General features: G+C 64.3%; 50 protein-coding genes and 1 tRNA gene (2 of these 51 cut by a window edge). 24 read left to right on the top strand and 27 right to left on the bottom strand.

Annotation, left to right across the window (positions count from 1 at the left end; genetic code table 11):
- From FJ964_RS10570 to FJ964_RS10555, 4 genes are all read right to left on the bottom strand, one after another.
- Window positions 1-882: the 5' portion of a zinc-dependent alcohol dehydrogenase family protein gene (locus FJ964_RS10570; protein WP_140550331.1), read on the bottom strand. It extends 147 nt beyond the left edge of the window; only the first 882 of its 1,029 coding nucleotides appear in the window; it begins with the start codon at window positions 880-882; the stop codon falls past the left edge of the window.
- A gap of 19 nt (window positions 883-901) precedes the next feature.
- Entirely contained in the window at window positions 902-2,698 is a 1,797-nt protein-coding gene (locus FJ964_RS10565; RefSeq protein WP_181172427.1) for a TRAP transporter large permease subunit, read from the bottom strand.
- Window positions 2,695-3,297 (bottom strand): TRAP transporter small permease subunit, encoded by a 603-nt coding sequence (locus FJ964_RS10560; protein WP_140550330.1) that lies wholly within the window; start codon window positions 3,295-3,297, stop codon window positions 2,695-2,697. The genes FJ964_RS10565 and FJ964_RS10560 overlap by 4 nt, the downstream gene beginning before the upstream one ends.
- Before the next feature lie 293 nt (window positions 3,298-3,590).
- Window positions 3,591-4,496: a branched-chain amino acid ABC transporter permease gene (locus FJ964_RS10555; protein WP_140550329.1), complete on the bottom strand. Its 906-nt coding sequence runs from the start codon at window positions 4,494-4,496 to the stop codon at window positions 3,591-3,593.
- 148 nt (window positions 4,497-4,644) lie between these two features.
- Here FJ964_RS10555 and FJ964_RS10550 point away from each other — a divergent pair, with 148 nt between their 5' ends.
- From FJ964_RS10550 to FJ964_RS10505, 10 genes are all read left to right on the top strand, one after another.
- A complete protein-coding gene (locus FJ964_RS10550; RefSeq protein WP_140550328.1) occupies window positions 4,645-5,259 on the top strand; it encodes a CGNR zinc finger domain-containing protein in 615 nt (204 codons plus the stop codon).
- Window positions 5,234-5,785, top strand: coding sequence for a hypothetical protein (locus FJ964_RS10545; RefSeq protein ID WP_140550327.1), 552 nt, complete (start codon window positions 5,234-5,236; stop codon window positions 5,783-5,785). Before FJ964_RS10550 ends, FJ964_RS10545 begins: the two co-directional genes overlap by 26 nt.
- 220 nt (window positions 5,786-6,005) lie before the next feature.
- Window positions 6,006-9,485 carry an indolepyruvate ferredoxin oxidoreductase family protein gene (locus FJ964_RS10540; protein ID WP_140550326.1) on the top strand — a complete coding sequence of 1,160 codons (3,480 nt, stop codon included), beginning with the start codon at window positions 6,006-6,008 and terminating at the stop codon, window positions 9,483-9,485.
- A 144-nt stretch (window positions 9,486-9,629) separates the two neighbouring features.
- Window positions 9,630-11,942: an EAL domain-containing protein gene (locus FJ964_RS10535; RefSeq protein ID WP_140550325.1), complete on the top strand. Its 2,313-nt coding sequence runs from the start codon at window positions 9,630-9,632 to the stop codon at window positions 11,940-11,942.
- Between the two features lie 146 nt (window positions 11,943-12,088).
- Window positions 12,089-12,868: a hypothetical protein gene (locus tag FJ964_RS10530; protein WP_140550324.1), complete on the top strand. Its 780-nt coding sequence runs from the start codon at window positions 12,089-12,091 to the stop codon at window positions 12,866-12,868.
- Between the two features lie 155 nt (window positions 12,869-13,023).
- A complete protein-coding gene (locus FJ964_RS10525; protein WP_140550323.1) occupies window positions 13,024-13,173 on the top strand; it encodes a DUF3096 domain-containing protein in 150 nt (49 codons plus the stop codon).
- 212 nt (window positions 13,174-13,385) lie between these two features.
- Window positions 13,386-13,610 carry an aa3-type cytochrome c oxidase subunit IV gene (locus FJ964_RS10520; RefSeq protein WP_140550322.1) on the top strand — a complete coding sequence of 75 codons (225 nt, stop codon included), beginning with the start codon at window positions 13,386-13,388 and terminating at the stop codon, window positions 13,608-13,610.
- Window positions 13,611-13,697: 87 nt separating this feature from the next.
- Window positions 13,698-14,975 carry a Re/Si-specific NAD(P)(+) transhydrogenase subunit alpha gene (locus tag FJ964_RS10515; RefSeq protein WP_140550321.1) on the top strand — a complete coding sequence of 426 codons (1,278 nt, stop codon included), beginning with the start codon at window positions 13,698-13,700 and terminating at the stop codon, window positions 14,973-14,975.
- On the top strand, window positions 14,975-15,400 hold the full coding sequence (locus FJ964_RS10510; RefSeq protein ID WP_140512858.1) for an NAD(P) transhydrogenase subunit alpha: 426 nt from the start codon (window positions 14,975-14,977) through the stop codon (window positions 15,398-15,400). Before FJ964_RS10515 ends, FJ964_RS10510 begins: the two co-directional genes overlap by 1 nt.
- Before the next feature lies 1 nt (window position 15,401).
- On the top strand, window positions 15,402-16,799 hold the full coding sequence (locus FJ964_RS10505; RefSeq protein ID WP_140550320.1) for an NAD(P)(+) transhydrogenase (Re/Si-specific) subunit beta: 1,398 nt from the start codon (window positions 15,402-15,404) through the stop codon (window positions 16,797-16,799).
- A gap of 81 nt (window positions 16,800-16,880) precedes the next feature.
- Here FJ964_RS10505 and FJ964_RS10500 read toward each other — a convergent pair whose 3' ends face one another.
- Window positions 16,881-17,801: a hypothetical protein gene (locus FJ964_RS10500; RefSeq protein ID WP_140550319.1), complete on the bottom strand. Its 921-nt coding sequence runs from the start codon at window positions 17,799-17,801 to the stop codon at window positions 16,881-16,883.
- Window positions 17,802-18,156: 355 nt separating this feature from the next.
- Here FJ964_RS10500 and FJ964_RS10495 point away from each other — a divergent pair, with 355 nt between their 5' ends.
- Entirely contained in the window at window positions 18,157-19,398 is a 1,242-nt protein-coding gene (locus FJ964_RS10495) for a helix-turn-helix transcriptional regulator (RefSeq protein WP_210243366.1), read from the top strand.
- A 388-nt stretch (window positions 19,399-19,786) separates the two neighbouring features.
- Window positions 19,787-19,966, top strand: a complete 180-nt coding sequence (locus FJ964_RS10490) for a hypothetical protein (protein WP_140550318.1) — start codon at window positions 19,787-19,789, stop codon at window positions 19,964-19,966.
- Window positions 19,967-20,201: 235 nt separating this feature from the next.
- Here the strand turns inward: FJ964_RS10490 and gyrB are convergent, their stop codons facing one another.
- From gyrB to FJ964_RS10475, 3 genes are all read right to left on the bottom strand, one after another.
- Window positions 20,202-22,673 (bottom strand): DNA topoisomerase (ATP-hydrolyzing) subunit B, encoded by a 2,472-nt coding sequence (gene gyrB, locus FJ964_RS10485; RefSeq protein WP_140550317.1) that lies wholly within the window; start codon window positions 22,671-22,673, stop codon window positions 20,202-20,204.
- Between the two features lie 191 nt (window positions 22,674-22,864).
- Window positions 22,865-23,083: a hypothetical protein gene (locus FJ964_RS10480; RefSeq protein WP_140550316.1), complete on the bottom strand. Its 219-nt coding sequence runs from the start codon at window positions 23,081-23,083 to the stop codon at window positions 22,865-22,867.
- Between the two features lie 7 nt (window positions 23,084-23,090).
- A complete protein-coding gene (locus FJ964_RS10475; protein WP_140550315.1) occupies window positions 23,091-23,660 on the bottom strand; it encodes an NADPH-dependent FMN reductase in 570 nt (189 codons plus the stop codon).
- Between the two features lie 233 nt (window positions 23,661-23,893).
- Here FJ964_RS10475 and FJ964_RS10470 point away from each other — a divergent pair, with 233 nt between their 5' ends.
- Window positions 23,894-25,264 carry a cytochrome P450 gene (locus FJ964_RS10470; protein ID WP_140550314.1) on the top strand — a complete coding sequence of 457 codons (1,371 nt, stop codon included), beginning with the start codon at window positions 23,894-23,896 and terminating at the stop codon, window positions 25,262-25,264.
- Between the two features lie 21 nt (window positions 25,265-25,285).
- Here FJ964_RS10470 and FJ964_RS10465 read toward each other — a convergent pair whose 3' ends face one another.
- The 7 genes from FJ964_RS10465 to FJ964_RS10435 form a co-directional block, all read right to left on the bottom strand.
- The gene (locus tag FJ964_RS10465; RefSeq protein WP_140550313.1) at window positions 25,286-26,260 is read right to left on the bottom strand and encodes a complex I NDUFA9 subunit family protein; all 975 of its coding nucleotides are present in this window, start codon (window positions 26,258-26,260) and stop codon (window positions 25,286-25,288) included.
- A 278-nt stretch (window positions 26,261-26,538) separates the two neighbouring features.
- On the bottom strand, window positions 26,539-26,820 hold the full coding sequence (locus FJ964_RS10460) for a hypothetical protein (protein WP_140512869.1): 282 nt from the start codon (window positions 26,818-26,820) through the stop codon (window positions 26,539-26,541).
- Between the two features lie 237 nt (window positions 26,821-27,057).
- The gene (locus FJ964_RS10455; protein ID WP_140550312.1) at window positions 27,058-28,059 is read right to left on the bottom strand and encodes an Ldh family oxidoreductase; all 1,002 of its coding nucleotides are present in this window, start codon (window positions 28,057-28,059) and stop codon (window positions 27,058-27,060) included.
- An 81-nt stretch (window positions 28,060-28,140) separates the two neighbouring features.
- Window positions 28,141-28,950, bottom strand: a complete 810-nt coding sequence (locus tag FJ964_RS10450; protein WP_140550311.1) for an ABC transporter permease — start codon at window positions 28,948-28,950, stop codon at window positions 28,141-28,143.
- A complete protein-coding gene (locus FJ964_RS10445; protein WP_140497260.1) occupies window positions 28,950-29,615 on the bottom strand; it encodes an ABC transporter permease in 666 nt (221 codons plus the stop codon). Before FJ964_RS10445 ends, FJ964_RS10450 begins: the two co-directional genes overlap by 1 nt.
- Window positions 29,616-29,848: 233 nt before the next feature.
- Window positions 29,849-30,649 (bottom strand): transporter substrate-binding domain-containing protein, encoded by an 801-nt coding sequence (locus FJ964_RS10440; protein WP_140550310.1) that lies wholly within the window; start codon window positions 30,647-30,649, stop codon window positions 29,849-29,851.
- Between the two features lie 53 nt (window positions 30,650-30,702).
- Window positions 30,703-31,518, bottom strand: coding sequence for an ABC transporter ATP-binding protein (locus FJ964_RS10435; protein WP_140497256.1), 816 nt, complete (start codon window positions 31,516-31,518; stop codon window positions 30,703-30,705).
- Between the two features lie 211 nt (window positions 31,519-31,729).
- Between FJ964_RS10435 and FJ964_RS10430 the strand changes: the two genes are divergently transcribed.
- From FJ964_RS10430 to FJ964_RS10415, 4 genes are all read left to right on the top strand, one after another.
- The gene (locus tag FJ964_RS10430; RefSeq protein WP_140550309.1) at window positions 31,730-32,602 is read left to right on the top strand and encodes a dimethylarginine dimethylaminohydrolase family protein; all 873 of its coding nucleotides are present in this window, start codon (window positions 31,730-31,732) and stop codon (window positions 32,600-32,602) included.
- Window positions 32,572-33,243, top strand: a complete 672-nt coding sequence (locus tag FJ964_RS10425; protein WP_140497252.1) for a TetR family transcriptional regulator C-terminal domain-containing protein — start codon at window positions 32,572-32,574, stop codon at window positions 33,241-33,243. Before FJ964_RS10430 ends, FJ964_RS10425 begins: the two co-directional genes overlap by 31 nt.
- On the top strand, window positions 33,243-34,823 hold the full coding sequence (locus FJ964_RS10420) for a 5-guanidino-2-oxopentanoate decarboxylase (protein ID WP_140550308.1): 1,581 nt from the start codon (window positions 33,243-33,245) through the stop codon (window positions 34,821-34,823). Before FJ964_RS10425 ends, FJ964_RS10420 begins: the two co-directional genes overlap by 1 nt.
- Window positions 34,824-35,035: 212 nt before the next feature.
- Entirely contained in the window at window positions 35,036-35,743 is a 708-nt protein-coding gene (locus tag FJ964_RS10415; protein WP_140550307.1) for an SDR family NAD(P)-dependent oxidoreductase, read from the top strand.
- 108 nt (window positions 35,744-35,851) lie between these two features.
- Here the strand turns inward: FJ964_RS10415 and rpsA are convergent, their stop codons facing one another.
- The 3 genes from rpsA to aroA form a co-directional block, all read right to left on the bottom strand.
- Window positions 35,852-37,549, bottom strand: coding sequence for a 30S ribosomal protein S1 (rpsA, locus tag FJ964_RS10410; protein ID WP_140497246.1), 1,698 nt, complete (start codon window positions 37,547-37,549; stop codon window positions 35,852-35,854).
- A gap of 203 nt (window positions 37,550-37,752) precedes the next feature.
- A complete protein-coding gene (cmk, locus tag FJ964_RS10405; protein ID WP_140550306.1) occupies window positions 37,753-38,403 on the bottom strand; it encodes a (d)CMP kinase in 651 nt (216 codons plus the stop codon).
- Window positions 38,404-38,659: 256 nt separating this feature from the next.
- On the bottom strand, window positions 38,660-40,018 hold the full coding sequence (gene aroA / locus FJ964_RS10395; protein ID WP_140550305.1) for a 3-phosphoshikimate 1-carboxyvinyltransferase: 1,359 nt from the start codon (window positions 40,016-40,018) through the stop codon (window positions 38,660-38,662).
- A 207-nt stretch (window positions 40,019-40,225) separates the two neighbouring features.
- Between aroA and FJ964_RS10390 the strand changes: the two genes are divergently transcribed.
- The 3 genes from FJ964_RS10390 to FJ964_RS10380 all read left to right on the top strand — a co-directional run bounded on the left by FJ964_RS10390 (window position 40,226) and on the right by FJ964_RS10380 (window position 41,643).
- Window positions 40,226-40,615, top strand: a complete 390-nt coding sequence (locus FJ964_RS10390; RefSeq protein ID WP_140497238.1) for a TIGR02300 family protein — start codon at window positions 40,226-40,228, stop codon at window positions 40,613-40,615.
- 173 nt (window positions 40,616-40,788) lie between these two features.
- Window positions 40,789-40,864: transfer RNA gene (locus FJ964_RS10385), tRNA-Ala, on the top strand.
- A 293-nt stretch (window positions 40,865-41,157) separates the two neighbouring features.
- The gene (locus FJ964_RS10380) at window positions 41,158-41,643 is read left to right on the top strand and encodes a hypothetical protein (protein WP_140550304.1); all 486 of its coding nucleotides are present in this window, start codon (window positions 41,158-41,160) and stop codon (window positions 41,641-41,643) included.
- On the opposite strand, the gene FJ964_RS10375 is transcribed toward FJ964_RS10380, so the two are convergent.
- From FJ964_RS10375 to FJ964_RS10355, 5 genes are all read right to left on the bottom strand, one after another.
- Complete coding sequence (locus FJ964_RS10375; protein WP_140550303.1) at window positions 41,633-42,151, bottom strand: hypothetical protein; 519 nt, start codon at window positions 42,149-42,151, stop codon at window positions 41,633-41,635. The two genes, FJ964_RS10380 and FJ964_RS10375, sit on opposite strands and share 11 nt — an antisense overlap.
- The gene (locus FJ964_RS10370) at window positions 42,144-45,032 is read right to left on the bottom strand and encodes a sarcosine oxidase subunit alpha family protein (protein WP_140550302.1); all 2,889 of its coding nucleotides are present in this window, start codon (window positions 45,030-45,032) and stop codon (window positions 42,144-42,146) included. The genes FJ964_RS10375 and FJ964_RS10370 overlap by 8 nt, the downstream gene beginning before the upstream one ends.
- Entirely contained in the window at window positions 45,029-45,295 is a 267-nt protein-coding gene (locus FJ964_RS10365) for a sarcosine oxidase subunit delta (protein WP_140550301.1), read from the bottom strand. The genes FJ964_RS10370 and FJ964_RS10365 overlap by 4 nt, the downstream gene beginning before the upstream one ends.
- 34 nt (window positions 45,296-45,329) lie before the next feature.
- Entirely contained in the window at window positions 45,330-46,583 is a 1,254-nt protein-coding gene (locus FJ964_RS10360) for a sarcosine oxidase subunit beta family protein (protein ID WP_140550300.1), read from the bottom strand.
- An 89-nt stretch (window positions 46,584-46,672) separates the two neighbouring features.
- A complete protein-coding gene (locus tag FJ964_RS10355; RefSeq protein WP_181172426.1) occupies window positions 46,673-47,338 on the bottom strand; it encodes a TetR/AcrR family transcriptional regulator in 666 nt (221 codons plus the stop codon).
- 264 nt (window positions 47,339-47,602) lie between these two features.
- Here FJ964_RS10355 and FJ964_RS10350 point away from each other — a divergent pair, with 264 nt between their 5' ends.
- Together FJ964_RS10350 and FJ964_RS10345 are read left to right on the top strand one after the other, a co-directional pair.
- Window positions 47,603-49,042, top strand: coding sequence for an aldehyde dehydrogenase family protein (locus tag FJ964_RS10350; RefSeq protein WP_140550298.1), 1,440 nt, complete (start codon window positions 47,603-47,605; stop codon window positions 49,040-49,042).
- Between the two features lie 57 nt (window positions 49,043-49,099).
- Window positions 49,100-49,681, top strand: a complete 582-nt coding sequence (locus FJ964_RS10345) for a DUF1349 domain-containing protein (protein WP_140550297.1) — start codon at window positions 49,100-49,102, stop codon at window positions 49,679-49,681.
- Between the two features lie 31 nt (window positions 49,682-49,712).
- On the opposite strand, the gene FJ964_RS10340 is transcribed toward FJ964_RS10345, so the two are convergent.
- The 4 genes from FJ964_RS10340 to FJ964_RS10325 form a co-directional block, all read right to left on the bottom strand.
- Window positions 49,713-51,242, bottom strand: a complete 1,530-nt coding sequence (locus tag FJ964_RS10340) for a mercuric reductase (protein ID WP_140550296.1) — start codon at window positions 51,240-51,242, stop codon at window positions 49,713-49,715.
- Window positions 51,232-52,575, bottom strand: coding sequence for a glucoamylase family protein (locus tag FJ964_RS10335; protein WP_140550295.1), 1,344 nt, complete (start codon window positions 52,573-52,575; stop codon window positions 51,232-51,234). Before FJ964_RS10335 ends, FJ964_RS10340 begins: the two co-directional genes overlap by 11 nt.
- Before the next feature lie 217 nt (window positions 52,576-52,792).
- On the bottom strand, window positions 52,793-53,545 hold the full coding sequence (locus FJ964_RS10330) for an SDR family NAD(P)-dependent oxidoreductase (RefSeq protein ID WP_140550294.1): 753 nt from the start codon (window positions 53,543-53,545) through the stop codon (window positions 52,793-52,795).
- A gap of 195 nt (window positions 53,546-53,740) precedes the next feature.
- Window positions 53,741-54,520 carry a helix-turn-helix transcriptional regulator gene (locus FJ964_RS10325; RefSeq protein ID WP_140550293.1) on the bottom strand — a complete coding sequence of 260 codons (780 nt, stop codon included), beginning with the start codon at window positions 54,518-54,520 and terminating at the stop codon, window positions 53,741-53,743.
- Window positions 54,521-54,631: 111 nt separating this feature from the next.
- On the opposite strand from FJ964_RS10325, the gene FJ964_RS10320 reads away from it, so the two are divergent.
- Together FJ964_RS10320 and FJ964_RS10315 are read left to right on the top strand one after the other, a co-directional pair.
- On the top strand, window positions 54,632-56,773 hold the full coding sequence (locus tag FJ964_RS10320; protein ID WP_281408229.1) for a hydantoinase/oxoprolinase family protein: 2,142 nt from the start codon (window positions 54,632-54,634) through the stop codon (window positions 56,771-56,773).
- Window positions 56,774-56,786: 13 nt separating this feature from the next.
- A protein-coding gene (locus tag FJ964_RS10315; protein ID WP_140550291.1) for a hydantoinase B/oxoprolinase family protein crosses the window boundary here: on the top strand, window positions 56,787-57,671 show its start. Its footprint extends 1,311 nt past the window's final position; the window shows 885 of its 2,196 coding nt (coding positions 1-885); it begins with the start codon at window positions 56,787-56,789; its stop codon lies beyond the right edge, outside the window.

Raw genomic sequence — 57,671 nt, 5'->3', positions numbered from 1 at the left:
GCGGTGCGTGTAGGGATTGAGGAAGGAGCCAAGAACCTTCAACTCGCGAAACAAAAGATCGAAGGGCTCGAACGCCGCCTTCATGCCTTGCGGCACCACGCCGACAATGACGACCGTGCCGCCGGCCCTCGCCAGCCGCAGCGACTGCTCGACCGTTTCCTGGACACCTGCACATTCGAGCACCACGTCGACGCCGCCGGGCACCAGTCCGGCTGGACCGGCGATGGCATCGATGACGTCGGCTGCGCTTGCGTCGACCGTTGCCGTCGCGCCGAGCTCCTCGGCCAGCGCGCGCCGTGAGGCCTGGCGCGTCGACAGGATGATGGTGGTCGCTCCCGCAAGCCTTGCCAGCTGCACCATAAGCAGGCCGATCACGCCGCCGCCAAGTATGGCGACCGAGGAGCCGGGTCTGATCTGGGCCAGGTCGACGCCATGCAGGCAGCAGCCGAGCGGCTCGCAGAAGGCGCCATGCGTTGGCTTCAAGTCCGCGGGCAGGATGAAGGCCTGTTTCTGCGGCAGCACGACGTAGTCGGCGAAGCCGCCGTCGCGATGGATGCCAATGGCATTGAGATTGCTGCACAAATTGACGCGGCCGGCATGGCAATGGCGGCAGCGTCCGCAAGCGATGTTGGGATCACCGGTGACGCGGTCGCCGATCGAGAAGCCGCTCACGGAAGGTCCCATCGCCTCGACGATACCGGAGAACTCATGTCCGGGCGTCACTGGCGGTCTGCAGGGAAACTCGCCGTGGAAAAGATGCCGGTCGGTGCCGCAGACCCCACAGGCCTCGATGCGCACCAGCAGATCGTCAGGCCCGGGAACGGGCTTGGCGACCTCGCGCAGCGTGATGCTGCCAACCGATTCCAGCCGCACCGCTTTCATGGTTTTGCGACCTCCGGCATCAGTTGAAGCTCGGCGGCTTCGACAGGTCCGGCTGTGGTGCCGCCGGTTTGGCGGGCGCCGTGTCGCCGAAGTTCGGCGGCTGCGACAAGTCGGGCGCGGCAGGCGCGGCGGGCGGCGCGGCGCCGTTGCCGGGCGCGGTGCCGGTCCCGGCCGGCGGCGTGCCGAGCGGCGTCAGTCCCGGCACCCCCGGCACCGTATAGTCGATCGTACCGGAATCGACCGCTGTGCCCTTGTAGTGCATCACCATTTGCGGGAAGGCGATGGTGAGCCCGATCATGATCACCTGGATGCAGACGAACGGCACGGCGCCCCAATAGATCTGGCCCGTTGTCACCGGCGCGATCTGCTTGCCGGTCAAGCGGTCGAGATAGGGCACCCGGGCGGCGACCGAGCGCAGGTAGAACAGCGCGAAGCCGAAGGGCGGATGCATGAAGCTGGTCTGCATGTTCACGCCCAGGAGCACGCCGAACCAGATCAGGTCGATGCCGAGCTTGTCGGCGGCCGGCGCCAGCAGCGGCACGATGATGAAGGCCAGCTCGAAGAAATCGAGGAAGAAGGCAAGCACGAAGACCAGGATGTTGACGCCGATCAGGAAGCCGACCTCGCCGCCCGGCAGCGAGGTCAAGAGATGCTCGACCCAGATATGGCCGTTGACGCCGTAGAAGGTGAGGGAGAAGACGCGCGCGCCGATCAGGATGAACAGCACGAAGGACGACAGCCTTGTCGTCGAAGCGAGCGCCTGCTTGACCACGTCGAGCGACAGCCGGCCTTTGATCGCCGCCATTGCCAGCGCGCCGACAGCGCCCATGGCGCCGCCCTCGGTTGGAGTGGCGATGCCAAGAAAAATGGTGCCCAGCACCAGGAAGATCAACGCCAATGGCGGGATCAGCACGATCACGACCTGCTGCGCCAGCCGCGACATCATGTTGATTTTCAGGCGCTGGTCGGCGATCGCAACGATATAGATCACGGCCACGCCGATGCTGGCGCCGAGAATGTCGGCATTGTCGCCGTGGGTCGGTGCGAGATAGCGGTAGGCCGCGTAGGAGATCGCCACCGTTGCCAGCAGCGCCACCAGCAGCGACACGACGCCGTGGCCGAGCGTGCGTGCTTCCAGCGGCAGCGCCGGCATCGAATTCGGCCGCACGATCGTCATGATCAGGATATAGAGCATGTAGAGGCTGGTCAGCACGATGCCGGGGATCAGCGCGCCCGCATACATGTCGCCGACCGAGCGGCCGAGCTGGTCGGCGAGCACGATCAGCACCAGTGACGGCGGGATGATCTGGGCGAGCGTTCCGGAAGCGGCGATGACGCCGGACGCCAGCCGGCGATCATAGCCGTAGCGCAGCATGATCGGCAGCGAGATCAGCCCCATGGCGATCACGGATGCGGCCACCACGCCGGTCGTGGCCGCCAGCAGCGCGCCGACGAAGATCACGGCATAGGCGAGCCCGCCGCGGATCGGCCCGAACAACTGGCCGATCGTATCGAGCAGGTCTTCCGCCATGCCCGATCGCTCGAGCACGATGCCCATGAAGGTGAAGAACGGGATCGCCAGCAGCGTGTCGTTCGACATCACCCTGCTGCCGTAGAAATTGTCTGGCAAGGCATGCAGCAGCGGCCAGGCGAGGTTGATCGAGCCGCCCGAATAGGGCGAGACCAGCACGCCGATGAAGAAGAACAAAAGCCCGTTGGCGGCGAGCGAGAAAGCGACGGGATAGCCGATCAGGAGGAAGAGGACCAGCGAGGCGAACATGATCGGCGCCATGTTCTGGGCGATGAACTCGATCACGAGCGTACCTCGCCAAGCGCCTTAGCCTCGTCTGCCAGTGCCTTGGCTTCGAGTTCCGCCTGCTCATGCGCGGATATGAACGGAGTGGGGTCGTCCATGTCGCCGCGCATGATGGCGATCTTCTTGATGATTTCGGAGATGCCCTGCAGCGCCAGCAGGAAGAAGCCGACCAGGAGGATCGCCTTTGCCGGCCAGATGATCAGCCCGCCGGAATTGTTCGACATTTCGCCGCTGCGGAACGAAAGCGACACGTAGGGGACGAAATAGATGACCATCAGCGTCACGAACGGCATCAGGAAGAAGACATGGCCGAGAAGGTCGATCCAGTGCTGCACGCGGCGCGGGAACAGGCCGTAGACGATGTCGATGCGGATATGGTCGTTCTGCTTCAGCGTATAGGCCGCCGCCAGCATGAAGGCGGCGCCGAACAGGTACCATTGCAGCTCCAGCCACGCATTCGATGAGATGTCGAACACCTTGCGGATGATCGCGTTGGCGGCGCTCACCAGGATCGCCAGCAGGATCAGCCACGATATCCATTTGCCGATGAGCTCGTTCACGCGATCGATCGCCCTGGATAGAGCGAGAAGCCCTGCCATGCATTCCTCCCTTGTTGTCCGAGGCGCGACGGCTCCCCGTTATTTTACGCCGCGCCGCTGTGGCCTAACCGTATGCCGTGCGTGGCAGGACGGGTCAACACAGGAGAGACGCCGGCAATGCGGTTGTGAGACGAGGGAGCGGACAAAGCGCCGGCCGGCGGCGCACGGCTCGGAAAACCGGAACCGGCCGCCGGCAGGGTTCGTGGGCAAAAAATCAAAGCATTAAGGCGATCGTTTCGTATCCGAAACAAGCTATTGGAGGCGCGCGTCATGCAACCAAAGTCTGATGCGGATCACGCGATCTTGGTCTGGTCGCGACCGGCGCCGATCAGCACCAGCATGGCGACGAGGAACAGGTACATCCACGCGTCGCGCCATTCCACGGGGAAATAGCCGGCCCATAGCGATTCGGCCATGCCGAAAGCGGCAGCGCCCAGGGCCGCCCGCGGCGGCGAGAGATAGCCGCCGACCGCCGTTACGAACAGGATCTTCAGCCCGTAGACCAAGCCGGATCCGAAACTGACATTGCCGTAATAGAGGCCGGCCATGACGCCGGCGAGCGCGGCGCAGAAACCGCCGAACAGCACTGCGTGGCGGAACACGGCGCGCACGTCGACGCCGCACATGGCGGCCGCCTTGGGATCGTCGGAGACGGCGCGCCAGCGCCGGCCGAAATTCGAATGGGCAAAGGCCCATGCCGCAAGCGCTACCGCGGCCAGCACCACGGCGCAGTCGAGCAGCTGGATCAGCGTCAATGTCGCCTTGAAGCCGGCATTCTGTGCGAAAACGACAGGCTGCGCCAGCATAGGCGGCAGCCACAGATCATGCGTGTCGGCGGCAATACGGCTTGCTTCCGACAAAACCAGCAAGATGCCGAGCGTGGTCACCACGATCGCATTGGGCGAGCGGTCGGCCAGCGGTTCGAAGACGCTGCGCGACAGGACGTGGCTTATGAGCGCGGCATAGAGGAAAGCCGCCGCGACGCCGAGCCCCACCGCCGCTGTCAGCGTCAGCCACAGCACCTGGTAGCCGAAGGCGGCGGTCAGGATCATCGTCTGCCCGCAAAAGGCGAACAGCGCGCCATAGGCCAGGTTGGTGCGGTGCAGGATGCCGTTGGTCAGCACATAGCCGAACGCCAGCAACGCATAGAGTGCGCCTGAATGCAGCCCGTTCAGGACCTGCTGGAAGAAATACAGCATGCGAAACCCTCGGAGCATGTCGCCCAAAGTACACGGCGGTTTTGGGACAACGAAGCGCTCCAACAAAGAGCGGCGATACCACTCCTGTGCAAGACTTGCATCGGCGATTCTAACTTGTCAAACGCGATTTATCGGTTAGATTTCGGACATGACGGTATCCTGGATCCCCCACCGCTTCACCGGCGGCCTGCTCGCGCTCGACACGGCGAACACCGTCGTGCTGCGCACCGATCCGGAGAGGACCTTCGACCGTTTTGATGATCGGCGCGAGATCGCCCGCTTCGCGGACGCGGCAAGCGGCTTTCGTGCCGCCGAGCTTGGCGGCAGGCGGCTGGCGGTCTCCGCGCCGGCTGCAATCGCGCCTGTCGTGCTGGCGATCCGCGAGGCGACGGATCGGTTGTTTCGCCACGCCGTGTCGAAGGGCGCCGTCGCCACCGATCATCTCTCCGGCTTGCTGGGAGCGTGCGCCGACGGTCTTGCCGGCAGCCGGACCGAGATCGCAACGCCCGGAAAACCGTTCGGCGATCCGGCAACACCGATCGCTTTCGAGGCGGCACTGGCGGTTTCCGCCCTGTCGCTGCTGCGCGAGGACACCGTCACGAGGCTCAGGATCTGTCCCAATTGCTCCTGGTTGTTCGTTGACCGGAGCCGCAATTCCAGCCGCCTTTGGTGCGACATGGCGGTCTGCGGCAACCGCCAGAAGGCAAGCCGTCACTATCGCCGCCGCAAGGCGGCCAATGAGGTCAACAATGTCCAGGATTAGCTCTCGTTCAGCCCTGCTCGGCATGGCGCTGATCGCGGCGATGGCGCTCGGCGCCTGCCGCGACACCGGCAAGGACGGTGAAGGCAAGTTGTTCGAGATTTCGGGCAAGATATTCGTCTTCAACTACCGTCTCGCCAGGGCGACCTATGTCGTGACGCTGCGGCCCTTGCAGCCGATGGGAGAGGGCCAGGTCGCGGTCGCCAGCTTCCAGGATCCGGCCGGCGGTGCGCCGTTGGTGGTCGAGCAGAAGGTCTGGCCCAAGCTCGACAAGGTGACACTGGAGAGTCCGGCTTTGACCTGCGTCGTCAAGAACAAGCCCTATACGATTGCCATCAGCATCAAGGGCTCCGACGGCGCGGTCCTGCAGAAGATCGACACCACGCTGATGTCCACCGAAGACCAGTCCATCCTGCCCGACCGGCCGCTCGTCATCGACCAACTCTACACCGCCAATCCCGATCTCGTCGGCCATCCCGACGGCAAGCTGCCGGGCGAGCCGAAGCCGGACTGTTCCAAGGGCACCTGACGCTCGCCGCCAAGCCCGAGGACAAGCGAAATTTTCGTGCGCCGGACGTTGCTCGCGGAGCGATTTCATACCAGGCAAGGGATGACGGCGGATCGTTCGTTGCGCGGTGCCTGGCACGTCCGATTTCGTTTGACCTGTCTTGCAAGGGGAGAAAGGATGCGTCATCCGATCCCGACGCTGGCTGCCTGCCCCCGCGCGGCCTCCGCAGAGGAAATGCCTGATGACGCTGCACGACGTCGCGCTCGACGACAAGTTCGACCTGGGGAAGGAGCGCATCTTCCTGTCCGGCGCGCAGGCGGTCATTCGCATGCTGCTGATGCAGCGCGAGCGCGACCGCCGCGCGGGCCTGAACACGGCCGGCTTCGTCTCCGGCTATCGCGGTTCGCCGCTGGGCGGCCTCGACATGCAGCTGTGGAAGGCGAAAAAACAGCTCGCCCAGGCCGACATCGTCTTCCAGCCCGGCCTTAACGAGGAACTCGCCGCCACCGCCTGCTGGGGATCGCAGCAGACGGAACTGCTGGGCGAGGGCACCCATGACGGCGTTTTTTCGGTCTGGTACGGCAAGGGTCCGGGGGTCGATCGCTCCGGCGACGTCTTCCGCCACGCCAATCTGGCCGGCTCGTCGAAACATGGCGGCGTGCTCGCTTTGATGGGCGACGACCACATGGCCGAATCCTCGACCAACGCGCATGCTACCGAATTCCTGTTCGTCGACTCCATGGTGCCGATCCTCAATCCGGCCGGCGTCCAGGAGATAATCGATTACGGGCTCTACGGCTTTGCCATGTCGCGCTTCGCCGGCACATGGGCGGCCATCAAATGCGTCAAGGACAACATCGAATCGACGGCCTCGGTCGATGCCTCGATCGAGCGGCTGAACATTGTCATCCCCGAATTCGACATGCCGCCCGGCGGCCTCAACATCCGCCACGAGATCGACATGCTCGGCCAGGAGGAGCGGCTGCATGAGTACAAGCGCGCCGCGGCGTCCGCCTTCATCCATGCCAACGGGCTGAACAAGATCGTCTATTCGGGCGGCCGCAACCCCAGGATCGGCATCGTCACCATCGGCAAGAGCTATCTCGACGTGCGTCAGGCGCTGGAGGATATCGGCATCGACGAGGCGGCCGCCAACCGCATCGGCGTGCGGCTGTTCAAGGTCGGTTGCCCCTGGCCGCTCGATTTCCAGCACATTGCCGACTTCGCGCACGGCCTCGATACCATCGTCGTCGTCGAGGAGAAGCGTTCGCTGATCGAGGTGCAACTTCGCGAGAACCTCTACGGCACCGCCACGCAGCCCGTCATCGTCGGCAAGAAGGACGAGCGCGGCGACTGGCTGTTTCCGGCCAAGGGCGCGCTCGACCCCAACGAGATCGCCATTGCCCTTGGCGAGAGGATCGTGAAAACCATCGGACCGTCGGAAGAGATTTCAGCGCGGGTGGCGAAGCTGCGCCAGTTCCAGGCTATGCTCGCAGACGCGTCGGATATCGGCTCCCGCACCCCCTTCTTCTGTTCCGGCTGCCCGCACAATTCCTCCACCAAGGTGCCGGACGGCTCGATCGCCGCGGCCGGCATCGGCTGCCATTTCATGGCGCTGTGGATGGACAGGAATACCGTCGGCTTCACCGCGATGGGCGGCGAGGGGGCGCAGTGGGTCGGCCAGGCGCCCTTTTCCAAGCGCGACCACATTTTCCAGAATCTCGGCGACGGCACCTACAACCACTCCGGCACGCTGGCGATCCGCTTCGCGCTGTCGTCGGGCGCCAACATCACCTACAAGATCCTCTACAACGATGCGGTGGCCATGACAGGCGGCCAGCCGCATGAAGGCGGCCTGACGGTGGACATGATCGCCAGGCAGGTGCGGGCCGAAGGCGTCGAGCGCATCGCCATCGTCACCGACGAGCCCGACAAATATGCCGGCAAGGTCGAGTTCCCGGCCGGCGCCACCATCCATCACCGCGACGACCTCGATCTCGTCCAGCGCGAGCTGCGTGGCGTCAGCGGTGTATCGATCCTGCTCTACGACCAGACCTGTGCCGCCGAAAAACGCCGTCGCCGCAAGCGCGGCACCTTTCCCGATCCCGACAAGCGGGTCTTCATCAACGAACTGGTCTGCGAGGGCTGCGGCGACTGCGGCGTCCAGTCGAACTGCGTCTCCATCCAGCCGGTGGAGACCGAGTTCGGCCGCAAGCGCCGGATCGACCAGTCGAGCTGCAACAAGGATTTTTCCTGCGTGAATGGCTTCTGCCCGTCCTTCGTCACCGTGCATGGCGCCAAGATTCGCAAGGCCGAAGGCATCGCCGGCAAGACCGATCCGCTCGACGGCGTTCCAGCAGCCGCCGAATTCCCGCTCGGCGAACAGGGCTGGGCGGCGATCATCGACGGCGTCGGCGGCACCGGCGTCGTCACCGTCGGCGCCGTACTCGGCATGGCGGCTCATCTCGAGGGCAAGGGCTGTGGCATGATCGACATGGCCGGCCTTGCCCAGAAGGGCGGCTCGGTGTTCACCCATGTCCGCATCGCCCGCACGCCCGATGACATCCACGCCATCCGTGTCTCGGCCGGCAAGGCCGATCTCGTGCTCGGCTGCGATCTCGTCGTGTCGGGTGCCAAGAAGGTTCTGGCCGCGGTGCGCGAGGGTCACACCATCTTCCTCGCCAACACCGCCGAGATCATGCCGGGCGAGTTTGCCCGCTCGGCCGATTTCTCGCTGCCCATCGAGCGCCTGAAGAGGGCGATCCGCACCGCTGCCGGCGACGACAAGGCGCATTTCTTCGAGGCCACCCGCACCGCCACATCCCTGTTCGGCAATTCGCTGGGCGCCAACATGTTCATGCTCGGCTTCGCCTTCCAGCATGGCGGTCTGCCGCTCTCGGCGCAAGCCGTCGAAAAGGCGATCGAATTGAACGGCGAGGCGGTGGGGATGAACATCGCCGCCTTCCGCTGGGGCCGCCGCGCCGCGCATCAGCCGGATTTCGTGCGTGGCCTCGTCGCCCAGCCGGGCAAGGACGGCCAAGCCGCCACGATTGCCCAGACGCTGGACGAGATCATTGCCCGCCGGGTCGCTTTCCTCTCCGCCTATCAGAACGCCGCCTATGGCAAGCGCTACGCCGGCAGGATCGCTGCCCTGCGCGCGGCCGAAGCCAAGGCCGCGCCCGGTTCGACCGCCGTGACCGAAGCGGCGGCCAGGAACCTGTTCAAGCTGATGGCGATCAAGGACGAATACGAGGTGGCGCGGCTCTATACCGACGGCTCCTTCGCCGCCGAGCTCGGCAAGCAGTTCCAGAGTTACGAAAAACTCGAATTCCATTTGGCGCCGCCCATCCTGGGCCGTCGCGGCAATGACGGCAAACCGAGGAAATCGAGCTTCGGCCCCTGGATGATGAAGGGGTTCCGCATGCTGGCGGCGATGAAAGGCCTGCGCGGGACGCCGTTCGACCTGTTCGGCTATTCCGCCGAGCGGCGCATCGAGCGGCAGTTGCTGGCGCAATATGAGGCCGACCTGCAACGCGTCGCCAGCTCGCTGGCGCCGGGCAACATCGAGGCCGCCACGGCCCTCGTCTCGGTGCCGGCACTCATCCGCGGCTACGGCCATGTCAGGCAAGCCAGCGCTCAAAAGGCGGCCGGTGAGCGCCAAAGGCTGCTCGAGCGCCTGTCCGGCATATCGGCGAGGGCAGAACTCCAGGCCGCCGAGTGATGGATACGGCTTGTTTACCTGAACTTGAGTTTCACTACATTCCGTAACGTCACCCGCCTTGACGGCACGGGCAAAGCGGCCGTTCTAAATCTTTCTTAAGGCGAATATGACACTGCTTGACTCCCCAGGGTTGGGATTCAGGCGTTGAATCTGAGAAAAAAGAACGAGATCCCTGTCGACGTCTACATACCGTTCGTGGAAACCTTGTTTCGCGACGGCCTGACGCTGTCGATCGGATTCTTTGCCCAGACCCTGCTGGTGGTGCTCGTTTACTGGAAGACCAGGGATCCGGCCTATCTCGCCGTGACGGTTGGTTTTCTGACGGTTGCTTTCCTGCGCCTGCGCAACATTCGAAAATACCGGAATGCACCGTCGCCCAGGAGCTGGGAAGAAGCGCGCCGCCGCGAGAACGACTATATCCTCTACGGCTCGATGCACGGTTTCATGCTGGGCACGTTCTGCCTCGTCGGCATTTATCTTGCCTATGACGGCTTCGCCGAGATCGCGGCCGTCTGCGTGACGCTCGCCTCCGCCACGTCGATCGCCGGCCGCAATTATGGCTCGCCCAGGATGGTGATGATCTTCATCATGACCATGACCTGGCCCATTTCGCTGGGTTTCATCCTGCGCGGGGACCCTTATCATTTCATTCTCGGCCTGCTTTCGGCGCCGTTCCTGTTCGCCATCAAGCGCTTCGCCGACCTTGTCCGCGAGGTGCTTTTCGCCGCTTTGTCCGAGGAAAAGAAGGCGAACCGCCTCGCCCAGCGGTTCAATCGCGCGCTGAACACCATGTCGCACGGTCTGGTCATGCTTGGCCCGGACGGCCGGGTGGCGGTCGCCAACGCCGAGGCCGCGCATCTGATGTCGCTGAAGTCGGCCGATGCGCTGCTCGGGCGCTCGATCCATGGCTTGCTGATGCGCGGTGTCGCCGGCGGCATGCTGGCGCCGAAGGACTGCCGCTACATCGAAGCACAGCTGACGCGGGCGCTGCGCGAGGGCCGCGACCGCAAGGTGCTCGTTTCGCTCGCCAACGGCCAGCACTACGAATTCTCCGCCCGCGAAGGCAGCCAGGAGCTGGGGGTCATCACCTTCGAGGACGTGACGGCGCGCGTCGAGGCGGAAGACAAGATCCGCTTCATGGCACGCTACGACAGTCTCACCGGCCTGCCCAACCGCGCCTATTTCCACGAACAGGTCGGCGAGGCCATGGCGTCGGGCGACCGCGACCGCCTCTGCGGCCTGGCCGTGCTCGACCTCGACGATTTCAAGAGCGTCAACGACACGCTCGGGCACCCGATCGGCGACGGCCTGATCTACGCGGTCGCCGAGCGGCTTGCGGCCATTGCCGGGCCAGGCTTGACCGTCAGCCGTTTCGGCGGCGATGAATTCATGATCTTCTTCGACCGCATCGAGGATGAGAGCCATCTGGCCAGCCAGCTCGACGCGATATTCGCCGCCCTGCAAGGGGAGGTGGACGTCGCCGGCCATGGGCTGCGTATCCAGGCCAGCGGCGGTGCCGTGCTTTCGCGGGTCAGGGATACCGACGTCGACGCCATGATCGTCAAGGCGGACCTGGCGCTCTATAAGGCCAAGGAGCTCGGCAAGAACGGCTGGCGGCTGTTCGAGGCCGCCATGGACGCCGCTTTCCGCAACCGCCAGCTGATGAAGGCGGACCTTCGCAGCGCGGTGGAAGGCAAGGCCCTGCGCGTCGTCTACCAGCCGATCGTGGCGATGAACACGATGCGCATAGCCAGCTGCGAGGCGCTGTGCCGCTGGGACCATCCCGATCTCGGGCCGATTTCACCCGGCGTCTTCATTCCGCTGGCGGAGGAAATGGGCATCATTTCCGAGATCAGCACCTTCGTGCTGCAGGCAGCCTGCACCGAATGCGCCAAGTGGCCGGACCACACCAGCGTCTCGGTCAATCTCTCCGCCAAGGATTTTCGCAACCGGGACGTCATCCAGAAGGTTCGCGACGCGCTTGCCAGCTCCGGCCTTGCCGCCGGCCGGCTGGAGATCGAGGTCACCGAAACGGCGCTGCTCGACGACAAGTCGCTGACACGCCAATATATCGAGGAACTGAAGCAGATCGGTGTGCGCATCGCACTCGACGATTTCGGTACCGGCTATTCGAGCCTGAGCTATCTGCACAAGCTGCCGCTCGACAAGATCAAGATCGACCGCTCTTTCCTGATGGACGTCACCCAGAGCAAGCGCTCGCTGGAGCTGCTGAAGGGCATTGTCAATCTGTCGCGGCCGCTTGGGCTTTCGGTGACCGTCGAAGGCGTCGAGACCTTCGAGCAGCTCAAGATCCTCGCGCTGGAGGTCAAGCCGGATCTTGTGCAGGGCTTCCTGTTCGGTTCGGCGCTCAGTGCCTCCGGTATCGAGACCATGTCGAGCACGGTTTGGCCTTTCGCCAAGGAGATCAAGAGTGCCAGACGGGCGGCTCGCGGCTGACGCGGCTGCGGAACGTTCTGATTTTAGTAAAATTTGGCTGGTAGTTAACGTTAACGATCAGTAAAGAGCGTTCGGCTCATTTTCATCTTTACATACCGTGGTGCTGTCGTAGTGTTGAGACACGGCGGCATTTACGGGGTTAGTTCATGGATGCGAAGTTGACGGCGCTTCGCCAAGTGGCAAGCGTGAGTGAAGAAAATTCCTCCGACAATATGTCGAGCTTTGCCAGAAATATTTCGGCAATGCTGGAGCGCACCGAGTATCGCCGTTGCGACAAGGGCGAGGACCTCGAGGATATCTATCGGTTGCGCTACAAATCCTATCGCTTGAGCGACATGGTTCCGGAGAATCCGGATCATATTATCCATGACGACCTCGACGAAGCCGAGAACTGCTCGAAATTCGGCATCTACATCGATGGCGAGCTGGTCAGCACGTTGCGCATCCACCATGCGTGCAGCGCCACACCGCAATCGCCGTCCACCACGGTCTATGGCGACATATTGCGGCCGATGCTGGCCGCCGGCGCGCATTTCGCCGATCCGAGCCGCTTTGCGGCCGATCCGGACTGGTCGAGGGCCTATCCCCAGATCCCCTATCTGACGCTTCGTCTTGCCGGCATGGCCTGCTTCTATTTCGACGCGCCTTACTGCCTTTCCACCATCCGCCCCGAGCATGCCGGCTTCTATCGCCGCATCTATTGCTCCGAGCAGATCGGTGAATTGCGCGACTATCCAGGCCTGAACTACAAGGTCGTGCTCTATCGGGCCAACGTCGAAGAGATCCGCGAGCGCTCCTTCTCCCGCTTCCCGTTCTTCCGCTCGACGCCGATGGAGCAGCGCATGCTGTTCGAAACGCCGGGCGCGGGCGAACTGGCGCCGCTGACCATCCTGCCGACGGCAAAATATTTCCGCGAAGCCGCCTGATGTCGCTCATCCGCGCACCCCGGCACTGCGCCAATGTCCCGGGCCGATGGAGCTTTTCGGTCGCTGCGACGTTTGGGTGACGCGCTGGCGCCAATCGTCCGCGCAAAGGAGAAGCTTTGTCTCCTTCAGCAGGCCAGCGCCGAAAGGAAGCCCATATGACCATCTCCACCCTTGCGCTCACTCCGCTCATCTCGCTGATCGCCGGCGTGCTGATCCTGGTCATGCCAAGGCTGCTGAACTACATCGTCGCGCTCTATCTGATCATAGCCGGCCTGCTTGGGTTGTTTCCGCACCTCGCCGGCTGAAGCGAGCGAGCACGGTTGACGCGCCAGCCGGCTTCGTCCGGGATTGCGAGAAAACAAGCAGCCGGAGCGGCTCGGCGATTCTGCCGAAGGCAGGGCCGCTTGTTTCAAATTTCCCTTGAGGAAGTTGTCGGCTGCGATGCGGCAATAGCGCCATTGCTCTCGGCGCGGCTTTTCGCTATGTGCCTGAAAGATGTCTTCGAAGGGGTATTCCTATGGCTGAGCACACGCCGACCGGTCCTGTCGAACTGGGCGCGAAGATGGACTATGCCGAGCACGACCGCACCTATGCGGGCTTCCTCATGCTGGCCAAATACGGATCGCTCTTCTGCGGCGCCATACTTCTGGCGATGGCTTTCGGTTTCTTCGCGGGCGGCTTCTTCTCGGCGACTGTCCTGTTCGTCCTGATCATGGCCCTCGGCGCCTTCATTCTGCGATAGTCTTTCCAAAACCCCATTGCCTTTGACGTCGCCGGACGCCCCGGCCGACATTTTGCGCAAACAGGTTCCAGCCGAAAGGATCATGCGGTGGGACAGACGGTTTTCATCCCTCGTGAGCTCGATGCGAACGAGCCGCGTGTCGCGGCCTCGCCCGATACGGTGAAACGGCTGGCCGGCCTGGGTCTTGAGGTGGTTGTGGAGGCCGGTGCCGGCACGCGGTCGCGCATTCCCGATGAGGAGTTCGCCAAGGCGGGCGCTTCGATCGGCAAGGCCGGCGATGTGGCCAGGGCCGACGTGGTGCTGAAGGTGCGCCGGCCGACGGATGCGGAGCTGAAGAGCTACAAGCGCGGCGCGGCGGTCATCGCCATCATGGATCCCTACGGCAATGATGCCGCCGTCGCGGCGCTGGCCAAGGCCGGGGTGACGGCGTTCTCGATGGAATTCATGCCGCGCATCACGCGGGCTCAGTCGATGGACGTCTTGTCCTCGCAGGCCAACCTTGCCGGCTATCAGGCGGTGATCGACGCGGCGGCCGAATACGATCGCGCGCTGCCAATGATGATGACGGCTGCGGGCACGGTGCCGGCGGCGAAAGTGTTCATCATGGGCGTCGGCGTTGCCGGCCTGCAGGCGATCGCCACCGCGCGCCGCCTCGGCGCCGTGGTCACCGCGACCGACGTTCGCCCCGCCGCCAAGGAACAGGTCGCCTCGCTGGGCGCAAAGTTCCTCGCCGTCGAGGACGAAGAGTTCAAGGCGGCCGAGACATCAGGCGGCTACGCCAAGGAAATGTCGAAGGAGTACCAGGCCAAGCAGGCAGCACTGACCGCCGAGCACATCGCCAAGCAGGACATCGTCATCACCACGGCGCTGATCCCCGGCCGTCCGGCGCCGAGGCTGGTCTCGGCTGACATGGTCGCCTCGATGAAGCCCGGTTCGGTGATCGTCGATCTTGCGGTGGAGCGCGGCGGCAATGTCGAGGGCGCCGAGGCGGGCAAGATCGTGACGACGGCCAACGGCGTCAAGATCGTCGGCCATCTCAACGTGCCGGGCCGCGTCGCGGCCTCCGCTTCGCTGCTCTACGCCAGAAACCTTTTTGCTTTCCTCGAGACGCTGGTCGACAAGGCGACGAAGACGCTTGCCATCAAGCGCGACGACGAACTGGTCAAGGCGACCATGCTGACCGACGGCGGCAAGATCGTCCATCCGGCCTTCGCCAAGGCCGACCAGCAGCCGCCAAAGGGCCAATATATCGAACCGCCCGCGATCCCGGCCAGCACAATGGTCGCCGATGCTTCGCCCGCGCCCAAAAAGCCCAGGAAGACCGCCGCATCCAAATCCTCGCCCAAGTCGAAAGGCACAGCGTGATGGATCAGACCTTGCAGAAAGCCCTCGACCAGCTCGACCAGGCAAGCGCTGCCGTCCGGCTTGCGGTGCAGAACCTGGCGAATGCTCCCGGCGGCGCCGAGGCGGCCGGTGACGCCGCGCACGCGCTGTCGGGCGGCGCCATCGACCCCTTCGTCTTCCGCCTGGCCATCTTCGTGCTGGCGATCTTCGTCGGCTATTACGTCGTCTGGTCGGTGACCCCTGCGTTGCACACGCCGCTGATGGCCGTCACCAACGCCATCTCCTCGGTCATCGTCGTCGGCGCGCTGCTTGCCGTCGGCATTGCCGCCTCGGGCGTCGCCGCCGGCTTCGGCTTCGTCGCGCTGATGCTGGTGTCGGTCAACATCTTCGGCGGCTTCCTCGTCACCCAGCGCATGCTGGCCATGTACAAGAAGAAGGACAAGTGACGTGACCGTCAATCTGGCATCCTTCCTCTACCTGGTTTCCGGCATTCTCTTCATCCTGGCGTTGCGCGGCCTGTCGCATCCGACAACCAGCCGGCAGGGCAATCTCTACGGCATGATCGGCATGGCCATCGCCATCGCCACCACGCTGGCGCTGGCAACCCCGTCGGCCGGACGCTTCGGCCTGATCGTGCTCGGCCTTGCCATTGGCGGCGGCGTCGGCGCCGTCACGGCCAGGCGCATCGCCATGACCTCGATGCCGCAACTGGTCGCCGCCTTCCACTCGCTGGTCGGCCTTGCCGCCGTCATGGTGGCGGCCGCCGCCATCTATGCGCCGGAAAGCTTCGGCATCGGCACGGCGGGCGACATCCATGCCCAGGCGCTGGTCGAAATGAGCCTCGGCGTTGCCATCGGCGCCATCACCTTCACCGGCTCGGTCATCGCCTTCCTGAAGCTTGACGGGCGCATGTCCGGCAAGCCGATCATGATCGGCGGCCGCCATGTCATCAACATCGCGCTTGGCATCGCCTTGGTGGTGCTGATCGTGCTCCTGGTCTCCACCGAATCCAAGCTCGTCTTCTGGCTGATCGTTGCCGCATCGCTGGTGCTGGGCGTGCTGCTCATCATTCCCATCGGCGGCGCCGACATGCCGGTCGTGGTGTCGATGCTGAATTCCTATTCCGGCTGGGCGGCGGCCGCGCTCGGCTTCACGCTCGGCAATCTGGCGCTGATCATCACCGGCGCGCTGGTCGGCTCGTCGGGCGCCATCCTGTCCTACATCATGTGCAAGGGCATGAACCGCTCCTTCATCTCCGTCATCCTCGGCGGCTTCGGTGGTGAGACGGCGGCTCAAGCCGATGATGGCATCGAGCGCACGGTCAAGCAGGGCTCGGCCGACGATGCCGCCTATCTGATGATGAACGCGCAGAAGGTCATCATCGTGCCGGGCTACGGCATGGCCGTCGCGCAGGCGCAGCATGCGCTGCGCGAGATGGCCGACAAGCTGAAGGCCAACGGCGTCGACGTCAAATACGCCATCCACCCCGTGGCCGGCCGCATGCCGGGCCATATGAACGTGCTCTTGGCCGAAGCCAACGTGCCCTACGACGAAGTGTTCGAGCTCGAGGACATCAATTCCGAATTCGCGCAGGCCGACGTCGCCTATGTCATCGGCGCCAACGACGTCACCAACCCGTCCGCGCGCGACGACAAGAGCTCACCGATCTACGGTATGCCGATCCTCGACGTCGACAAGGCGCGCACCTGCCTGTTCGTCAAGCGCTCGCTCGGCTCCGGCTATGCCGGCATCGACAACACGCTGTTCTACAAGGACGGCACCATGATGCTGCTCGGCGACGCCAAGAAGATGACCGAGGAAATCGTCAAGGCCATGGATCACTGACCCGACGGTGTTGATCACAACGAACGGAAAGGAGCCCGGTTCGATGCCGGGCTCTTTGGTTTCCTGGTGTCACGTCCGCATTCAACGGCCGGTCAGGAACACCTCCTCCTCGTCGTCGCGCTGCCTGCCGCCAAGGGCGGCGGCTGCACTGGCGATGAAGGCGCCGATGACAAGCGACAGGGCGCCGAGAAGCGCAAAGGTGGCGCTTGCCTTCCTCGCCGCGTCGGCTGCCTGCTGCGCCTTGACTTTCGCGTCTTGCGCTTTCGCAAGCAGCGTGTCGACCCGCGTCTTGGCGTCTGCCTCGGAGAGGCCGGTGCGCGCGGCGACCAATTGTGCAAGGTAGGTCTTGTCTTCAGCCGACACCTCGCCTGCGGCGGCACCGGCGATCAGGATGCGAGAGGCCTGCCCGGCCGCGGCGGCTTCGTCGCCTGGATTGGCAGCCGCGAGCTTCGTTGGATCAGCCGGCCGGAACAGCGAATCAACCAGATAGGAGGTCGCATTGTCGACCGAGGCGTTGCCGGCATTGGCGGAGGCGCCGGCTGACGCTCCCATTGCAGCGCCGGCAGCCACATTGGACGCGGCCTGTACGCCCGAACCAATCGCGGCGGAAAGCGCCGAGCCGAGCACGCCGACGACCAGCAATGTGGCGAGTGCCCAGGCGAGGAAGCCGTGCGCGGTATCACGGAAATAGACCTCGTCGGTGTGAATGCCGACCCATTTGGTGCGCAGTCGGCCCGCCAGGTACCCGCCGACGCCCGACGACAGCCATTGCACGACAATGAGCCAGATGGCAGTCGATACCGCGAAAGTGGTGGCCGAGGCACCGGAACCCGACCACGGCGAAATCATGCTCAGTCCAAGGCCCGAGCCGAGCAGCATGAGGATGAAGGTCAGCGTCGAAGCCGCGAAGGCGCCGGCGATGATGGGGCCCCAACTGACGGCCGTGGCCGACGATTCCGTTGAAGTTGACGCGCCGACAGCCGTTAGGGTGGAGGACTGCATGGCGGCCCCCTATCGCATGAAAAGCATGAGGAGAATGATGATCGGAATCGGAACTCCTAGCAACCAGAGTAAGATGCCGCGTCCCATGAAAGCCTCCTGCAAGAGATTGTGATCGACATCGTCACAATGTCTTGGAAGGCCTTCTGTTCCGGCGCGGCTTCATTATTGGCGCTCGTGGAGCACGCAAGGATTCAAAAAGCTGGTTGGAGGCTGAGACCTCAAATGTCCAGGTTGGCCGATTGCGGTTTCATCGGCACCAAATCCCGCAAAGCGGAGAAACTATGCCGATTGACCGGGGCTCCCTTCCCTGAAACGATAGTTACGCCGGGGGAAAGCAAATGAATCTCAAGCGGATTTGGCTATTCGCGATCGTTCTACTGCTGGGCGCACGATCGAGAGCAGCAACTGGTGGAAAGGGTTCAACGTGATCGGCTTGGACGGAGTCTCCGCCAACGCGTTATCCGACACCATCGGCACGATCTATGACTGCGCGCTCGATCCGCACCAGTGGCCCGACACTTGCCGAAAGATTGCCGCACTGTGCGAAAGCACGGGGGGCGGAATATGCGTTCATGATATGCGGCAGGTGCAAAATGACCAGTTGTTTGTCTTCGGATACCAACCAGAATTCCTTGATAGGCTGGGGAGCCACTATGCAGAAAGTCCGATGGCGGCAGCGGATATCGTCGCCGAAATCGGCCACGTCAGCGCCCTCTCCATGGAAGAGCTCGAATTGGCCGAAAGCCGGTTCCATAGAGAAGTGCTGAAGCCGTTCGGACTACTGGATATAATCTGGTTTCCGGCGTTGAGGACTGGGGGGCGGATGGCCTCGATGCACGCCTCCAGGAGCGACGCGGCTCCGCAGTACCAACAGCGCGAAATCAGCCTGTTCAAACTTCTTTCACCACATGTCTGCCGCGCGCTCGCGATCTCAGATGCACTCGACATTAGAGCGCTGAGGTCGGAAATGCTGGAAAAGACGCTTGATGTCCTTGTCGCGGGTGTTTTCCTTACCGCACGGGATGGCCGCGTGGTCTATATGAACGCCGCTGCCGAGCGCCAAGTCAGAACCGGCAATTCCATCCGCATCGTGAACAACCGAATTTTTCCCGCCGATCCCGCGGCGCGCGCGGCGCTGTCGAAATCCATTGACGAGGCGTCGCGAGATGACATCGACAAGGACATGAGCGAACATTCCGTGGCGATCCCCGGTGTGGACGGCGCCGGCTATGTCGCAACCCTTCTTCCGGTCGATCGCGGCGAGCGACGCGGCATTGTCGCGCCGTTTGCGGCATCGGTCGCACTGTTCATGCAGGATCCCGTTCAGTCACCACTCATGCCGGGCGAGGCCTTTGCCAGACTCTATAAGCTGACCGGCGGCGAGCTCCGTGTGCTTCTGGCGCTTGCCCAAGGGCTGAGCGGCAAAGAAGCGGCTGACATGCTCGGCATCAGCGAGCCGACCGTGCGCACCCACTTGCAGCACATCTTCTCCAAGACCGACACGCCCCGGCAGTCGGACCTCCTGCGCCTGTTGCAGAACTCGACGCCGGCGATCCGGGGCCCACAGCGACCGGCATTGGTTCCTGGCCGGTCCTGACGCGGCCTGGCTCTCGATCGTGACCTAGGCGGCCGGACCGGCGAAACCGCGATCAACTGCGTTTTTGAGCGCGGCGAACTATTTTCCGTCATCCACAATGTCGGCGGCATGGCGATCTGGCCGGTGAAAATGGCAGGTACGCTGCCATGGCCGACGAGCCGAGCTGCAAGGCCCGAAGGCGGCACGGCAAAATACCAATAACAGTCTCATTGGTTCCGATGATGCGGCGGCTGCGGTCGATTGCATAACATCTCGCATCGCCAATCTTGGACGGTCGCCATGCTTGCTCCTGCCGAACCGCTGGCTTCACTTTGGACGACACCGTCGGAGAGCCCTTTGATCTCATGTTTCTCGAGCATCGGCCGGCATGCAGAAGGATAGGCAACGGATGGAACCGCAAACGACTTCCCTCGCATTAGCGAAAGAGAGAACGCTCCAGGAGACAGAGCATAAATTCGCGATGCGGCTTGCACGGATGTTCAAACGTGCGAAGAAAGCTCCCATCGAGAGCTATCCGATCACCTCCGCGGAGAAAGCTTTGATTGCCAACCTCATGGCGATGCGTTGATAGCGCAAACTTGCCGCCAGCATGTCAGGTGCTTCCAGCCACCAACAAGGATATCGGCCGCCAGCCGCGGCTCATGGCGGGACTTGTCGGAGCCAACTCTATGGCTCGCGGACGATACTGAAATACCGATCGCATCGAGCGCGATTAAAACAAGCCCTTCGGGGAATGTCTGGCGCAGGCTGCCTCTGGGCGCACGCGAACGAAGTCGCAGAGGTTTATGGCCCGCGTCCAGCGCTCAAATGTCCAGGTTGGCCACTGAAAGCGCGTTGTCCTGGATGAACTCGCGCCTCGGCTCGACCTCGTCGCCCATCAGCCGCGAGAACAGCGAATCGGCATCGGTGGCGTCGTTCACCTTGACCTGCAGCAGCGAACGCACGTTCGGATCGAGCGTGGTTTCCCAAAGCTGCTCGGCGTTCATCTCGCCCAGGCCCTTGTAGCGCTGCATGGTCAGGCCCTTGCGGCCGGTCGCAAACACCGCGTTGAGCAGTGCCAACGGTCCCGATATGGGTTCCGAGACATCCTTGCGGCGCAGCACGGGCGGCGCCCCATAGACCTCGCTGAGCCGCTGCGCGTAGCGGTCGAGCTGTCGCGCATCGGCTGAATTGATCAGCGCCATGTCGAGATGGGCGTATTCCTTGACGCTGCGCACCGTGCGTTCGAAGACATAGCCGCCGATACCCTCATTCGAAGTCGACATCCGGCCGGTCCAGCCGCGCTCGGTGTCCTCGGCAATGATGTCGAGACGTTGCGCGATCCGCTCCGCCATTGCATTGGCGCGGCCAAGATCGGCGACGATGTCGGCGTTCAGCCCGCCGGCGATCGCCGCCTGTTCCACGACGCCCCTGTTGTAGCGCGTGTGCAGGCCGTTGATGAGTTGGCGCACGGCAAGCGCATCGTCGATTGCCGCCCGCAGGTCCTGCCCGGCGCGAACCTCGCCGGAGCCGAGCGTGAGCGAGGCTTCTTCCAGCCCCGAGCCGATCAGGAATTCCTCGAACGCGCTTTCGTTCTTGATGTATTGCGAGCTCTTGCCGCGCGTCACCTTGTAAAGCGGCGGCTGGGCGATATAGAGATGGCCGCGTTCGATCAATTCCGGCATCTGCCGGAAGAAGAAGGTGAGCAGCAACGTCCTGATATGCGCGCCGTCGACATCGGCGTCGGTCATCAGGATGATCTTGTGATAGCGCAGCTTGTCGGCGTTGAACTCGTCCTTGCCGATCGACGTGCCGAGCGCGGTGATCAGCGTACCGATCATGTCGGAACTGAGCATGCGGTCGAAGCGGGCGCGCTCGACATTGAGGATCTTGCCGCGCAGCGGCAGGATGGCCTGGTTCTGGCGCGAGCGGCCGCCCTTGGCGGAGCCGCCGGCCGAGTCGCCCTCGACGATGAAGATCTCGGACTTCGCCGGATCGCGTTCCTGGCAGTCGGCAAGCTTGCCGGGCAGCGAGGTGACGCCCAGCGAGGTCTTGCGGGTGATGTCGCGCGCCTTGCGCGCGGCCTCGCGCGCCGCAGCGGCCTGGATCACCTTCTCGACCACGACCTTGCCTTCGCTCGGATGCTCTTCGAGCCAGGTGCCGAGCGCCTCGTTGACCAGCCCTTCGACCACGGGCCGGACTTCAGAGGAGACCAGCTTGTCCTTGGTCTGTGAGGAGAATTTCGGGTCGGGAACCTTGACCGACAGCACTGCCGTCAGTCCCTCGCGGCAATCGTCGCCGATCAGCGAGACCTTTTCCTTCTTGGTCAGGCCAGAGGAATCGCCATAGCCGGTGATCTGACGCGTCAGGGCGCCGCGAAAGCCGGCGAGATGCGTGCCGCCGTCGCGCTGCGGGATGTTGTTGGTGAAGGCCAGCACATTCTCGTGGTAGCTGTCATTCCACCACATCGCCACTTCAACGGTGATGCCGTCGCGCTCGGCGCGGATGGCGATCGGCTTCTCGATCAGCGGCTTCTTCACCCGGTCGAGATATTTGACGAACTCTTCGAGGCCTCCGTCATAGTGCAGTTCATGCTTCACAATGTCGGCATGACGGGCGTCGGTCAGCACGATGCGCACGCCGGAGTTCAGGAAGGCAAGCTCGCGCAGCCGGTGCTCCAGCGTGCCGTAGTCGAACTCGACCATCGTGAAGGTCTCGGACGACGGAAAGAAGGTGATTTCGCTGCCGCTGCGGCCTTCATAGGTGCCGGGCTGCTTGTTCTGCTCGTAGGTGCCGGTGACGCTCAGCGGCGCGTCGGCATTGCCGTGCGTGAAGCTCATCTCGAAGATCTGGCCATTGCGGCGAATCTTGAGCTTCAGCCAGGCCGACAGGGCGTTGACCACCGACACGCCGACGCCGTGCAGGCCGCCCGACACTTTGTAGGAGTTCTGGTCGAACTTGCCGCCGGCATGCAGCTGCGTCATGATCACTTCGGCCGCCGAAATGCCTTCGCTGGGATGGATATCGGTGGGAATGCCGCGCCCATTGTCGATGACGGTGACCGAGCCGTCGGGATTGAGCGTCACCGTGACGAGGTCGGCATGGCCGGCCAGCGCCTCGTCGATGGCGTTGTCGACGACCTCATAGACCATGTGATGCAGGCCCGAACCGTCATCGGTGTCGCCGATATACATGCCGGGCCGTTTGCGGACGGCATCCAAGCCCTTCAAAACCTTGATGGAATCTGCGCCGTATTCGGCTTCGGCGCCGTTGGCGTTCTCAGTCTGGTCGCTCATGAAAACCTGTTGTCTAGAGGCGGCTTGTGGAGCGCGAAAAATCGCCCCCGAATCGCGCTTTCAATATGGCCTAGATATAGGCCTTAAAGGTGGTTTTTCCAAGGTTTGCAGGCATTTCCGGGCGCAAAAGCGCACTGTCGGCGAGCGATTGGCGAGAGCCGTTGACCCTGGCCAGCCGGGCGCGCAGGAATTTAGATCGTGAACGTGTATCTTGACGCCGGCTGTCCCTTGCGGTCGAGCTCCAACCTCCCGTCCAACGCCTTCGAAGCGCGGCCGAAATTCCTGGCGACTTGCGCGTAATCGACATAGGCAACCCCCAGATTGCGCTGCCACCCGGTATAGGCAGGGTCGCCGTCCGCGAGCGCCCGGGCTTGCGCAAGTCTTTCCGCCGCCGCGGTGGCGGAGGTCAAAAAAGCATCAGCCGGCGCGCATCGGCTTCAGCGCCTCGCTCCAGCGCAGCAGCTCCTCCAGCATGGTTCTTGCCCCGCCCTGCACCTGCTCGCTGGCTTCGAAGGAGCCGTCGGTTCCCAGCAGCTTCTGGTACAGCGGCAGCGAGACGCCTTCCGGAACCGGCATGACGCAGACGGAGGTCAGAAGCGGCTTGAGCGCCTGTGCCGCGCGCAGGCCGCCGGAAACGCCGCCATAGCTGAAGATGGCGGCGGGCTTGTATTTCCATTCGCGCGAGAGATAGTCGATCGCATTCACGATGGCCGGTGCAACGAAGTAATTATATTCCGGTGCCACGAAGACGAAGGCGTCGGCGGCATCGACGGCCTTCGACCAGGCCTTGGTATGATCGTTCTGGTAGTTGCCGAGCCTGGGATGGTGCGGCTCGTCCAGTACCGGCAGATCGAAGGCGGCGATGTCGGTCAGCACCGGTTCGAACTTGCCGTGCTCGCGCGCGAACCGCTCCAGCCAGTGCGCGAAAACCGGTCCGGCGCGGCCCGGCCGGGTGCTGCCGATGATGATGTTCAACTGGTGCTTCAAGGCGGGCTCCTTCGATTGACGGTATCCGTTGGTGACCGTGACCTACGGCAGAGCGCCATCATGGACAAGACCGCGCCGTTTGGCGGGCGGTCACAATCAGATGATGGGAGCGCATCGCTCCGTCCCTTCGAGGTAACGGCTTTTACCGTCCGTCGCATGGACGCGCCGTGCGTCAGTCACTACATTTGGACAGAGGCAAGGACTAGCGCGACGCGCTTGCCAGCGGAGCAGCCATGGACACCCAGCCCGCCCCCTTCGTTCCGCCGGCGCCGAGGCCGCGCACATCGCCGCCCTCGACGCTGGAGATGATGCGCATCGTCTATCGCAACCCGCTCGAACTGTGGGGCGAGCCGACCTACAACGAGCCCTGGATATCGGTGAACGGCGTCGGCGGACCGCTGGTCATCGCCAACGACCCCGGCCTCATTCGCCATGTCCTGGTCGACAATGCCAGGAACTACAAGATGGCGACGGTACGCCAGTTGATCCTGCGGCCGATCCTGCGCGACGGTTTGCTGACGGCCGAAGGCGAGGTCTGGAAGCGTTCGCGCAAGGCGATGGCGCCGGTGTTCACGCCGCGTCACATCTTTGGTTTCGCCGGGCCGATGCTCAAGCGCACGCTCGAATTCGCCTCTCGCTACGAGGATGGCGGCACTTCCGACATCGCCCATGACATGACGATGCTGACCTACGACATCCTGGCCGAGACGCTGTTCTCCGGGGAGATCGCGGGGGAACCGGGCAGTTTCGCCAAGGAGATCGACCGGCTGTTCGAGACCATGGGCCGCGTCGATCCGCTAGACCTGCTGCGCGCGCCGGAATGGCTGCCGCGGCTTACCCGCATCCGCGGCCGCAAGACCATGGCCTATTTCCGCAAGATCGTCAGCGATACGGTCAAGATACGCGAACAAAAATTCAGGCGCGATGCCGACGCCGTGCCGCAGGATTTCCTGACCCTCCTGCTCAAGGCCGAGGGGCCGGACGGGCTGGAACGCCCGGAAGTCGAGGACAATATCATCACCTTCATCGGCGCCGGCCATGAGACCACGGCGCGAGCCTTGGGCTGGACCCTCTATTGCCTGGCCGAGGCGCCATGGGAGCGGGAAAAGATCGAGCGCGAGATCGATGCCGTGCTGGCGCGCGAGCCCGATCCGACGAAATGGCTGGACGCCATGCCGCTCACCCGCGCCGCCTTCGACGAGGCGCTCAGGCTCTATCCGCCGGCGCCGTCTATCAACCGCGAGCCGATCGAGCCGGAAAACTGGAAGGATCTCCACATCCCGAGGCGCGCCGCCGTGCTGGTCATGCCTTGGGTCGTCCATCGTCACAGGAAGCTGTGGGACAGGCCGGATGCGTTCCTGCCGGAGCGGTTTCATCCGGGAAACCGCGAAAAGATCGACCGTTTTCAGTATCTGCCGTTCGGCGCCGGGCCGCGCGTCTGCATCGGCGCCAGCTTCGCCATGCAGGAAGCGATCATCGCGCTCGCCGTCCTGCTGTCGCGTTTCCGCTTCGATTCCATCGCGCAAACCAGGCCATGGCCGGTCCAGAAGCTGACCACCCAGCCGCAAGGCGGGCTGCCCATGCGGATCACCTCGCGCCTGTAGTCGCCCGCCATCGGCCTATGGTCAGACCGCCGGTTTGCGCTGGAACTGGCCGGCCGCGCGAAAACGCCAGAGATAGCTGGGCAGGATCGTGCCAAGCGCCTGCGGCTGGATGCCCAGGCCGGCAAGCGTGCGGTTGGCCCTGGCGGCCTCCTCCGACACGACATTGTGCTCGCGCAAATGCAGCACCTGATCCTTGGTCAGCAGCGGGTTGGGCAAGAGGCCCAGGATCGACGCCTGCAGGTTCGCCACCCACCACGGCACCGGAACCAGCAAGCGCTTGCGCTCGATCACCGCGAGCATTTCCTGCATGCTTTCCTTGAAAGTAAGCACCTGCGGGCCGCCAAGCTCGTAAATCTGGCCGCCCTTGACCTTGCCATCGACCGAGCGCGCCACCGCTTCGGCGACGTCGCCGACATAGACCAGCTGGAACTTGGTGTGGCCGCCGCCGATCAGCGGCAGTGCCGGCGAATAACGTGCCATGTTGGCGAAGCGATTGAAGAAATTATCTTCCGGCCCGAAATTGATCGACGGTCGCAGGATGACGGCGTCCTTGACCGTCTCCAGAACAGCCTTTTCACCAAGCGCCTTGGTGCGTGCATAGTTGGATGCGGCTTCCAGGTCCGCGCCCAGCGCCGAAATATGGGTCAGGCCGGCGCCCGCGGCGCGTGCCGCTTCGGCCACCGCGCGAGCGCCGAATTCGTGCACGGCCGTGAATTTCTGTCGGCCGCTCTCATGCAGCACGGCAACCAGGTTGACGACGTGATCGGCGCCCTGCACGGCGCGATCGACAGACCAGCGCACGCGCACATTGGCCTGCACCGGCTGGATCTGGCCGACATTGCCGAGCGGCTGCAAATGGCCGGCGAGATCGGGTCGGCGGCAGGCGACCCTGATGCGATAGCCGCGCTTGGCCAAGGCCCGCACAACGTGGCGGCCGACAAAGCCCGACCCGCCGAAAATGACGACGAGCTTGGGGGTCTGCAGGATTTCGGTCATGGCTGGCTCCGGCGCTCGAAAGCTTGGCTGAAGCCGTTTCATAATCCGTTTCGCGTCAAACGCAAAGGGTGACGCGTCGTCGCTGCCGCCCTGGTTCTCAGAGCAATTCCAGGAAATGTGTGAAGCGGCTTTCCCAGGAAAACAGCTTGGGAATTGCGTCAGGATAAAAGCGCTTCAGAACGCCTTGCCTGACGCAGAAAACCCCGCCGAGGCGGGGTTTTCCGGATGACATCCATGCGAAGCCAGGGGCCGACGGAGCGGCCTGACCTGAGACGGCATCAGGAGGGCGTGAAGCAAGTACGCCCACCCCAGCCCTGGACATCCGACATGGTGCCACCGACCTTCTTGCAGGCCGCGATGAAATCGGCGCTGCAACTGGCGAATTTCGCGTGGCCGTTCTTGCAATAATGGTCCTCGGTGGCGCCGCCGCCCGGCGCTGCGATGACGCCTGGACTGGACGGCTTGACCGGCGCGGCCTTCAGGTTGGCCGCCTGGGTCGCGCCCATGAACGAGCCGAGGAGAAGGACGGCGGTCAGGATGGTGGTCTTGGTGCTGGTCATGATGGTTTCCTTTCATTGAGGTTGGTTTTTCCGGGACGCGAAGGGCATGCCTTGGCGTGGAGCAGGTTTCGATGTGACGTGCTGTTCCCCGGTCTGGATCGGGCAAGCTCATCCTGCCCTGGACAAGCATTGGTCGCCCCGACGCTCGAAAAGGTTCAGACCGCGCGCGAAAAAAACACGCACAGCCGTGCCGCAGGCAGGCGCCGGCGGCTAATGAGCTGAAAAGAAGAAATTATTTCAGGCCGAATAACGCTCGGCGAATTCGGAAATGCGCTGCACCACGGCCTTGGACACGTTGATGCCTCGTGCCTCGGCCTTCTCCGCCGCCTCGGCCCGGGAGCGGCCCGGTATGTGCACGCCGTAGCGCCGGCGCAGCCGGTCGAGCTGATCCTTCATCCGCTGCTCGAAATCCGGATCGAGCAGCTTGGGCTCGACGGCCAGCACGAACAGGCCGGTGCCGGGATTGTCCGGGCCGCCGGTGAACCAGGGCGCATCGAGCGACCAGTTTGCGCCCGACAGACCCGCCGCCAGCACCTCGACCATCAGCGCGATGTTGGCGCCGCGCTGGCCACCGAAGGCGAGCATGGCGCCTTTTATGGCTGCGGCCGGGTCGGTGGTCGGATTGCCGCTGGCGTCGAGCGCCCAGCCTTCGGGGATTGTCTTGCCGTCCTCGGCCGCCTTGCGGATATTGACGAAGGCGGTGGCGCTCGACGATTGGTCGATGACCAGCGGCGGGCCGTCGGCGGCGGGCGCGGCGAAGGACATCGGGTTGGTGCAATAGACCGGCTTGACCGAGCCCGAACCGGCAAGCACGGCGGGACCATTGGTGGCGGCGAAGGAGACCAGCCCCTGCGCTGCCAGCCTTCCGGTAAAGTAGCCGAGGGCGCCGCACGTATAGGCGTTCTTCTGCGAGAAGATGGCGACGCCGAACAGTCTTGCCGCCTTGGCGAGATCGTCCATCGTACGATCGAAGCCGGTATGCGCCAGCCCCGCTTTTGCATCGGAAAGATAGACTGCGAGCGCCGGCCGGGTGATCACCGGCTCGGCATTGCCGTCGATGCGGCCGGCCTCCAGCGCTTCGAGATAGTCTATGAAATGCGACAGCCCGACGGTCGAGAGTCCTTCCGCCTCGGCCGATATGATCGAGGCGGTGAGCGATTGCGCCGCTTCCTCATTGGCGCCCGCACCCAGCGCCGCCATGCGGCACAGCCCGGTTGCCTGTTCGAGACTGAGTTGCATGGCGATTGCCTTTAGTGAGTAGTGAATAGTGAGTAGTCAGCAATGGGTGGTGGCGGCTAGCCGCTTCCTACTCACGAGGTCCTAGCCGATCTTGTTCGGAATCCGCGCCTCGATCCTGCCGAAGGCGAAGACCAGAATGCCGGTGATCGCCATATAGATCAAGGCAAGCAGCAGCAAGGGCTCATAGGTGAGGTAAGTGTCCTGTCTGACCTTCGACGAAACGGCGAAGATGTCGATGACGCTGATGGTCGCCACCAGTGGCGTCGATTTCAGCTGCAGCACGGTTTCCCCGGTCAGCGTCGGCAGCGCCCGGTAGAAGGCCTGCGGCAGCCAGATACGCCGGAAGATCTTCCAGCGGCTCATGCCGAACGCACGTGCGGCTTCGAGCTGCCCCTTCGGCACACCGGCAAAGGCGCCGCGCATCACTTCGCCCTCGTAGCCCGCGAAGGAGAGCGTCAGCGCCAGGACGGCATAAGGCCATGCCTGCCTGAGATAGGGCCACATCCAGGATTCACGGATCCACGGATATTGCGGAAACAACGAACCCAGCCCGTAGTAGAGCAGCCACAGCTGTAACAGCAGCGGCGTTCCCCTGATGACGGTGCAGAAGACCTTCGCCGGCGCCGCGAACCAGATCGGGCCGCCAGCCTGCGCCAATCCGACCGGCACCGCGATCAGGAAGCCCAACAGGCAAGTAACGGCCAGGATCCACAGCGCGCGCCAGATGCCGAGCAAGGCCAGGCCGTAATATTGCGGCAGCCAGTCCCAGCGCATCAAGAAGGCCGCGGACAGCACCAGCCCGAGCGCAATCAGGATCAGCACGATGCGATGCGGTTGCAGCCAGAGCGAGGCGCGGGCCGCGCTGTTGATGATGGCCGCTTCGCTCGCCATTAGCGCGCTTCCTTGATCGACGGCATGCCGCGCCGCGCCCATTTCTCGACGCGACCAAGAACGAGGTTCGAAAACAGCGTCACGGCCAGATAGAGCATGCCGGCCGCGAGGTAGAATATCAGATAGGCCTTGGTGACGCCCGCCGCCTGTCGCGTCGCCAACGTCAATTCGAAGAAGCCGACCACGGCCAGCAGCGCCGTATCCTTGGTGGCGATCAGCCACAGATTGGCGAGACCCGGAATGGCGAAGGGCAGCATTGCCGGCAATGTGATGCGCCGCAAGAGAAGGCCGGGAGACATGCCGTAGGCGCGGGCGGCTTCGATCTGGCCTTGCGGGACGGCAAGGATCGCGCCGCGTATGACCTCGGTCGAGTAGGCGCCCTGGACGAAACCGAGCACCGCGATGCCGGCCACCAGCCCGCTGATGTCGACGCGCTGATAGCCCATGGCGGTCAGCATCTGGTTTATCAGGTCGGTACCGGCGTAGTAGAGGAGCAGGATCAGCACCAGTTCCGGTACCGCGCGCACGATGGTCGTGTAGACCGCCAGCAGGTCGCGCACCACGGGGCCGCCATAAAGCTTGCCATAGGCACCGCCGGTTCCGATCAACAGTCCGACGATCGTGGCGCCGACGGCGATCTCAAGCGAATGCAGCAGCCCGAGCATGAGCGTCCCGCCCCAGCCGACGGGCGCGGGCGACAGGAGTTCGATGATGCCGGCCGCCGAGGCCGGAAGAAATGAATCGATCAGCTTCGCCCCCGGATTGCTGGCTCAATCCGCCGGCGCGAGCGGCCGGCGGCAAGGGTGCGTGGGAAAGGTCGGGCCGGAGGACTTGGCGTCAGCGCCTTGTCTTCCAGCCCATGCGATGGTCGTCAGTTCGACTGCGTGGCATCGCCACGTCAGTTCGACTGCGCGCCATCGCCGCCATATATGTCGAAATCGAAGTATTTCTTCGAGATCTCGTCATACTTGCCGTTGGCGCGGATCGCCTTGATGCCGGCGTTGATCTTTTCCTTCAACTCGGTGTCTTCCTTGCGCACGCCGGCGCCGACGCCCGGTCCGAGCACTTCGTCGTCCGGAGCCACCATGCCCTTCAGGTCGCAGCAGGCCTTGCCCTGGTCGGTCTTGAGAAACTCGCCAAGCGCGATGGAATCGGCCTGCACCGCATCGAGGCGCCCGGCGGCAAGGTCATTGTTGGCCTCGTCCTGCGTCTGGTATTCCTTGATCTCGGATGCCGTGGCGCCGAAATGCTTCTTGGCGTAGACGGCATGCACGGTCGACACCTGGACGCCCAGGATCTTGCCCTTGAGGTCGTCCGGCGCGGAGCCGAATTTCTGGTCCTTCGGTCCGATGATCGCCGTCGGCGTGTTGTAGTACTTATCCGAGAAGTCGATCGTCTTCTTGCGTTCGTCGGTGATCGACATCGAAGAGACGATGAGGTCGATCTTCTTGGTGGTCAGCGCCGGGATGATGCCGTCCCAGGCGACGGGCGTGATGACGCAGTCGAGCTTCTCCTCGGCGCAGACCGCGTCGATGAAGTCGATCTCCCAGCCGACCCATTTGCCCGAAGCATCCGGCGAGGTGAAGGGCGGATAGGGCTCGGCGGCGACGCCGATCTTGACCGGATCGGCCTTGGCCACGCCCATGGCGGCGACGCCGAGCAGCAGCGCTGCGGCGAACGTCTTCAGAACAGTCTTCATTTCACGACTCCCAGTTTGTTGTTGGTTCCCGGTTTTCTTCCGCCCTCGGTTTGCTAGCCGATGTTGCGGATGAATTGCTTGAGCCTTTCGGATCTGGGCGCGCCGAAGATCTGCTCCGGCGGGCCTTCCTCCTCGACCAGTCCATTGTATAGATAGACGACATGCGTCGCGACCTCGCGCGCAAACTTCATCTCGTGGGTGACCAGCACCATGGTGCGGCCTTCGCGCGCCAGGTCGCCGATCACTCTAAGCACCTCGCCGACCAGTTCGGGGTCGAGCGCCGAGGTCGGTTCGTCGAACAGCATGACGCGCGGATTGATCGCCAATGCGCGAGCGATCGCGGCGCGCTGCTGCTGGCCGCCCGACAGGTAGGCCGGATAGACGTCCCGCTTTTCGGCGAGGCCGACGCGGACGAGCAGCTTTTCGGCCTGGGCGATCGCCGCGTCGCGCTTGACGCCCAGCACATGCACGGGAACCTCGATGACGTTCTCGATCAGCGTCATGTGGCTCCACAGATTGAAATTCTGGAACACCATGCCGAGCTTGGAGCGGATGCGTTCGATCTGCCTGCGGTCGGCCGGCACGGTATGGCCGTGGCTGTCGGCCTTCAGCTTGATCTCCTCGCCATTGACGCGAATGATGCCGCTGGTCGGATTCTCCAGGCAGTTGATGCAGCGCAACAGCGTCGATTTGCCTGAGCCCGAACCGCCGATGATGGCGATGACCTCGCCGTCGCGCGCCGAGAGCGAGACGCCCTTCAGCACATGCAGCTCACCGAATTTCTTGTGCAGGTTCTCGACGTGGATGGCTTCGGCGGCGCCGTTTTGCGCCTCACCGGATGGGGCTGCGGCAACTCCCGCCGTGCTCAACGGGTGACCTCCGTGTGGTCGATGGCAGCTCGTCGAACGTCTACCCGGCTAATCAACATACGCTGTACTGCCCCGCTCCAGACTTCAGCATGGACCCAACAGCGCGAGCCCGTCAATCCCGCTCATTACGGCACTTGCGGCCTTGTTGTGCAAGTGTATAAATAGCCTTTCATGAAATTTTCTCGATTTTTTTCAGCTAAGAAGGGCACCGATGAGCGCTTTCGGATCACAGTCCATGGCGGCGACGCTGCGGCGCGTGCTGATGCGGTCGGCTGCCAACGCAATGCGCGACGCCGACAGATCTGCCTGGCACTATGGCCCGGGGTTCAATCCGGCGAAAGCTGCCTCGCAGCACGCGGCCCTTGCTGAGTTGGTGGCGGCTTCCGGCGCTGAAATCGAATGGATCGAAGACAAGGCCGACGGACTTTCGGATTCGGTGTTCACGCACGACCCATCGCTGATGACGAGTCGCGGCGCGCTGATCCTGTCCATGGGTAAGCCATTGCGCGCCAGGGAGCCCTCGCTGCATGAGGAAACCTACACTAGGCTGGGCATTCCGATCCTCGGCCGCGTCGAGGCTCCTGGTCAGGTCGAAGGCGGTGATTGTGTCTGGGTGGACACCCGCACGCTGGCGATCGGGCGCGGTGTCCGCTCCAACCAGGACGGCATCCAGCAGGTTTCCAACCTGCTGACGCCGCTGGGCATTTCCGTCTACGGCTTTGATCTGCCGCTGTGGCAGGGCGAAGAGGCGTGCCTGCATCTGATGTCGGTGATCAGCCCGTTGGCCGACGACCTCGCGCTGGTTTATTCACCGCTTTTGCCGGCCCCGTTCTATCAAATGCTGAAGGCACGCGGCATCCGGCTGGTCGAAGGCGACGCCGGGGAGTTCGCTTCTTCCAACGGCCTCAGCCTTAACGTACTGCCGACCAGCCCGCTCAAGGTCATTGCCGTTGCAGGCTTTCCCAAGACCAAGGCCGCGATGGAGGCCGCCGGCTGCATGGTTGAAGTCTTCGAGGCGGATGCGCTCTGCATCGCCTGCGAAGGCGGGCCGACATGCCTGACGCGGCCGATCCTGCGCCAATGAATGCGCCATCCCGCCGCAAGTTCCGTCGCGAGGGCGAGGAGCGGCGGCGGCAGGATCTGATCGAGGCGACCCTGGACAGCGTGGCCGAACATGGGCTGCAGGGCGCCACCTTGCGCACCATCGCATTGCGTGCCGGCGTCACCGCCGGGCTGATCCGGCACTATTTCCCCGGCAAGGAAGAATTGCTGCAGGAGGCCTACACGGCACTGGTCGGCCGCATGACCGAGCAGGCGAAAGCAGCATTGGTCATGGAAGATGCCTCGCCGCGGCAACGCCTTGCGGCTTTCGTCACCGCCAACCTCAACGCGCCGATCATCGACGCGCGGGTTTTTTCGCTCTGGGCAACCTTCATCGGCCGCGCCGGTGCGGATCCGACCCTGGCCCGTGCCCACCGCGAAGGCTATCTCGGCTTTCGCAACGAGGTGGAGGCGGTTGTGGCCGAAGTGCTCGCCGCCGAACAGTGCAAGCCGGACGCAAGCCAGTTGCGCCACCATGCCATCGCGATCAACGCGATCATCGACGGACTCTGGATCGAAGGCTGCCTGGCCGGCGAGATGTTCTCGCCCGGCGAATTGGCGGCGATCGGGATCAAGGCTGTCGAAGCCGAGCTCGGCCTCGAGCCGGAAAGGGGAGAACACTAATGACGACCATTGGCGAAGCGTTGATTTCACTGCTCGAGTCGCATGGCGTCGACACCGTCTTCGGTATTCCCGGCGTTCATACGGTCGAGCTTTATCGCGGGTTGGCGCGTTCGAAGATCCGCCATGTCACGCCGCGCCACGAGCAGGGCGCGGGCTTCATGGCCGACGGCTATGCGCGCGCCGGCGGCCGGCCGGGCGTGGCCTTCGTCATCACCGGGCCGGGGCTGACCAACACCATCACCGCCATGGGACAGGCGCGTGCCGATTCGGTGCCGATGCTGGTGATCTCGGGCGTCAACGCCACGCCGACGCTGGGCAAGGGCCTGGGCTTCCTGCACGAACTGCCGGACCAGCGCGGCATGATGGAAAAGGTGGCGCTGTTTTCGCAACGCATCACCGAAGCCGGCGAACTGCCCGGCGCGCTCGCCCGTGCCTTCGCACTGTTTTCCTCATCGCGGCCGGGCCCGGTGCATATCGAGATTCCGACCGACGTCATGGTCAAGCCTGCGGATGGGATCGCGGCGGAGCTGAGCAATGCCGCGCCGCCGGCTCCGGCCGCTGCGGCCATCGCCGAGGCGGCCAGCCTTTGTGCGACGGCCAGGCTCCCGCTCATCCTGGCCGGCGGCGGCGCCAAGCGCGCCGAGGATGCGCTGCGGCGCCTGGCCGAAAGGCTGGGCGCGCCGGTCGTCGAGACGACCAATGCGCGCGGCCTGCTCCACCGCCATCCGCTCTGCGTGCCGGCCAGCCCCAGCCTGAAAGCCGTGCGCGCGCTGATGAGCGAGGCCGATCTGGTCATTGCCGCCGGCACCGAGTTCGGCCCGACCGATTATGACGGCTATGGCGATGGCGGATTCGTCCTGCCGGCCAATCTGATCCGCATCGACATCGGCGCCGACCAGCTGGCGCGCCGTCCGGCGACGGTGGCCATCCAGGCCGACTGCGCCGAGGCGATCGAAGCCTTGCTTGCCGCGCTCGGCTCGGCCGACGAGGACAGAGAGGACGGGAAGAACCGCGCCGCGGCGGCGCGAAAGGCGGCTCGCGCCGAACTGACCACCGTCCATGCGGCGCAGGTCCATGCGGTGGAAGCCATCCGCGACGCCTTGCCGGGCGCGATCATCGTCGGCGACTCCACCCAGCCCGTCTACGCTGCCAACCTCTATTACGATCACGACCGGCCGGGCGGCTGGTTCAACGCCGCCACCGGCTTCGGCGCGCTGGGCTACGGCCCGCCGGCGGCGGTGGGCGCGGCGCTCGCCATGCCCGACGCGCCCGTCGTCTGCCTCACCGGCGACGGTGGCTTCCAGTTCACCTTGCCCGAGCTTGGCGCGGCGCTTGATGCCGCGGCACCTGTTATCTTCGTCGTCTGGAATAACAGGGGCTATCGCGAGATCGAGACTTCGATGCTCGACGTCGGCGTGGAACCCGTCGGGGTGTCCCCGGCACCGCCCGATTTCTGCAAATTGGCCGAGGCCTATGGTATCGGCGCCGAACGGCTCACGGATGTCGGCGCCTTGCCGCTCGCGCTGAAGCGCGCCCGGGCAACGGGGCTGCCGCGCGTCATCGAAATCACGGTCGATTGAAACTTCACGCCGGCGTCGATTCTCCTAACTGCATCGTGGTCATTCGCCGGCTTGGCTTTTGCGCGGCATCGATCGCCGCTGCCCGACACATGCAAAGACGCGACGGCTGCCATGTCGAGATATCAATTGAGTGATCGCATGAAAGGCGCGACGCTTCGCGTCGGCGCGGCGAAACAAGCGACATAATCAAAAAAAGACAGGAGCGGTCCAGGATGACGGAAACACTTCAGGGCAGGCATATCGTTGTGACCGGTGGGACCGGTGCGCTCGGCGGCGCGGTCGTAGGCAAGCTGCTGGGCGAGGGCGCGGTCTGCCATGTGCCGAACGCCCATGCCGCGGCACCTTTGCATTTCCCTTTCACCACCCATGAGAACGTCAGGCTGGCGCACAATGTCGACCTCTCGGACTCGGCCAAGGTCGAAGCCTTCTATGCCCAGGTTCCCGCCCTGTGGGGATCGATCCATCTGGCCGGCGGCTTTGCCAAGGCGCCTGTGGAGAAGATCGAATCCGCCTCCTTTGCCGAGATGATGGATACCAATGCCCGCACCGCGTTCCTGTGCAGCCGTGCGGCGGTGCGCTCGATGCTGGCGGCGGGCACCGCCGGCCGCATCGTCAATGTCACGGCTCGCGCCGGGCTCGATCTGCGCCGCGGCTCGGGCATGGTCGCCTATGCCGCCTCCAAAGCGGCGGTCGCGGCGATGACGGTGGCGATGGCGGAAGAACTGAAGCACCAGGGCATCCTGGTCAATGCGGTGGCGCCCTCGACGCTCGACACGCCGGCCAACCGCGCCGACATGCCGGATGCCGATTTCAGCAAATGGGTCAGCCTCGAAGCGGCGGCCGAGGCCATCGCCTACCTTGCCTCGCCCGCCAACCAGGCGATGAGCGGCACGCTGGTACCACTCTACGGCCGCGCATAACGCGCATAGTTAAATTCGAGTTCGGGCTGTGCCCGAGGTTTCGCCAAAGAAAAACCCCGCCGGAGCGATCCGGCGGGGTTTTTGTTTCGGGCCTGTGCGGAAGGGCGATTAGCTGCCCTGCTTCTTCAGCGCGGCGCCCAGGATGTCGCCCAGCGAGGCGCCGGAGTCGGTCGAGCCGTACTGGGCGACCGCTTCCTTCTCCTCGGCGATTTCCAGGGCCTTGATCGAGACCTGCAGCTTGCGGGTCTTCTTGTCGAAGGCGATGACGCGGGCGTCCACCTTCTGGCCGACGGTGAAGCGCTCGGGGCGCTGCTCGTCGCGGTCGCGGGAAAGGTCGGAGCGCTTGATGAAGGTCTCGATGCCGCTTTCCACCAGCCGCACTTCCAGACCGCCATCCTTGACGCCGATGACCTCACAGGTGACGACGGCGTTCTTGCGCAGTTCGCCCGAGGTCGCCGCTTCGCCGACCGTGTCGCGGGCCAGCTGCTTGATGCCGAGCGAGATGCGCTCCTTCTCGATGTCGACGTCGAGCACCTGCGCCTTGACCATGTCGCCGCGATTGTACTCCTCGATCACCTGCTCGCCCGGACGGGTCCAGTCGAGGTCGGAAAGGTGCACCATGCCGTCCACGTCGCCTTCCAGGCCGATGAACAGGCCGAACTCGGTCTTGTTCTTGACCTCGCCCTCGACCTGGCTGCCGACCGGATGGCTGCGCGCGAAGGCCTCCCACGGGTTCTCCAGCGTCTGCTTGAGACCGAGCGAGATGCGGCGCTTGGCCGGATCGACTTCGAGCACCACGACATCGACTTCCTGCGTCGTCGAGAGGATCTTGCCGGGATGCACGTTCTTCTTGGTCCACGACATTTCCGAAACGTGGATAAGGCCCTCGATGCCCGGCTCCAGCTCGACGAACGCGCCGTAGTCGGTGATGTTGGTGACGGTGCCCTTGATCTTCTTGCCGATCGGGAACTTGGTGCCGATCTCCGACCACGGATCGCTCTCGAGCTGCTTCATGCCGAGCGAGATACGGTGCGTTTCCTGGTTGATGCGGATGATCTGCACCTTGACCGTCTGGCCGATGTTGAGGATCTCGGTCGGATGGTTGACGCGACGCCATGCCATGTCGGTGACATGCAGCAGGCCGTCGATGCCGCCGAGGTCGACGAACGCACCGTAGTCGGTGATGTTCTTGACCACGCCTTCGACCACCTGGCCCTCTTCGAGGTTCTGCACGATTTCCGAACGCTGTTCGGCGCGGCTCTCCTCGAGCACGGTGCGGCGCGACACCACGATGTTGCCGCGGCGGCGATCCATCTTGAGGATCTCGAAAGGCTGCGGGTTGTGCATCAGCGGCGAGACATCGCGGATCGGGCGGATGTCGACCTGGCTGCGCGGCAAGAACGCCACGGCGCCGTCGAGGTCGACGGTGAAGCCGCCCTTGACCTGGTTGAAGATGACGCCTTCGACGCGCTCACCCTTGGTGAACTTTTCTTCGAGACGCACCCAGCTCTCTTCGCGGCGAGCCTTCTCGCGCGACAGCATGGCTTCGCCAAGCGCGTTCTCGATGCGCTCGACATAGACTTCGACCGTGTCGCCGACCTTGAGGGTGGATTCCTTGCCCTTAGCACCGAATTCCTTCAGCGGCACGCGGCCTTCGACCTTGAGGCCGACGTCGATGATGGCCATATCCTTTTCGATCGCGGTGATCGTGCCCCGGACAACCTGGCCCTCGCCGGAATGGCCGGCGGTGAATGATTCTTCGAGCATGCTCGCGAAATCGTCGCGAGAGGGATTTGCTACAGACATTGTTTCTCCTGGAATGCCCCGCATCTTTAGCGGGGCGTGCGCCGTGGGTTAGCGTTGCGTTGGCCTGCCGGCGTTCCGGGCAAAGAGCCCTTGGCCGCTTAAGGCGGCAAGTCCGGCGCATGAAGAATGCTGGCAGGCTGGTTCGTGCCCGATATGGGTATTTCCTTCGCCTCCAGCAACGGAAGCACGAGGGAAAACCCGGATCAGGCCTTGTTTCCCTTGGACAGCACGTCGTCGATGACAGCTCTGGCCGCGAGAAACGCGGCTTCTATAGCCATTTCGCTGGTATCAAGCAAGTGCGCGTCGGGGGCAGGTTTCAAGGGCGAGTCGACGCGGCCCATGTCACGCTCGTCGCGGCGCCGGATATCGGCGAGGATTTCGGCGAAATCGGCCGTGCCGCCGATGCTCTCGATCTCTGCCAGCCGCCGTCGCGCCCGCACCTCGGCGCTCGCGGTCACATAGAGTTTGATGTCGGCATCGGGGCACACCACGGTGCCGATGTCGCGACCGTCGAGCACGGCGCCCGGAGGGGATTTGGCAAACTCGCGCTGTTTCTCCACCAGGATGCGCCGCACCGTTGGAAACACCGCGACCTTCGAGGCCGCTTCGCCAACTGCATGAGCCGACAGCACGGCCCGGTCGAGCTTCGCCAGGTCGACTTGGCGCGCTGCCGTCTCTGCCGCCGAGACATTGTCGAGCGGCAAGCCAAGCCGCAGCAAGGCATGGGCGACGGCACGGTAGGTGAGGCCGGTGTCGAGCAGGTTCAGCCGGTAATGATCGGCCAGACGCCGGGCGAGCGTGCCCTTACCGGCTCCGGCGGGACCGTCGATGGCGATGGTGAAGACATGTGTCATTGGCCACTCGCCGCGATTGAAAGGTGCGAAGAATACGGCGAATGCCGCGTTCCTTCGCGCCCCCCTCTGTCCTGCCGGACATCTCCCCCACGAGGGGGGAGATCAGTCGTCGTCGCGGCTTTCGCCAATCGCCGACGGCGCAGGATTGAGCAGAGCGTCAAAGCTGCCAATCTCCCCCCAAGTGGGGGAGATGTCCGGCAGGACAGAGGGGGGCGCTGTCCCGCCAACGTGCCAAGGCTATTGGTTGCCACGACCGTCACTCTATTTCCGCGCCGAGCCCCGTCATCAGGCCCATGAATTCCGGGAAACTCGTCGCGATCATGTTGGCGTCGTCGATCGTCACCGGCTTCTCCGTCGCCAACCCCATCACGAGAAAACTCATGGCGATGCGGTGGTCGAGATGGGTCTGCACGGTCGTGTCCGGGCCATTGGGATGGCCGCCGAGGCCCTTGCCGCCGGGCTTTCCGCGCACCGCGAGCGATGCCTCACCCTCTGTGCAGTCGACGCCGTTGAGCTTCAGTCCATTGGCGACCGCCGACAGCCGGTCGGATTCCTTTACCCTGAGTTCCTCCAGCCCCTGCATCAGCGTCTCGCCCTCGGCGAAGCTGGCGGCAACGGCCAGCACCGGATACTCGTCGATCATCGACGGCGCCCGCTCGGCCGGCACGGTGACGCCCTTGAGTTCGGAATAGCGCACGCGCAGGTCCGCGACGTCCTCGCCGCCGGCATTGCGCGGGTTCAAGATCTCGATCTGACCGCCCATCTCCTGCAAAGTCAAAAGCAGCCCGGTGCGGGTCGGGTTCATCAGCACGTTTTCGATCACGATGTCGGACCCCGGCACGATCAGCGCCGCCACCAGCGGGAAGCCGGCGGAGGAGGGGTCGCCCGGCACCGCGATCGTCTGGCCGGTGAGCTTGCCCTGGCCCTCGATGAAGATATGGCGCACGCCGCGCTCGTCGGTCTCGACCGACAAATTGGCGCCAAATCCTTTCAGCATCTTTTCGGTATGATCGCGCGTCATGACAGGCTCGATGACGGTGGTGATGCCCGGCGTGTTGAGGCCGGCGAGCAGCACCGCCGACTTCACCTGCGCGGACGCCATCGGCACGCGGTAGGTGATCGGGGCGGCATGCTTTGGCCCATGCAGCGTGATCGGCATGCGGTCGCCGGGCGTTGCCTTCAGCACCTGCACGCCCATCTGGCGCAACGGCTCCAGCACGCGGCCCATCGGCCGGCCCGACAGCGAAGCATCGCCGACGAAGGTCGTTTCCATGTCATAGGTGCCGACCAGGCCCATGGTCAGGCGCGAGCCGGTACCGGCATTGCCGAAGTCGAGCGGCCCTTCCGGCTGCAGCAGCGCGCCGTTGCCGGTGCCGCGGATCACCCATTCGTCGCCGCGCTTCTCGATATGCGCGCCCATCGCCTTCATCGCGGCACCGGTGCGCATCACGTCCTCACCTTCGAGCAGGCCGGTGATGCGGGTCTCGCCGGAGGCGAGCCCGCCGAACATGAAGGAGCGGTGCGAGATCGACTTGTCGCCCGGCACGCGCGCCGTACCGGAAAGCGCTTGACATTTGCGGGCGGTGGCCGGCTTGGAAGCGGCGGCGTGAGACATGGAATTTCCCTGGACGGAATGCCGGCGGGCCGGCGCTTTTCATTTGTTGCGGCGGTCTCGTATCACGGTGGGCCGAAATGGTCATCCCCCATGGTCGTCACTTGACGCGAGGCCTTTCAACGCATGGTTTTGTGACGCCGGCTTTTGGCTTTGACAGCGCTGCAAACAGTGGTTAAGGGGACCACTCTTTTATCGACGAGGCTTGCCGTGGCAAAAACCGAACTTGGCACAAAGCGTATCGACCCTGAAACGGGTCGAAAATTCTACGACCTGAACAAGGACCCGATCGTCTCGCCCTATACCGGCAAGACCTATCCGCGTTCCTATTTCGAGGAAGGCAAGATCGCCGCCCTCGAGGAGGAAGAGGAAGTGGCCGAGAAGGAAGTGGACGCCGAGGACGAGGAGGGCGTAGAAGTCGTCTCGCTCGAAGAGGCCGACGAAGACGTCAAGGGCGACGATCTGCCCGATCTCGGCGACGATGAGGATGACGTCGACCTGGGCGACGACGAGGACGATACGTTCCTCGCCGACGAAGAGGAAGAAGACGACGATGTCGCCGACATGATCGGCGTCGGCGACGACGACGACGAGGTCTGACAAGGCCGGGAACGCAAGCGTTTGCCGGCTTTCGCAGCTTGTGAAGAAAAAGCCGCTGATGAAGGCTTGATATTGACGAAGGGTGGGGTTAGAAGCCGCCTGCACTAACGGCGCGGTCTCCAACCCGCGCCGGATCTCTTCGCCGGAAACGGCGCCGGTTGACTGCCGGAAGTGGGGCCATAGCTCAGTTGGGAGAGCGCTTGAATGGCATTCAAGAGGTCGTCGGTTCGATTCCGATTGGCTCCACCAAACAGTCACTTCTCAAATTTCCAGGGTTGTAGAAACCGGATTTAGCTTCGAACATCGCTGTGCGCGGTAGCCTGAAGCGCGCCGCTCGAGTGGTCGACGGGGTCGAATTCGTTCTGGCCGCCCGCTCCAGGGGCGACGTCGCCGCCGAATAGATGGCAAGTGAGGATGAGCCGGTGGCGCGGCGCGGTGCTGGGCTGCCGATTTCGCCGCCGTCGGGCGCGCCGGTGCTTACGCAATATGCGGCCATTGACTAAAACGGTTCCTGTTTTGATTCGCTTTGAACGGGGACCGTCATGAGCAAAGCCCTCACGTCCTTCGCCCTGGTCGCGGTACTGGCAGCGCTGCTCATGGCCTTGAGCCTGGTGGTGGCCAGGCATGGCTACCCCTACGGTGCGATCGGCGTCAGGCGCCTCGACGGCATTGCCGATGCCGGGATGTTCATACCACTCGCCGCCGTCTATTTCTTCAGCGCGCTGCTGATGATGATCCTGCCGATCAGAGCCGCCAGCATCGTGCTCACCCATGCGGCCGATGCCATCTTCTGGACGGTGATCGTGCTTCTTGCCTCCATCGTAGGCTGTCTCGTCGCCAGATGGGCATTCGGCCAGCGCGACGCCCTATGGGCGCTGCTGAACTGGCGGTTCCTGTTTGCGGCGGCCATTGTCGGTTGCCACTTCGTCATGAACGAGCTTCGCCGCAACGTGCTCTTGCGCAGTCTGTTTTTCGTCGTCTTCGCGGCGGCCACGCTGGCCTGCCTGTTCTGGTCGTTCACGCTCTGAAAGCCGTTTCCATCCACATCCAGAGATAGGATGCCAAGCCGCGATCGACATGGATGCGCAGTCGGTCCCGATGGCGGTAGACGATGGCACTGACGCCGGCGAAGGAAAGTGCCGCACTGGGGCTTTCCTGCTTTGGGTCAAGCGTTGATCCGCGCGCGATGAAAGCGTCGATCGCCGAGCCTTCGACCTCGAACACGTGCAGTCCGGCGCTGATCGTCGTAACCGCGAAGCCTTCCGCGTGCCAGCCCGCGGCGATGGCAAGCGGTGTGCTTGACACGACGAGCAGGCGGTCGCGCGCCAGCCGTGCCGCATAGCGGTCACCTTGCGCGCAGCCGAAGGCGCCCACGCCGTTGCCGTCCATGCCGGATATTCGCGCCCAGGCGTCGAGGTTGCCGCTGACCAGCAATTGGTGGAGACCCGGGATCGTGCGCGCTTCGAGACCCGGTGCACCGATGGTTGCCGACTGCCAGTCCGGCGCTGCCGGCCATTTTTGGGCGAGATCACGCATTGAGCCGGTCTCCTGCCGGGTCGAAGGCGCAAGGCGCCGCGATCGTCGCCGTCATCGCCTTGCCGAGATGCAGGATTTCGATTGTTTCGCCGTGGCGGGCCGCGCCGCGCTCGATCAGGCCGAGCGCAACCGGCCGGCCAAGCGCGGGGCTCCGGTAGCTCGAGGTGACAAAGCCCTGGCTGCGCAGCTTGCCGCCACTGCGCTTGATGCCATGCGCGCCGGTCGGCAGCGGCGCTTCGCCGGACGGGACCGTCAGCCCGACCAACTGCATGCGGTCGTCGCGCGAAGCCTCCTCGGTGAGCAGCGAGCGGCGGCCGACGAATTCGGTCTGGCGCTTTGCCCGCGGGCCCCCGACGCCAAGGTCGTGCGGCAGCGTGGTGCCGTCGGTGTCCTTGCCGATCACGATGAACCCTTTCTCGGCGCGCAGGATCATCAGCGCCTCCAGGCCGATGACAACCGCATCGAACGCCTGCCCGGCGTCGCGCAGGCGCGCCCACAGAGGCTCGGCGCGATCGGCGCGGATGGAGATCTCGTAGCTTCTGTCGCCGGTGAAGCTGACGCGGGCGATGCGCACCTCGTCGCCGTCATAGCTGCTCTGGCCGACCGCCATGTGCGGCAGCTCGCCATCGTCGAGCGAAAGGCCGAGATCAATCGTCTCGAGCAGTTTCCGGGCGTTCGGTCCCGAAACGGTCAGGGTCGCCATTTCCGCGGTGGCGTTGTGGATGTAGACGGCGCCGCGTCCAAACCGGTCCTGGCGCCACTCCTCGAGCCGCGCATGCACGGCGGCCACGTGCGAGGACGAGCACGACACGACGAAGCGATGCTCGTCCAGCCGCACCAGCACGCCGTCGTCGAAGACCACGCCGTTCTCGGACAGCATGAAACCGTAGCGGCAGCGGCCCGGCTTCAGCGTCGACATGGTATTGTAATAGATGAAATCGACGAACTCGGCCGCCTTGGGTCCGATCACCTCGATCTTGCCGAGCGTCGAGCCGTCGAACAACGCGACGGACTGGCGGGCGCGGCGGGCCTCGTCCTGGATCGAGCGATCCGCATCGGCGCCGCCGCCACCGCCGTAATGGGCTGGGCGCAGCCAGCCGCCATACTCCTGGAATATGGCGCCGCTGGCACGATGCACGCCCTCCAGCGGCAGCCGCCGCACCGGCGCCATCAGTTCGCCGCTGCGCGCGCCGGCGAAGCTTGCCAGCGGCACCGGCGTGAACGGCGGACGATAGGTTGTGGTGCCGACTTCCGGCACCGTGCGGCCGGTGATCCCGGCCATCAGCGCCAGGCCCGGCAGGTTGGAAGTCTTGCCCTGGTCGGTCGCCATGCCGAGCGTGGTGTAGCGCTTCAGATGTTCGACCGAGACGAAATTTTCGCGCGCCGCCAGTTCTATGTCCTTCACTGTCACGTCGTTCTGGTAATCGATCCAGATGCGTCCCTTCGAACCGGGCGTTGGCCATGCCGCTGTTATGCCGCCGGTCGCCTCGGTTCCGCTGCTGCGCGGCACTGCGGCCTTCGTCGGACCGAGCGACGCGACGGCTTTCTGCGAGCCGGCGAATACCTCCGACAACGAGACCGCGCCTGCGGCAGCTCCGGCCACCGCCATGCCCTCTACCGGATCGCCCGGCAGGAAGGCCGCGCGCGCCTCGCTCCAGGCGAGCTTGCCCTTGGCCTGGCCGAAGAGATGGATGGTCGGCGTCCAGCCGCCCGACACCAGCACGCAATCGGCGTCGAGCCTGGTGCCGTCGTCCAGCGTCACACCCTGGACGCGCAGCTTGCCGGCTGCGGCGGTGAGCGCACGCCCCTCGAGCATCCGCACCTTGCCGAGCGCAGCGGGCATGCCGTCGCGCCTGCTGTCGACAAGCGTCACGTCGGCGCCGGCCTCGGCGGCCGCCTCCGCCACTTCATAGGCGCTGTCATTGTTGGTGGCGACGACGATGCGGCGGCCGGCCAGCACCGCATGGCGCCTGAGATAGCTGAGTGCCGCGTCCGCCGAGAGAATGCCCGGCAGGTCGTTGTTGGCGAATGGCAGGGGCCGCTCGATGGCGCCCGTCGCCAGCACGATCCGGCGCGGCCTGATCCGCCACAGCGTGTCCGGCCGGCCGTCGAAATGGTGTTGGTTGAGCCCGACCAGATTGTGGTCGTAGATGCCGAAGGCGGTGGTCGAAGGCAGGACCAGGTGACCGTCGGCGGAAAGCTCCGCAACGGTCTCTTCGACCCAGACGGCCGCCGGCTTGCCGTCGATCTCGCCGGCGCGGTGGCCAAGCGAGCCGCCGGGTTTTTGCTGGTCGTCGACCAGCATGACGGACTGGCCGGCGCCGGCCGCCAGCCTTGCCGCTGCCAGCCCGGCCGGTCCAGCGCCGATCACCAGCACGTCGCAATGATGGTTGATCTGGTCTGCCGGGCCGGGCGACGTCCAGTCCTTGTCTACCTGACCCAGTCCCGCCATGGCGCGAATGCGTGGCTCGAACATGTGCCAGTCCGGCCACATGAAGGTCTTGTAGTAGAAGGCGGCCGGAATGAAGTGGGAAAAGCGATCGAGGAAGGCGTTGCGGTCGGCCAGCGCATTGGGTGTCGCGTTGACGCTTTTGGCCACCAGCCCGTCGCGCGCCGGCTCGGTCGTCGCGCGTGTGTTCGGCGTCGCCCGCGGACCGCCAATATCCACCAGCGCGTTCGGCTCCTCCACGCCCGCGCCCCAGATGCCGCGCGGCCGGTGGTATTTGAAGCTGCGGCCGACGACCGCGACATCGGCGGCCAGCAGCGCGGAGGCGATGGTGTCGCCGGCGAATCCCTGCACGGTGGCGCCGTCGAAGCTGAAGCGGATCGGGTGCGAGCGGTCGATGGCGCTGCCGCCCGTGCTAAGGCGCGAGGCGGTCACGCCGCGTGCTCCCCGCCCAGGGCAGTCGAAGACAGCACCTTGTGCGTAACCGTGTCACGCGCCATGACGAAGAATTCGCCGCAGTTCATATGCACCCATATCTCGCGCGCCGCGCCTTTTGGGTTGGAGCGCAGATAGAGATAGTTGGCCCAGTGCTCGATCGGCACCTCGGCGCCATCAGGCCTGACATTGCCGGCATCGCCGCCATAGTGGAACTCGGTCTCGTCGCGCGGGCCGCAGAACGGGCAAGGGAAAAGCTGCATGATCGCCTAGTCCTGATCCTTGTCTTTGTGCATGTCAGTGCGCGATGCCGGAGCCGGCCGCTTCGTCGATCAGCCGCCCGCTGGCGAAGCGGCCGAGATCGAAGGGGCGGCTGATGTCGTTGTGCCTGCCCGTTGCCAGCAGGTTTGCCAGCAGCGTGCCGCCGGCGGGGATCGCCTTGAAGCCGCCCGTGCCCCAGCCGCAATTGAGGAACAGATTGGGCAGTGGCGATTCACCGATGATCGGCGAGGAATCCGGCACGACGTCGACGATCCCGGCCCATTGCCGCATCAGCTTCAGCTGGCCGAAGATCGGGAACATTTCCAACAGCCCCGCGATCACTCCCTCCAGCGTCGGCAAATTGCCGCGCTGGGCATAGGAAGGAACGCGGTCGAGCCCGCCGCCGATGACGATCTCGCCCTTGTCGGACTGGCTGACATAGACGCCCGTGCCGGGCGACAGCACCACCGTGTCGAGGATCGGCTTGACCGGTTCGGTTACGCAGGCCTGCAGCGCATAGGAATTGATCGGCAGCCGGAAGCCGGCCCTGGCCGCCACCACCGAGGAATGTCCTGCCACGGCCATGCCGATACGATCGGCGCGGATGGCGCCGCGCGTCGTCTGGACGCCGCGGCAGCGGCCGCCCTCGACGATGAAGTCGGTGATTTCGCAGTTCTGGATGATGTCGACGCCGAGCCGGCTCGCCGCCCGCGCGTAACCCCAGGCGACCGCGTCGTGACGCGCCGTGCCGGCGCGGCCTTGCCAGATGCCGCCGAACACGGGAAAGCGCGCACTGTCTGTGAAATTGTAGATCGGCGCCACCCGGCGCACATCCTGGGGGGAAAACAGCTCCGCATCGATGCCGTTGATCTGCATGGCATTGACGGTGCGTGCCGCGATCTCCATTTCGGCGGTCGAGTGGCACAGGCTGACCATGCCGCGCTGCGACAGCATGACGTTGTAGTTGAGGTCTTTCGACAGCCCTTCATAGAGCCGGTGCGCCAGCCCATAGATCTCGACACTCTGCGGATAATAGTAGTTGGAGCGCACCACGGTCGTGTTGCGGCCGGTGTTGCCGCCGCCGATCCACCCTTTTTCCAAAACCGCTACTCTGGCGATGTCGTGATTCTTTGCCAGGTAATAGGCCGTCGCCAGCCCGTGGCCGCCGCCGCCAATGACGATCGCGTCGTAGGACGCCTTCGGCTCGGGCGAGCGCCAGGCCGGCTGCCAGCCGGTCTGGCCGGCGAGGCCTTCCTTCAAGAGCGACAAGGCGGAATAGAGTCTGGTCATGGCGTGCCGGAAGAGGTTGGTTCAATGCATTGAGGCGTAACGCCATTGTACATATATGTCTAGTTCGTGCCGTGGTGTGAAAGCGGCGGCTATTGCTGGCGGCTGCGCGAAAGCGTTTCCTCGACATAGCGCGAAAAATCCTCGACATCCTGCGCCGTGGGCTCCTGGCCGGTGAAGCTGCGCAGATAGGACGCGACATGCGGCAGGCGGCTGCTCATCGGTTCGTTGAGCTCGAGCGAGTAATAGCCGATCTGCATGAAGTAGAGCACGCGGGCGCGCACGAAGGCGTCTTCCTCGTCATAGCCGTGGCGCCTGAACATGTCGCGGATGGCGTCGACGCGCTCCTCGTCGGCCTCGTCGAGAGCCCGCCTGATGGCGGGCGAACGCCGGGCCCACGCCCTGATCGCGAAATCCAGCTGCGGATCGAACAGCTTCTCGTCCACCCAGCACTCGAAGATGCTCATCACCCCGCGGATGACGGTCGCGGAAGGCCGCGCTGCGCGTTCGACGATGAACCTTGTATTGGTCTGCCGCCAATAATCCAGCAATTGGTCGAGCAGGTCCTGGCGGCTCTTGAAGTACCAATAGAAGCTGGAACGCGACACATCGAGCTTCTGGCCGAGCGTCTGCACACGGACGCGTTCGACGCCGTCCGAAATCAGCGTTTCAAGCGCAAGCTTGAGCCAGTCTTCCCGGGTGACCTTGATGTTGCCGGTGGCGCCGGCGCGCTGGGTTGTCGTGTCGGTGGCTTCCATCGCCACGACGCATGACACGCCGCCCCCGGCAAATCAAGACTATGGACATATATGTACAGACCCGTTCGCGGTGATTGGAACGATGTGTCGCCAAAGCTGTTGGGTCGAGGGCGATGCGGCGCGGGCAGCATGTCGCGCGGGGCCGCGAAGCGAGAAACTTTGTCGCGGTCGCCCACGCAGAGCGTGCTTTCCCGCAGCGCAATTGTCTGGCAAATACAAATCAGCAGATGCCGCCTCGCGGCGAACCAGCAGGAAAGACACGATATGGCACCGCTTCGACAGAACCTCATCGACGGCGAGTGGGTCGGCGATGCCGGCTCCCGCAACATCAACCCGTCCGATACCGGCGACATCGTCGGCGAATACGCTTCCGCGGGTGTCGAACAGGCGGGACAGGCGATCGCCGCGGCCAAGGCGGCGTTTCCCGCCTGGTCGCGCTCGGGTCTGCTGGCCCGCCACGCGGTGTTGAAAAAGACGTCGGACGAGATCCTGGCGCGCAAGGACGAGATCGGCCGCAACCTGGCGCGCGAGGAAGGCAAGACGCTGGCCGAAGGCATTGGCGAGACCATTCGCGCCGCCCAGATCTTCGATTTCTTCGCCGGTGAGACACTGCGCCTCTCGGGCGAAGTCGTGCCAAGCGTGCGGCCGGGCGTCGGTGTCGAGATCACGCGCGAAGCGGTCGGCGTCGTCGGCATCATCACGCCGTGGAACTTCCCGATCGCCATTCCCGCCTGGAAGATCGCTCCGGCGCTTGCCCATGGCAACACCATCGTCTTCAAGCCGGCGGACCTCGTTCCTGAGAGCGCCTGGACCATCGTCGACATATTGCACCGCGCCGGCCTGCCTAAGGGCGTGCTCAACCTCGTCATGGGCAAGGGCTCGGTGGTCGGCCAGGCGATGCTGGACAGCCCGGACATCAACGCCATCACCTTCACCGGCTCGGTCGGCACGGGAAAACGCGTCGCCGCGGCGAGCGTCGAGCACATGCGCAAGTTCCAGCTCGAAATGGGCGGCAAGAATCCGCTGGTGGTGCTCGACGATGCCGATCTCGCTACATCAGTCGATTGCGCGATCAACGGCGCTTTCTTCTCGACCGGCCAGCGCTGCACTGCTTCGTCCCGGCTCATCGTCACGGACGGCATTCATGACCGTTTCGTCGAAGCGCTCAAGGAACGGATGGACAAACTGGTCATCGGCGATGCGCTCGACGCGCAGACCCAGATCGGTCCCGTCGTCGATGCGACGCAGCTCAAGCAGGACGAAGACTATATCGCCATCGGCGTCAGGGAAGGCGCGACGCTCGCCTTCGGCGGCGAGCGGCTCGACCGCAAGACGCCGGGCTTCTTTCTGCGGCCGGCGCTGCTGACCGACGCCACCAACGCCATGCGCAGCTCGCGCGAGGAGATTTTCGGGCCCGTCGCCAGCGTCATCCGCGTCAAGGACTATGATGAGGCGCTCGCCGTCGCCAACGATACGCCATTCGGGCTGACGTCCGGCATCTGCACGTCGAGCCTCAAGCACGCCACGCATTTCAAGCGCAATTCGGAGGCCGGCATGGTGATGGTCAACCTGCCGACGGCGGGCGTCGATTTCCATGTTCCCTTCGGTGGCCGCAAGGGCTCGAGCTACGGTCCGCGCGAACAGGGCCGTTATGCCATGGAATTCTACACCACCGTGAAGACCGCCTACACATTCGCAGGCTGATCGGGGCGCCGGCCGACCGGGCCGGTGAAGCCTTCGCATGCACCAAGAGACGAGGCGATGACAGTTCAAGACGAGGATCTGACCTGGCTCAATCCGCCGCCGCATCATTCCGTCGATGGCGATGCGGTTCATGTGCGCACCGGCAAGGAGACGGATTTCTGGCGCGAGACCTTTTATGATTTCTGGCGCGACAACGGCCATTTCCTCTACAAGCGGGTGGAAGGCGATTTCACCGCGGAAGTCACCGTCAACGGGCGCTATGAGGTGCTCTACGACCAGGCGGGCCTGATGCTCCGCCTCAGCGAAACGCATTGGATCAAGGCCGGCATCGAATATACAGACGGCGTGATGTATTTCTCGGTCGTCGTCACCAACGATGCCTCGGACTGGTCGTTGGCCACCATTCCGGCCGGTCCGGATGGCGTTGCGATCCGGCTGACCCGCCACGCCGAGACCATCCGCGTCCAGTATCTGGATGTCTCCGACGGTCATTGGAAGCCGGTGCGGCTCGCCTACTTCCCGGTCTCGAAGGCGGTCGATGTCGGCATGATGTGCTGTTCGCCGCAGCGCGAGGGCTTCGAGGTCACATTCACCGGCTTTTCGGTCGGCCCGCCGATTTCGCGGGACCTGCACGGCTGAAGCCCGCGCCAACGCCGACGGGACATAAGCGTCATCGCCTGGACCACGCCAGCCAGCGTGCCGCCAGATGCTTCCAGAAAGGGGTGAACCGCGTTCGCCTGTAAGCGTCGCCGGCCATCTTGATGCCTTGCGCCTGTGTCGGGAAGGGATGGATGACGTCGGCCAGCGCATGCAATCCCATGCCCGACCTGATGGCGAGCGACACCGCATTGATCATCTCGCCGGCATGGGCGGCGACCACCGTCGCGCCGAGGATGCGGTCTGATCCTTCCCTGACATGGATTTTGACGAAACCCTCTTCCTCGCCGTCCATCACCGCGCGGGCGACATCGTGCATCAGCACCGTATAGGTCTTGACCGGAATGCCGTCGCGGCGCGCCTCCACCGGATAGAGGCCGACATGGGCGATTTCCGGATCGGTGTAGGTGCACCACGGAACGACCAATTCGCTCAGCCTTTTGCGCCCGAGAAACAGGGCGTTCTGCACCACCATGCGGGCTGTTGCCTCGGCGGTATGCGTGAATTTATAGTCGAGGCAGACATCGCCCGCCGCATAGATGCGCGGGTTTGAGGTCCTGAGATAATCGTCCACCTTGATGCCTTTGGCGTCGTGGGCCACCTCCGCCTCGTCGAGGCCAAGGCCGTCGACATTGGGCGAGCGGCCTATGCCGGTGATGATCTCGTCGACGGAAATGGTCGTCGTGTCGCCGTCCCGCATCAGGTCGGCGAGCTTCTTGTCGCCGTCCCTGCGCACCGCCACCACTTCGGTGTTCAGGCGGACCTCGACCCCCTCGCGTGCCAGCGCGTCCGAAAGGATCTGCGCGGCGTCGCGTTCCTCGCCGGGCAGGAACATCGGCTCGCTCTGCGCCAGGATGACCTTCGCGCCGAGCAGGCAGAAGGCCTGCGCCGTCTCGCAGCCAAGCGGCCCGCCGCCGATGACCAGAAGCCGCTTCGGGCAGTCGACAAGGTCGAACATCGTCTCGTTGCTGAGATAGCCGGCTTCGACTAGGCCGGGAATGGATGGAAACTCCGGCCTCGCGCCTGTCGCGATCAGCGCCTTGCGGAAGCGCAGCGTCGTTCCCGCGACGGTGACGCAATCGCGTCCGTCGAACCGAGCCTCACCGAAATAAACGTCGATGCCTAGCGCGGCAAGCTCCTCCGCACTGTCGGCATGGCTTATCCGTTGCCGGATGCGCCGCATCCTGGTCATCGCGCGCTGGAAATCGACGCGGAGATGGTCCGGCGTATCGGCGCCGAAATTTTCGGCATCGCGCATATCGGCATAGAGCCTGGATGTGCGGATGATCGACTTGGACGGGATGCAGCCGGTGTTGATGCAGGTGCCGCCGATCAACCCGCGTTCGATCAGCGCCACTTTCGCGCCGAGGCTTGCCGCCTCGCTGGCCGCCGTCAGGCCGGCCGGCCCGGCGCCGACGACGACGAGATTGTATGGTCCGCTGGGCTGCGGGTTTCGCCAATGCGGCGGATGGGCGCCCCTGACCAGCTCGACATCATTGTGGTCGGCAGGAAAACCGGCAGCTTTCGTCCTTTCAAGCGACATCGCGGCCACCCGGGCTTGCCGGCTGCGACAGCCATCCGCCTGTGAACCCCGCCTTGTCCAGGCCGCGGCGGATGTACTGGTTGGAACGCATCAGCTCCCAGACCAGGCGCGAGCGGTGGTTCTCGATCATCATCACCACGATGCCCTGGTCGAGGCCGAAATGGCCTTCCGACACCCAGCCGTCGCGGCCGAATTTTCGCCGGTTGGCCAGCGTCGGATTGAAGCCGCTCGGCAACCGGAAATTGTCGATCACCTGGGGATAGCGGTCCGCGAGATGGCGCAGCGCCGCCATGCAGATGTCGGGCGCAAAAGGCAGCGACGCCGGATAGGACCACGGCGCGATCGTGCCGTCGTCCGGCCCGAAGGGCGCACCGCGCGCGACGTAGCCGGAAAACCGGCGCCGCCGCCGTTGTATGCTGCTGCGAAAGCCGCCGGGTCCGTCCCCGGCCGAAAGCCCCCAGAGGTTCTCTCCGTAGCCGTCATAGCCATAGGGGTTGTGCCGGGCATAGTCGCGGTGCAGGTAGGTCGAGCGGCGGCTGTTTTCGAAATAGTCCGAATTCTTCTCGCGCATGAACGCGTCGCGGATGCCGGCGAAATCGATCCAGGCGTGTGAGAACTGGTGCATGAACAACGGACCGCCATAAAGCACGTCGTAGCCGTAGATGTTTTCCCACTGATAGGTCGCCGTCCAGCCCTCGTAGCTGTCGTCGGACGTCGGGCAGTCGGGCGAGGCCATCGACAGGACATAGAGGATCGTCGCCTCATTGTAGCCTTCCCAGCCATAGTGGAGAAAGCCGCTCTTCGGTTTCCAGCCCTGTCGCAAGGTCGGACTGCTGCCTTGCGCCCATCGCCAGTCGACGCGCCGGTAGAGCGCCTCGGCCAGTCGGCGGATTTCGGCTTCCTCGTCATTGTCGCCGCGGAAATAGGCGCCTGCCACGAGAATGCCGGCCATCAGCAATGCCGTATCCACCATCGACAATTCGCAGCGCCAGACCCGAAGTCCGGTGCGCATGTCGAGGAAATGATAATAAAAACCCTTGTGGCCGGTGACGTCAGCGCCACTGCCTTGCGTGCTGGTCCAGAAGAAGCGCAGAGCCGCGAGCGTCAGCTTCACCGCCGCTTCCCGCGCCATCCAGCCGCGCTCGACCCCGATCGGATAGCAGGAGAGCGCAAAGCCGACAACCGCGATGCTGGCCGGTGAATTCGGCCGTGACGTGTCGGCGACCAGCCCGTTTTCGAGGTTCACGTTTTCCAGGAAATAGTCGAAGGCCGCGCGCTGGAAACGATCCAGAAGGTCGTCGTCCGACAGGATGGCAGGCTCGACTTTAAGCAAAAGCGGCAACCTCCAGCCTGGTCGTCGCGATTGCTGGGGAACGGTGCAGGAATTGCGCGCGGGCCGGACTGTCACGCCTTGTCATGTCTCGCCCTCGTTGTTGCCGTTGCCGATTCGGGCCTCGGCCATTGTACGCTTGTCCAGCTCCGTTGGTTGCTTCCTCACGCGCAATTGTAGTTGCTTGCCGCCGGTCGGTCGGGCGGCGCGCCGCGCTGCATCAGTAGGTGGCGCGGCCGCCGGAGGCGTCGAAGACGGCGGCCGTCGTGAACGAGCATTCCTCCGAGGCGATCCAGCAAATCAGCGCCGCCACCTCGTCGACCTCGCCAAAGCGCGCCATCGGTATCTTGGACAGCATGAAGTCGATATGCTCCTGGCTCATCTGCTTGAAGATCGCCGTGCGCACTGCCGCCGGCGTGACGCAGTTCACGGTTATCCCGGTCCTGGCCAGTTCCTTGCCGAGCGATTTGGTCAGGCCGATCACCGCGGCCTTGGATGTGCTGTAGGCGGAAGCATTGGGATTGCCTTCCTTGCCGGCGATCGAAGCGATGTTGACGATGCGGCCGTAGTTGCGCCCCAGCATGTGCGGGACGAGCGCCTTGTTGCAGTAGAAGACGCCGTTGATGTTGATGTCGATGACCAGGCGCCAGTCCTCCACCGAATAGTCCCAGGCGGTCATGTTGGGACCGGTGATGGCCGCGCTGGTGATCAGGATGTCGACCCCGCCAAGCGCCTCGATCGTCGACCGCGCCGCCCGATCCACCGCCGCCGGGTCGGCGACGTCGACGGTCTGGCCATGCAGTGTCGGGATCAAGGCCCTGGCCGCTTCGATCTGGGCGGGGTCGCGGTCCCAAACCGCAACGCGCCCGCCTTCCTCGACCAGCCTCTGTGCGACGGCGAGGCCGATGCCGGATGCGCCGCCCGTAATCACGGCCGAGCGTCCGGCAAACCGTTCCGCGAAAGTCGTCGGCATCTCGTTTCCCCTGTCGTGGCGCAAATCGGCTCCGCACGGCGAAACCATGTTCTGCGGTGACTGTGAGGTCGCCGCCGGCCAAGTTCAAGCCGGCATGCAACTCGATCGTCTGGGCCAATCCCCGAGGCGCGTTACGCCGGGTTCCCCTCGAGCTGCCTGCCCAGCGCTCGCACCATCGCCACCAGCGGCGGATCGCTATTTGTCCGACCCATACAGGAAGAACTGCAGGAACAATTCCCGCTCGGTGGTGATGTCGAGCTTCTCATAGATGCGCCGGCGATGGTTCTTGACCGTGCCGACGGTGATGCGGAGCCGCTCGGCAATGTTGGCGGTCGGATGGCCGGCCAGGATCAATTGCACGAGCTCCCTTTCCCTGACCGACAGTTCCGGCCACAGGCTCGCCGGGGTCGTGGGCTGCTGGCGCGCCGGGGCGCCGGGGCTGGAGGGCGCCGAGCTGCGCGAGAAGTCGCTTCCGCGCGTCTTGATGTCGAGCGCGTGCAGCGCCTCGAACACCGGCAGCCGCTCGGCCAGCAGGGCGATCTCGCCGTCCTTGAACGCGGTGGTCGAACGATCGAGGAAAATGCCGAGGCACCAGTCGCCGCCATCGGCCAGCATGATGCCGACTTCATCGCAGATCTCCGATTGCGCGAGGAAGCCGGCTATGTACTGGCCGCGCTTGGCCTCGTCGTCGGCCAGCCGCTTTAGCGGCATGATCCCCAGCCGGCGCTCGCGCCGCCAGGAAGCGTAGAAGGGGTCGAACACGTAGTAATTATCAAGGTAGCGCCGCACCATCTCGTCGGAGAAGCGCCGGTGCTTGACGAATTGCGGCGTCTGCGTGGCCGAGTAGCGCGTCACCGTCACCAGGTCATGCGCGATGTCGGCGCCGATCAGGTCGATCAGGCAGTCGACATGCCTGTCGGTGCCGGTGGCGGCGATCGCCATGGCGAGCGGCGCCCAGATGTTGCCCATGCGCATGCCCCCTTTTCGGCGACGAGCTCCCACCCGTCATTGTGCCTTTAGGCATATGGCGCAATCCGGTCCCGCGAATCTAGCCTGTGGTCAATGCTCGGCAAGGGAAGGCGACCCGTGGACCAGATCTCTACCAATCCCATCGTCATCGGCATCGATGCCGGCGGCACCATGACCGACACCATCCTTGTCGATCAGGACGGCCGCTTCAAGATCGGCAAGTCGGCGACGACGCCGAAGAACGAGGCCGAGGGGTTCCTCGCCTCGGCCGAGGACGCGGCGGACGCCTGGGGCATCTCGCTCGAGGCGCTGTTCTCGGGCGTCAATGTGGTGCTCTATTCCGGCACCGGCATGCTCAACACGCTGCTGTCGCGCACCGGCAGGAAACTCGGCCTGATCACCACCAAGGGCCTCGAGGACATGATCCTGATGGGTCGCGGCCTGCAGGCCTGGGCCGACTATTCCTATGCCGACCGGCTGCACGCGGTGACGCATCATCACCCCGATCCGCTGGTGCCGCGCCGCCGCACCCACGGCGTCACCGAGCGCATCGACCAGTTCGGCGACATCATACTGCCGCTCTATGAGCATGAGGTCCGTGCCGCGGCGAAAAAGCTGATCGCCGACAAAGTCGAGGCGGTCTGCATCATGACGATCTTCTCTCATGTCAATCCCGTGCATGAGAAGCGCATCGCCGAGATCTGCCGCGAGGAGATCGCTGCTGCCGGCGCCGACATCCTCGTCTACAGCAGCCACGAGGTTCGCCCGGTCATTCGCGAGCAGTCGCGGCTGAACTCGGTGCTGATCGAGGCCTACGCCACCTCGCGCGGCCGCAAGCAACTCAAGGGAATCGAGGACGTCTCGAAGAAATACGGCTTCAGATATGGCGTCCAGACGCTGCTCTCCTTCGGCGGCCTCACCTCGATCAACCATCCGCGCCTGCACGAGACCATGATCTCCGGCCCGATCGGCGGCATTCTGGGCGCGGCTTATGTCGGCAAGCTGATCGGCAACGACTCGCTGATCTGCTCGGATATGGGCGGTACCTCCTTCGACATGGGCGTCATCACGCGCGGCCAGACGCGGATCGAGAACGAGCCGCTGATGGACCGCTTCAAGCTGAATGTGCCGACGCTGCATCTCGATACGATCGGCGCCGGCGCCGGCATGATCCTCAAGGTCGATCCGCTGACGAAAAAAGTCTCGCTCGGGCCGGAAAGCGCCGGTGCCGATCCCGGCCCGATCTGCTTCGCCAAGGGCGGCACCGAGCCGACCATCGCCGATTGCGACGCCATCCTTGGCCGGCTGAACCCGCATTATTTCCTCGGCGGCAAGGTCGTGCTGCAGGTCGAGAAGGCGCGCAAGGCCTTCGAGGAGAAGTGCTCCAGCCTGCTCTGCGTCGGCGTGGAGGAAGCCGCCGAAGGCATGATCGACATGCTGGAGGCAGACGCCAACAACGCGCTGCGCCGCGTCATCTCCGGCCAGGGCATCCACCCTTCCGAGTTCACATTGCTTTCCTATGGCGGCTCGGGGCCGCTGCATCTGGCCGGCTGCTCCAGGGGCATCGGCTTCAAGGATATCATCACCTTCCAGTTCGCAGCCGCCTTCTCCGCCTTCGGCTGCACCACGGCGGATTTCATGCGCCGCCATTCGGTGTCGACGCAGATCGACATCGGCGCCCGCGCAAGCGATGACGAGCTGGTCGCCTTCGGAAGCAAGGTCACCGCGGTCTGGAACGACCTGACCAAGGCCGCTGTCGACGAAATGGTCGCCGACGGCCATGCGCTCGGCAAAATCAAGACGGTGCCGTTCCTGATGATGCGCTACACCGGCCAGCTCGAGGATGTCGAGGTGATGGCGCCGCTCTCGGCGGTTCATTCGGCCGACGAGATGCGCAAGGTCATCGACGAGTTCGAAGCGGTCTACGCCAAGGTCAACCATCGCGTCTCGCGCTATGGCGAAGCCGGCTTCTCGATCACCGAGCTCGGCCTCATCGCCACCGCCGACAAGGTCAAGCCCGTGCTGCTCAAGCGCCCGCTAGGCCGCTCCAGCCCCGCATCCGCGCACAAGGGCGTGCGCGAGGCCTATATTGGCGGCCGCTGGCACAAGGCCGATCTCTACGAGATGGATCTTCTGCTGCCCGGGCATGAGGTGACCGGTCCTGCCATCATCGAACACCCCGCCACCACGCTCGTCGTCCATCCGCAGGACCGTGTCTTCGTCGACGAATGGACGCTGCTCCACTATTCCCATGCTTGAGAGGGCGAACGCCATGCTGGACAAACCCGCCTCCGCCCTGCGTCTGCGCGAGCGGCTGATCGAATCCGAACGGCTCATGGACGAGACCGGCTGCTATGACGGCATTACCGATCTCGAACTGCGCAACCAGGACCCGCTGAAATTCGAGACGCTGCACACCAAGCTGCGCGCCTACTGCGTCTCGGCGCGCGAGATGGCGCGTCGCATCTCGGCTTCGCCCGGCGTGCGCGAGGTGGGCGAGATGGTCGTCGCCATCTACACGCCCGAAGGCGACGCCATCGCGCTCTCCAACGGCATCATGGTGCATGTGCACACGATGAGCCGCTTTATCAAATGGATGATCAGACAAGGCTACGAGGAAAATCCCCGCATCGTCGACGGCGACATCTTCGCCAACAACGACGCCTTCATCGGCACCGTGCAGGTGCCCGACGTGATGGACGTGGTGCCGATCTTCCACTCGGGCAAACTCGTCGGCTGGGCGGGCGCGGTCTGCCACGAACTCGAGGCCGGCGGCATCACGCCGGGCGGCGACGTGGCGCTGGCACAGGAGCGCTTCACCGAAGGCCTGTTCGTCTGCGCCGAAAAAGTCGGCCAGAACGACGAGCTGCGGCGCGACTACGTGATCCGCTGCGAGCGCAATCTGCGCATGCCCATCTACTGGGTGCTGGACGAGAAGGCCAAGGTCGCCTCCTGCATCGACATGCGCGAAAGCGTCAAGGCGCTCATCGACGAGATCGGCCTCGACTACTGGATGAAGGTGTCGAAGGAATTCATCGAGGAGGGCCGCCGCGCGCAGCTCGCCCGCACGCGGCAACTGACCGTTCCCGGCATCTATCGGGGGCATACTTTTTACGGTCATGTCACCAGGGGCAAGCCGGGCTACCAGCCGCTCGGC

Source organism: Mesorhizobium sp. B2-3-2 (assembly GCF_006442295.1).
Lineage (GTDB): Bacteria > Pseudomonadota > Alphaproteobacteria > Rhizobiales > Rhizobiaceae > Mesorhizobium.
Note: the sequence above shows the minus strand (reverse complement) of the source record. Positions and strands in the feature narration are given on the sequence as shown.

Coding starts and splice junctions, on each gene's coding strand:
- FJ964_RS10560 (WP_140550330.1), bottom strand. CDS start 3,297: ATGGCAGGGCTTCTCGCTCTATCCAGGGCGATCGATCGCGTGAACGAG.
- FJ964_RS10555 (WP_140550329.1), bottom strand. CDS start 4,496: ATGCTGTATTTCTTCCAGCAGGTCCTGAACGGGCTGCATTCAGGCGCA.
- FJ964_RS10550 (WP_140550328.1), top strand. CDS start 4,645: ATGACGGTATCCTGGATCCCCCACCGCTTCACCGGCGGCCTGCTCGCG.
- FJ964_RS10545 (WP_140550327.1), top strand. CDS start 5,234: ATGAGGTCAACAATGTCCAGGATTAGCTCTCGTTCAGCCCTGCTCGGC.
- FJ964_RS10540 (WP_140550326.1), top strand. CDS start 6,006: ATGACGCTGCACGACGTCGCGCTCGACGACAAGTTCGACCTGGGGAAG.
- FJ964_RS10530 (WP_140550324.1), top strand. CDS start 12,089: ATGGATGCGAAGTTGACGGCGCTTCGCCAAGTGGCAAGCGTGAGTGAA.
- FJ964_RS10525 (WP_140550323.1), top strand. CDS start 13,024: ATGACCATCTCCACCCTTGCGCTCACTCCGCTCATCTCGCTGATCGCC.
- FJ964_RS10520 (WP_140550322.1), top strand. CDS start 13,386: ATGGCTGAGCACACGCCGACCGGTCCTGTCGAACTGGGCGCGAAGATG.
- FJ964_RS10510 (WP_140512858.1), top strand. CDS start 14,975: ATGGATCAGACCTTGCAGAAAGCCCTCGACCAGCTCGACCAGGCAAGC.
- FJ964_RS10500 (WP_140550319.1), bottom strand. CDS start 17,801: ATGCAGTCCTCCACCCTAACGGCTGTCGGCGCGTCAACTTCAACGGAA.
- FJ964_RS10490 (WP_140550318.1), top strand. CDS start 19,787: ATGGAACCGCAAACGACTTCCCTCGCATTAGCGAAAGAGAGAACGCTC.
- gyrB (WP_140550317.1), bottom strand. CDS start 22,673: ATGAGCGACCAGACTGAGAACGCCAACGGCGCCGAAGCCGAATACGGC.
- FJ964_RS10470 (WP_140550314.1), top strand. CDS start 23,894: ATGGACACCCAGCCCGCCCCCTTCGTTCCGCCGGCGCCGAGGCCGCGC.
- FJ964_RS10465 (WP_140550313.1), bottom strand. CDS start 26,260: ATGACCGAAATCCTGCAGACCCCCAAGCTCGTCGTCATTTTCGGCGGG.
- FJ964_RS10460 (WP_140512869.1), bottom strand. CDS start 26,820: ATGACCAGCACCAAGACCACCATCCTGACCGCCGTCCTTCTCCTCGGC.
- FJ964_RS10455 (WP_140550312.1), bottom strand. CDS start 28,059: ATGCAACTCAGTCTCGAACAGGCAACCGGGCTGTGCCGCATGGCGGCG.
- FJ964_RS10450 (WP_140550311.1), bottom strand. CDS start 28,950: ATGGCGAGCGAAGCGGCCATCATCAACAGCGCGGCCCGCGCCTCGCTC.
- FJ964_RS10445 (WP_140497260.1), bottom strand. CDS start 29,615: ATGCTCGGGCTGCTGCATTCGCTTGAGATCGCCGTCGGCGCCACGATC.
- FJ964_RS10440 (WP_140550310.1), bottom strand. CDS start 30,649: ATGAAGACTGTTCTGAAGACGTTCGCCGCAGCGCTGCTGCTCGGCGTC.
- FJ964_RS10430 (WP_140550309.1), top strand. CDS start 31,730: ATGAGCGCTTTCGGATCACAGTCCATGGCGGCGACGCTGCGGCGCGTG.
- FJ964_RS10425 (WP_140497252.1), top strand. CDS start 32,572: ATGCCTGACGCGGCCGATCCTGCGCCAATGAATGCGCCATCCCGCCGC.
- FJ964_RS10420 (WP_140550308.1), top strand. CDS start 33,243: ATGACGACCATTGGCGAAGCGTTGATTTCACTGCTCGAGTCGCATGGC.
- FJ964_RS10415 (WP_140550307.1), top strand. CDS start 35,036: ATGACGGAAACACTTCAGGGCAGGCATATCGTTGTGACCGGTGGGACC.
- rpsA (WP_140497246.1), bottom strand. CDS start 37,549: ATGTCTGTAGCAAATCCCTCTCGCGACGATTTCGCGAGCATGCTCGAA.
- cmk (WP_140550306.1), bottom strand. CDS start 38,403: ATGACACATGTCTTCACCATCGCCATCGACGGTCCCGCCGGAGCCGGT.
- aroA (WP_140550305.1), bottom strand. CDS start 40,018: ATGTCTCACGCCGCCGCTTCCAAGCCGGCCACCGCCCGCAAATGTCAA.
- FJ964_RS10380 (WP_140550304.1), top strand. CDS start 41,158: ATGAGCAAAGCCCTCACGTCCTTCGCCCTGGTCGCGGTACTGGCAGCG.
- FJ964_RS10375 (WP_140550303.1), bottom strand. CDS start 42,151: ATGCGTGATCTCGCCCAAAAATGGCCGGCAGCGCCGGACTGGCAGTCG.
- FJ964_RS10365 (WP_140550301.1), bottom strand. CDS start 45,295: ATGCAGCTTTTCCCTTGCCCGTTCTGCGGCCCGCGCGACGAGACCGAG.
- FJ964_RS10360 (WP_140550300.1), bottom strand. CDS start 46,583: ATGACCAGACTCTATTCCGCCTTGTCGCTCTTGAAGGAAGGCCTCGCC.
- FJ964_RS10355 (WP_181172426.1), bottom strand. CDS start 47,338: ATGGAAGCCACCGACACGACAACCCAGCGCGCCGGCGCCACCGGCAAC.
- FJ964_RS10350 (WP_140550298.1), top strand. CDS start 47,603: ATGGCACCGCTTCGACAGAACCTCATCGACGGCGAGTGGGTCGGCGAT.
- FJ964_RS10345 (WP_140550297.1), top strand. CDS start 49,100: ATGACAGTTCAAGACGAGGATCTGACCTGGCTCAATCCGCCGCCGCAT.
- FJ964_RS10340 (WP_140550296.1), bottom strand. CDS start 51,242: ATGTCGCTTGAAAGGACGAAAGCTGCCGGTTTTCCTGCCGACCACAAT.
- FJ964_RS10330 (WP_140550294.1), bottom strand. CDS start 53,545: ATGCCGACGACTTTCGCGGAACGGTTTGCCGGACGCTCGGCCGTGATT.
- FJ964_RS10325 (WP_140550293.1), bottom strand. CDS start 54,520: ATGCGCATGGGCAACATCTGGGCGCCGCTCGCCATGGCGATCGCCGCC.